We start from the raw sequence: 57671 nt of genomic DNA on the forward strand, positions 1-57671 counted from the left end.
CGTGTATGCAAGATTTAATGTAAAGCGATGAGGTATTTCATAATCTGATGAAGATACACCAGGATCTAACGGGTTAGACGTTGCTAAGTTACCGTAGTTAGAGCTCGCTGTAGAACTCGTCATTGGGTTAACATCATCAGCATCTGTATAAGCATACGATAGTTGTATTTTAATGCCGTTATCGAATGCTTTGCTTACAGCTGCAGAGATGATAGAAGTTTCACCACTGTCGCCATTAACGTTAGTTAAAAGTAAATCACCGTCACGATCTTCGATAGACTTTAAAATAGGACGGCCATCAAAAGTAGTAGTACCACTGTCAGTAAGGGCTTGGTCTATTAATGTCGCTGCATCACGCTTTTTAGTGTAAAGGTAATCTAATGAGATTACATATTCGTCTTCCGTTGTATATGTAGCACCTACTGAGTATTTCCATTCTGATGGGATTTCAAAATCAGAAGCTACTGCGTTCGTAAAGCTATCACCAGAACCAATTACTGTGTTAGCTACTTTGTCAAACTGTGACTGTGGTACATCAAAACCTGGTTTGCCACCATTGACATTTGGTGTAGCAAATAAATCAATAGCACCAAACTGATTTGCACTAATATTAGTGATGCCGTCGTTTGAATATGAGTTAGATAACCACACATTTGGATTACCACCTGAGAATAAGCCTAAACCTGCGCGAACTTCAAGTGCATCAGTTGCATACCATTCAAAGCCAATACGAGGTTGAACTAAATCTATACCATCAAATGTTGATTGGTTACTGAAACCATAACGTGCAGTATAGTTTTCATTTAATGTAGGCTTGTCATCGCTGGTATAATTGTCGTAACGCAGACCAAACGTTAGTGATGCATCAATGTCTGAGAAGCTGTATTCATCTTGAACATAAAAAGTATGTTGAGCATATGAAAAGCTAGCACCTGCATCTGCAGCATTATTTGTGCCTGCGGCATTATTATAGAAAATTGCACTTGCAATTCCGGCTTCGTAATCATCAATACTAGCAAAACTCCATTCACCTTGCGTGTGTTGAACGAATTGGTTGAATACTTCTAGCTCTTCATACTCGTAACCAGCCGTTATCGTGTGTTGATCAAGGTAGTACGTACCAGCAAGTTTAAATGTAGTTGTATCATAATCCAAATCATTTGATTGACGAGAATCATCTGGTCCTAAATATACTCGACCTCCATCCAATGTGTTTACTTGGAATTCACCAAAACTGCTTGCAGCATCAAGTGATTCAACACGTGCATCTAGTTCTGATTTACCTAAACGGATTTCAGTTGTAAAGTCGTCATTCCAATCCGAATATAGTGAACCGATGATTGAAGTAAATTCTGCGCCTTGCTCATAAAAATGACTGTCTAATGAAAGACGAGTTGAGCCAGTATCAGATTGAGATAATGTAAAGCCATCATTATAGTTATAAATTAAGTTAGCACGATGCGAGTCGTTAATGTTCCAATCTAATTTAATTAGTATTTTTTCATCTTCTACAGGTGCACTCGAAGGAGTCGTACCTGCATCGTAGCCATATACATCTTGTGAAATCTGTTGAATACGTGCTAAATCACTTGCAGAAACACTTGAACCTAAAGGATCATAGTTAAATTGTGCTACGCCTTCTAGTTTTTCATATGAAGTATATAAAAATAATGAATCTTTAATTAGTGGTAAGCCAACATTAAAACCGTAGCGTTTTTCATTGTAGCTACCATTATCAACGTCTTCGCCTTCAATTGTATCACCTTTCATTGAGTCATTAGTGTAATCGAAGAATACGCCGCCATGAATTTCGTTGCCGCCAGACTTGGTTACTGCGTTGATGTTACACGATGTAAAACCGCCGTACTGAACATCAAATGGTGCAAGTTCTACAGCTACTTGTTCAATTGAATCAAAAGAGAAAGGGGCACGAATAGTAGGGTAACCATTTGAGCTTAAACCAAAGTTGTCGTTCATTCGAACGCCATCTAGCGTCAAGCTATTAAATTTTGGATTGCCGCCACCACAGTTAATTGTGCCGCGACTATCATCTATTGCTACTCGTGGATCAACGCGAATGATATCTTTCAAATCACGGTTAATAGCTGGTTGATTCTCAAGATCTGTAAGTGTGAAAGTAGACGCCGGACCAGTACCACCAGACATAGAGCTAATTGGCGCGCCAGAAACTACAATTTGTTCCATGCTTGATTGTGACTCAAGAGAAACGTTTACTGGGTAGTCGTTACCAATATTAAGAATAATGTTATTGAATTCTTGGTCTGCATATACATCAGAATCAACAATTACTTTATAAGGGCCGCCAACTCGCAGGCCTTTAGCTGTGAAATAACCAGCGTCATTTACTTCAGTTGTTTTTACTGATCCAGAAGGCACGTGTAAAATTGTTACTTTAGTGCCGGCTGCTGGGTTGCCATTAGGCCCCATTACTTGACCTTTAATTGCAGAGGTCGTTTCGTTAGCCATTGCAGCGCCACTTACACCAACACATGCTGCAATAGCAAGTGAAAGAGCTGTTTTGCGTAATTGAGTTTTCATTTAATTTTCCCGTGTAGTTAATAATTAAATTTTTATATTTTTATTTTAAATTTTGAAAAATAAACAGTCGAAGTTCATTTATTCAAAATCCGTTACTAGTGTACCTCATTTATTCGTTACAAATAAAATACAACTGCAATATATTTTTAATAAATAGTACTATTTTTGTCTATTTGAGTGTTTTTTTGAGCAATAACTCTATATCGGGGTGTATATTACGCGGGCTTTATGACAAACATGTGAAATTGTAGGGGAGGAATATGAAAAACCCATTACAAATTGCAATGGGTTTATTGTGATTTACAAATAACTTAACGCGTTATTTGTATTGCTTTAAGGCTTAAAATTTGTAGCTGATACCAACTTTAGCCTGCCAAGCTGATGACGATGAACTGATTTGCGAGTAATTACGCACATCCGCACCGCCAAAACTGTTGTCTATTTTATATCTGCCTTGATCATCAAGACCACCAAAGTCATAAATAGTTTGGTTAGAGTAACCTAAGCGCTTTTCTATACCCCAGTCACTGTTTAAAAGGTTTGCGAAGTTATCAATCATAAAGTAAACCTCACCACTGTGACCTTGTGCAAAGCCAGGTATTTCTTGCTTGATGCTTACATCCATGGTTGTTACCCAAGGCTGAGTTGCTGTGTTTTTACCTAAAATACCACCACGTTGAGATATACCAGCACGCTCTAATAACGGTTCTAACTCATCCCAAGTCATTTTAGAATCAGCCCAATTTACATTCGGATCATCAGCACCTGTAGGAATATAAGGTAAGTAGGCACCATTAGAGAATAAAGAGCTTGTATCGCCTAAATCACCTTTTTTATACATATTCATAGTATAACTAAATGGGCGACCCGAGCGACGCTCAAAATACACGTTAAATTTAGTAGCATATCCTTCAAAAATTTCAGTGTTATACGCTAAGTTAATTTTAAAGCTGTGCTCAACTTCGTAAAAGCCACGTGCTGCAATATCTTCATTACGATTTACTGTAATATTGTGCTTATAGTTACCTTCTGCCTGAGAAGCTGAACCTGCTGATGATTCTGTAACATCTTGGTGAGCATAGCTTGCCGATACAAACAGGCCATTGTCCCATTGTTTAGCAATACCCGTTGAAATAATAATTGAACGACCATCATCCGATGAATTAGTCATTTCTATGTCAACATTATCGCCACTGTAAATACTTTGATTGATAACACGTTCGCCGTCCGCTGCTAAGCCTACTGGGTTAATAGACGAATTATGCCATACCGCTTCATTCTCTTTTTTATGATAAGCAATCTCTGCTTGCCATTTAAAGCCATCACCTAATAGTTCAGAATCAAACTCATATTCAAAACCTATTTGAGTACGAATGCTTGAAGGCAATTTAAAGTCAGGGTCGATATACGCAACGCTACCAGCACCTTGCTCTAATGTATTTTTTATTTCATCAGGAACCTGAGTAATATCGGCAGTGTTATTTGCATAGTAGTCATTAATTACATCGTTTTGTGCTGATACTAAAGTAATGCCATCACTTTGAAATGAATTGTTATACCAAACATTTGGGATGCCGCCTTGGAAACGACCAATACCACCATTAATAGTAAGCGCTTCTGTTACGTAGTACTTAAAGCCAACACGAGGAAGTATAATGTCTAGACCATCAAGATTTTCTTGATTAGTAAAGCCATACGTATTAGCAAAGTTTTCATTTAGAGTTGGTTTATCATCAGATGATAAACGCTCATAACGAACACCTGCTGTAACTTCTAAATCATCACCTACATAAAAAGTATCTTCTATGTAAAGCGCTAGCTGGTTACGTCTTACATCATATGCTGTATCAGCTGAATCATTAGTGTAAGCATTTTGATAAGAGAAATCATAAGAACCAATTTCACGGTTTTCAAAATTTTCTAAGCTATCAAACTTCCACGTTCCAAGAGAGTTTTGAGCAAACAAGTTATATAAACGAAGTGACTCGTACTGAGCCCCAAAGTTTATTTCATGCTCATCCATTAAATACGTAGCGTCTAACGTAAAAGTTAGATTTTGTGTTTCTGAACGGTTTGCATGGCGGTATTGATCTGTACCAAAGTTGTAAGAAGGACCATTTCTACCGTCTTCCTCAACAGTAATGCTTCCTAAGTTAGAGCGAGTTGCGCTATCAGAGGTAACATCTTTATACGACACACCAATTTCTGTTGAAAAGTTTTCAGACCAATCAGAGTAAAGTTTAGATGAAAAGTTATTAAACTTAGTTACGTATGCATAAGTGCTTGAAACTAAGGCTATATTATCACCGCCAGTGCTAGAGTTACGCTCATCTTGGTCATCTTGCCATTGATAAGTGAAATCTAAACGATGGTCATCACTTGCGTTCCAGCTTAATTTAACAAGCAAGTTTTTGTTTGTATCTTCTGGCGCACCGGCTAATGAATCAGTTAAGCCGTATTCATTATTTAAGATAGAAATGAAACGATTATAGTTAGCTTCAGAAGTATTAAATTCATTTGAAGCACCAGAGCCGTCAAAGCCGTAATCTAGATCTAATTCACTTGACCATTCTGCATAGTTAACAAAGTAAAACAGTTCATCGGCAATAATCGCTCCACCAACGTTAAAACCAAATCTTTCTTCAGTTTTAATCGGCTCTACTTTATTTGTAGAGTAAGTTTTATGACCTAGCTCATCAAGATCGTCTTCTTGTACAATATTATCAACATCGCCAGCTATCTCAGGAGTAGATATTTCGTAAAAGCCAGAAAACTTGAACTCATTTGTACCAGATTTTGTTACTGCATTAATAGTACCGCCACCAAAGTTACCTTTAGAAGCCGAAAATGGCGATACATCAACAGAGACTTGTTCAATAGCATCAAGTGCTACAGGAGGCTGAGAAGTAGGGTAGCCACCAAAGTTCAAGCCAAAGTCATCATTTTGACCAATACCGTCAACGGTTAAACCGTTGGTACGGGGGTTACTACCTGCAAACGTTAGCTCGCCATTACCATTAATACTGGCAAGTGGGTTTAAGCGCGCAATATCTTTAATATCACGGTTAAAGCTTGGCATGTTCTCAATAGTATCAGAACCAAAAGTGCTACTAGACCCACCTGATTGTTGAACAATCTTATAACCAGACACTTCAATTTTTTCGATGTTTAGCGGAGCTAGCTGCGAGCTTAAGCGGTAAGTTTCACCAAGGTTTAAGTAGATATTTTCAACCGTTGTGTCGTTAAACGTATCAGAATCGATGATCACCATGTAAGGACCACCTACACGTAAACCATTAGCGATAAACGTACCACTTTCGTTTGTAGTTAGTTCGCTAATAGTTCCCGTTGGTTGGTGAACTACTTTGATTTTAACGTTTGCAGCACTGCCACCTGAAGGCGTTGTGATTTTACCACGCATTGCAGATGAAGTATCAGCAGCCATTGCGCTTGTAGAAACACCTAGAGCTAAAATTACCGCTCCAGTTAATTTCGAAAGGCGAAGCTTAGTCATAATGTTGATTTCCCGTGTGTAGGTTATATAAATTTAATACAGTTTATTTGTCAGTCGTCATTTTCAGCGCCGTTTCTAACTCTTTTGCAGAAGGGTCAAATAAGGCATTTAGTAATCCAGCTAGTCGAATACCTGCTTGTTGTAAGCGCGTTTTTATAATCGGAGTGTTGTTATATATGTAGCTGTACCCAACTTCGTCGTTGGTGTACTTATAAATTTTTGTTGCTAAATTATGAGATTCTTCAACCCAAGTTTTAGGTGAACTTTGTAAATACTCAGCAATTAGCTCTTTATTGTTTGTATCAATAAATTGTGCAAATTCGGTGTAAGACAAGTTCTGGTTTTCGATTAACTTAGTATCCCAAAGGCTGTGAAGGTTTGTTTCTTCGTTAAAAAATGAAACTTTGATACGGTTACCACCTCTGTCTTCACCTCGACCTGCATGAAATGGTTGGTGACTGTCGCCTACTAAATGTACTAAAAAACGTAAACTGAACTGTTTAGCATCCAAGGTGCTATTTTTATCAGTGAGCGTTTGCATTGAATAGTGAATGCCTTCAAGAATATTACTTACAGATTCTTTGTTTTTAGTATGTTCGTGATTGAAGCTGAAAGTTTTTCCTGGTGCTGCATTAATATAATGCCAACGAGATGATTGTTTTTGCCAAAACTCGCCAGGAGCAGAGCGCATTTCATCAGGCCACGTTGATATTTGCGCAAGTGACTCACCATTAAGGTAGGGTTGTATTGCCGTTTTTGTTGTTTCGCTTATATGAGATTCTGCAATCTTCCCTACAATACGATGGCCATTTTGACCCCAAGCGTATGAGTTAGTGCTTGTGAATATTGCACTAATCAAAAGCGCAGAAGATATCGAGTATTTTATATTGTTATGCATTAGAACTTCCTAAATGAATATTTCATGGGGTTGCTATAAGCTAATGCGGTCAATTGTCCTCACTTTTAATGTTGATAGGAAGGACTCATTAAAATTCATGCTTTCTTATTCACTTGTGATTAAAATCAATAGCTTATAATTAACAGGTAAAATTACTTGTTGTAATAAGTAAGTAAAGTTGTTCAAATGCAATATATGATTTATTTTTGAGTGGCACTGCGTTGAATTTGAAAAATATCGTGTTACATAAAACGTTAATTGTTACATTTTTGTTTGTTTTATTGGTCGTTACGTGGGTTTGTGGACAAGTTAGTGTGTATAACGATGATTTGCATTTCCCAGTTATGATCGAAACCTCAACAGAGTGTCAAACAACAGCAACAAGTAATAAAAGCCAATTGATTGTTTTTACGCAATCAAAAAAATAGCCAAGTTATTAACACAAAATTTGTGTTCTGATAACGTAGTGTCTAAGCAGTATGGCTCTGTAAAAGGATATTGGGGGTATAGAACGGCAGACAGCTTTGAGTTTGTTGGTAAAGGTATTGCTGATTTAATTTTGGCTAAAAATAATATTATGGCAGCCTTTAAAGCAGAGTCGACCTATAACTACCAGCCTGTTGTTGGCTTTTCTGACTACACGGCCTTTTTTATATCTTCTAAAGAAAAACCTCGAATCACAAAACAATACTTTTTAGATAAGCGCATAGGTTTGCTTGATTATCCGACCAGCCGCTCTGGGCATATTTTACCAAAGCAAACGTTTAAAGAGTTGGATATTAATTTAGCCAATTTGAAAATCACTTATGCTAGCTCTCATAACGAATTACGTGATTTACTCGCTAATGGAAAAGTAGATATTATTGCTTCGTTTTGGAAAGAGAGCGACGAAAAACGTTTTTCAAAAAACTATATTACGCCATTGAGTAATAATATTTCTGGAACAAGATGGTATTTAAAAATGCAGCAAAACAACACTGATTTATTATGCGCAGTGCAGGAAAATTTGCTTGATATGTCTAAAGATCAAAGTTTGCATTACTATCAAAACGTCCAGCCATTTTGGCGCTGTGGCGCCAGCTTAGTAAGCTTAAAAGAGGAGGCTGGTGATGAGTAAGTATAAGCAATTACTTGTTATTATAAGTTTGTTTTTTATTTTATCGTCTGTCTTTTTTATTTCTGTAACTCAAAAAAGCCAGCAAGTAGCTAAACAAAAAATTACGCAGATAGAAAGACAAATAGCACTCGACTTACCATTACTCGATTTATCAAATGAGCTGCTAAAGCATTCAGGTAATAAAGATGCAGTTAACAGCTACATTAAAACTTTAAATAGCTACATTAATTCGAACGAGCTCAAAGTTGTTGCTATTGCACCAAAAAGCGAAATGGTAACACCTGTAAACCCACACCAAATAATACGTAGTTTGAGCACTAATAATGGGCTCGTATTAGTTGTATTTAACGTCCAACAAACCCACTTTACATTGAGCCATTTTATTTACTATTTTATATTTTTAGTATTAAGTGTGTTGGTTAGTTTTTGGGTAAAGTTTGCGTTTATTAAACAAAGCAATAAGCGGTTTAATAATGCGCAGCATCAATCAATTGCAGAGCCTACGCCGCTGATACTTATTGTTGACCTTAACGATAAAACATTATCAAGTAGTTGTAATACAGAACAAAAAATGTGTTTAGCCAATAAGCCATTGTGCTTTTATTTAGCACTTGTAGAGTATTGTACAAAGAACGATGATGTAGCGCTTAGTCATAATAAAGATGTGCCAGAGGAGCTGCTAGAGCTTGCTAACAAGTATTTTTATAGGTTGGTCGAACTCGGCCATACGGTTAGAAAAAGGCCTAACTTTAATAATAGTCTTGAAAAAACGTTGAGTGAAATACGTGCGGCACTAGATGAAGTACTTAACGAATGCCCTGAAGAGAAAGAGTTATATTATCCACCAAAAGCGTATGGTGAGGGCTCTCGCTCTCGTTTACATAGTTATGGGCTGGCAAATATTAGAAAAGGCAATATCGAAATAAGAGGAAAGTAGCTTGGCTACTTTCCTCTTATTATCTTTATTTACTTAGGAGCAAACTCAGCCGTTTTAAGAGGGCTGTTTTTTGATATAAAGTCTTTAAGGGCTTGGGCATCTGTTTCATCTGTACTAACAAACCCCTTTTTATTTGTAAGCGCAGGGTAGCCATCACCGCCTGATGCGTTATAGCTATTTAGACTCATTCTATACGTATTATGTTTATTAAAAGGCTGGCCATTAATAAGCACATTAACTAACTGATTATTTTTACGCTCAAACGATAGTTTATGGTATTGCAAATAAGCGCCAGCATCCGGTGGGAAGCTCGTTACTGTATTTAAATAGTCCCATAAATCACTGCCTTGCCAATCCATGTAAGTAATACGATTTTTAAAAGGATGTACTTTTAAAATATCTTTATAGCTCACTTCACCAGCCTCTATTGAGCTGCGAATACCACCACCACTTATTAGTCCAAAGTCTGCACCCACTACACCCATTTGAGCTTGAATAATTACGCGTGCAAGATTTGTTTGTTGGTAGCGAACTTTGTTTCTGTCACCTTCTAAGCGAGCATCTACTTCACCAATGGTACCTTCAATTTGTTTAGCGCCTTTAGCTTGGTATACCGCTAAATAAGATTCAAGTTTTGAGTCTGGTTTAATGTACTCGTTTGCTAATACTTCTTTAGTTGAGCCATCAGCTTGTACTTTATCTACATACAAATTAACTGGCATCAGTTTGTAGTCTAGTAACGTTAATTTTCCGTTTTCAAGCTTAAACTCAGCTTTACCAACATACTTACCCCATTCATGGGCTTGCATAATGTAAGTACCGTTTTGTTGGTCTGGTTTACAGGCAAGACCTGGTTTAAAGCTATCGTCATTTACATTTGTATCGCTCATACATACAGGTTCTTGAGAGTGGCCACCAATGATCATATCAAGGGTGTTTGCAGGAAGTGAGCGAGCGAGTGTTACATCACCGGGTGCATTAATACCAAAGCTAGCATCAACATAATGACCCATATGAGTCAGGGCGATTGTAATGTCAGGGTTATACTTAGCTTTTATTTCTTTAGCTAGTTTTGCTGTAACGTCAACAGGGTCTTTAAACTCTAAGTGCCCAATATACTGAGGATTACCAATTTTGGCTGTGTCGGTTGTTGTTAAACCAATAACAGCAATAGTTAATCCATTCTTTTTGAATATTTTGTAGCCATCAAAAGCGTGCTCGCCTGACTCTTTTTCAAATATATTGGCTGATAAAAAGGGAAGTTCACCCATTTTTGTTGTTGCTTCAAAACATCAATAGGGTTATCGAATTCGTGATTACCTAATGCCATTGCATCGTAACCAATCAGCGACATTCCTTTAAAGTCAGGTTCTGCTTTTTGTAAATCTGACTCAGGAATGCCCGTATTAATATCACCACCAGAGAGTAGTAAAACGGCATGACCTTGTTTGTTCGCTTCAGCTCGAAGCGAATCAATAAGCGTTTTACGTGCAGCCATGCCGTATTCGCCTTTTTCATTGTGCCAAAAACGTCCATGGTTATCATTTGTATGTAGAACAGTTAAGTATTGAGTTGAGGGACTACTAGTTGATGATGAAGTGCAACCAAGTACACTAAGAATAATTGAGAATAAAATAATAATACGCATAAAATACCTATGGATTAAGGTCTACTTAATTTATCAAGCGGGTAGTTTAAACTAGTTTTATGCTAAAAAAACGTACTTATTGACATTTTATTTAGAAGGTACAGTTAATCGATTTGTGGCGGCACGTTCTCGACGCCTTAATTCGGTATTCGCATATTCCCGCTTAGTATGGTTTATACCTATCATCCATGTTAAAAAGCTCGCCGGTAGTTTTGTGTATGGTTCACCTTTGTGTAAACCAAAGTCACAAATTGTATGTTTAGTGTGTGGCATTGTTGGGTCCTATTCTTTGTGTGTTTTTAAAGTAACAAAAAGTAGTCACGCTTTTTAGATGATTTATTTGTAAATAATTAAATTTATATAGCTAAAAAGCATATAAATAATGATGTATGTAATTAATTTGTTATCAACACGGTCTAATTTGTATCAACTTGAACTTTAGAATCGATTTTAATCGCCTATGGTATTAATGTGTTAACGTATTAACTACTTATCTAAAAAATATAACAACAGGAATGTAACATGAAAAAACTTTTACTTGGCTCAGTACTCGCTGCAGCAAGTTTTACAAGCACCGCTACTATTGTCGAAATGAACACGAGCCAAGGTGTGATAGAAATTAACCTTTTTGATCAACAAACACCTAAAACAGTCGAAAATTTTTTAAGTTATGTTCAAGATGATTCATATAACGAAACAGTGATTCACCGCTCTGTCAGTAACTTCGTTATTCAAGGGGGAGGATTTACATTTTCTGATTCATTAGATGCGATTACGACAAAGCCTTCTGTAGTAAATGAGCCCGTTTTTTCTAATGTTAAGGGTACAATTGCTATGGCTAAATTATCAGGTGATGCTAATAGCGCGACAAGCCAGTGGTTTTTCAATATCACCGATAACAGTGCTGCACTTGATACGCAAAATGGTGGTTTTACTGTGTTCGGACAAATTACTGCAGCGAGTCAATCTACTTTAGATAAAATTGCAGCTTTGGTGCACTGTGGTGAAACTCCAGTTGTTGATATTACTGCTGAACAATGTTCAAGCAATGACGTAACGATTAGCAGTGCTAATTTAGTGACTATTCAAAGCGTAACTGTAATGGATGATGACCCGAATTCTTCAGCAGGGCTTACAGTCACTGCAAATACGTTAATTGACGCTGACACATCAACAGATTCAGGTAGTAGCTCTGGCGGCGGGTTAATTTGGCTTTTAGGTGCTTTTTTACTTGCGTTACCTCGTTTAAAACGTGCTAAATAATTAAAATTAACGGTAATGTGGATGGCGTAAACCTGCCGTCCACATTACTATTATTAAACTTTGCTATTTAAAATAATACTCGCCAAACCATCGCAAGCCAAATTGAAAACACACAAATACAACCCAGTAAAAACACGTTAAAACGTGCGCGTACGTTATTTTTACCTAAATGAATAACACTATGCACAATTCGTGTTGCTACAAATAAACAGGCCAGTATAGCCACAAGTGTACTGGCGCTATTTAGTTGTAGTGCAAGTAAACATCCGGCGTAAAAAAGTACAGGTATTTCAAATTGATTCGAAAAGTTCCTATCTGCAACCCTAATAGTGTCGCCAGCCTTATCTAACTGCATTGTTTTAAAATCGCTTAAATCTAGTTGTTTATTTTTAGCTGCTGCAAAGCGCCTTTTACCCATAATGAGCATAACAACCAGTGAAAGTGTAACTTGTGTGAACATGGCAAGTATGATGATTTTTTCCATTATTTTTCCTTATTATTATTTAGAGTTTGTGTATCTTTTGATATTGAATGATTTTTAATCTCACAAGGTTGGCAGATTCCCAATCTAATATTCGATTATGAAGTCATTTTTCACAATGTGTTACACAAAATAGCGTTATTTTGTAGAAAGTTATTAATTGAAAATGTTAGTTTAGCTTAACTATATTGCTTTGAATTGGCGCACGCTATTTTGCGCAATACTTTTTAATGGAAAACAAAAATGAAAAAGATTATTGGTTTTAGTGCCATCGCACTTGCAGTTTTAAGTGGTTGTTCAAATACGGCTTCGGTTTCAGTGGCGCCTCAGGCCTCTTTACTATCAGATACGTTAGTCGTAAGTCCTAACGATAACCGCGAATATAAAACACTTAAGCTGGCAAACGACATTGAAGTTATTTTAGTGTCTGATCCGGGTGCTGAAAAATCAGCAGCGGCACTAAGCGTTGGTGTTGGTTTACTGCACGACCCGATGTCGCAGCAAGGTATGGCGCATTATTTAGAGCACATGCTGTTTTTAGGCACAGATCGTTACCCAGATACAAAAGGGTATTCTGATTTTATGACCAAAAATGGTGGCGCGCACAACGCGTATACGTGGCTCGATATTACCAATTACATGTTTAAAATTAATAACGACGCGTTTGATGAAGGATTAGATCGTTTTGCCGATTTTTTCAAAGCGCCAAAGCTATACCCAGAATACACAGACAAAGAAAAAAATGCAGTGAACGCAGAGTGGTCAATGCGCCGCGAAATGGACTTTTTTGGTCAGTTTAAACTCGCGCGTAAAATGATGGGCGATCACCCCGCTAATCGTTTTTTAATCGGGAACCTTGAAACGCTTGGCGATAAAGAAAGCAGCTCGCTGCATAAAGAAACGGTTGATTTTTATAATAAATACTACTCTTCAAATATTATGAAAGTTGCGCTTATTTCTAATTTACCTATTGCTGAAATGGAACAAAAAGCGCAAAAATACTTTGCTGATATAAAAAATAAAAACATCGAAAAACCTACAGTGACTGCAAAGCTTGATTTTGATAACGCTGGCGGAAAACGCGTGTTTTATGCACCAAATGAAGATGTAAAACAGTTGCAGCTTGATTTCACCATTGCTAATAATAATAGCGAATTTGCACTTAAACCAAACCGTTTTGTAGCGTATTTACTAAGTAATGAAATGCCGGGCAGCCCAGCGCAACTTCTTCGTGATAAAGGGTGGGTGTCTCAGCTTTCAGCTTCAGCTGCACCAAATCAATATGGCAACTACGGTTCGTTAAATGTAAATGTAGAGCTTACAGATGAAGGCATGAAAAATCGTGACGAAATAGTTGCGACTATTATGCAGTACATCGATTTAATTAAAAAAGAAGGCGTTGATAGCAAGTACTTCAACGAAATTCGTACTTCCCTTAATAACCAGTTTAAGTTTTTAGAAAAAGGTGATGAGTTTAATTATGTAAGCTCGCTTACGCAAAGCATGCAAGACTATCCGTTAAATCACGCTATTAATGCACCTTATTATTATGCAAAGTTTGACGCTGACGCTGTAAACAATGTGCTTGAGCAGTTAAATGCCGATACCCTTCGTATTTGGTATGTATCGCAGCAAGAAGAGACTGATTCACAACTACACTTTTACGACGGTAAATACCGCATCAGTGACATTAGCGATGATGAAATTGCCAGCTGGAAAAAACCAAGCGAATTTAAGTTAGCACTACCAACAGTAAACAATTTATTGCCTGAAAATTTTGCAATAAAAACTCAAGCATTTAAAGAGCAAAAACACCCAGAGCTTGCTTACGATAAAAATGGTGTAAAAGTATGGCGCCAAGCAAGTCAAAAATTTGCAGAGCAGCCAAAAGGGCTTGTTGAAGTTTATATAAATACTCAACCAGGTTTGAACGATATTAAAGCGGAAGTCCTTTATTCTGTTTGGGCCGATTTATATAATATTCAACAAAGTCAGTTAAGTACCGAAGCAGCAATCGCCGGTATGAGCGTAAGCTTAGCACCGAGTAATGGTCTTGTTTTATCTATGAGTGGTTTTACAGATAAGCAAGATGTATTGCTTAAACAAGCTTTAACCGGATTAAAAGCCGATGAAACAGCACAAGCATTTAGCCAAGCGGTAGATCGTTTTAAACGTAATTTACTAAATCAACAAAAGCAGTTTCCGTATGCACAAGCATTTGGCGAGTATTCAAAACTAACGCGTACAGGTGGTTTTGATACAGATGCGCTTATCAAAGCCGCTGATTCACTGAGTGTTGCCGACTTAGCACAATTAAAAACAGCTACGTTTGCACAAAACGATTTACGCGTATTTAATTACGGTAACTACAATCAGCAAGATATAGACGCGATAGCGAAAGAGTTAAGTGCAACATTACCAAGTAATCATAAGCGCAGTGAATTTGCGCGAAGCAAAGCGTGGTTGCCACAACCTGGCGAAACGCTGGTACTGCAAAAAGATATTGATGTAGCCGATGTAGCGGTGGTCGATATGACCGTTCACCCTGTTGCGGGTTACAAACAAAAAGCAGAAGCGGCTGTATTACAAAGCCACTTTAGAACAGTTGCGTTTGATAAAATGCGTACTGAGGAGCAACTTGCATACGCAGTAGGTGCATTAGCTCGCCCAATCGAGGATTACTCTGCAATTGGTTTGTATATTCAAACACCGGTTAAAGGACCAAAAGAAATACAAGCTCGTTTTGATGAGTTTAAAAAAGAATACGCAGTTGAACTTGATAACATGAGCGACGAGACTTTTGAGCAGCTTAAAAACTCTACCCTAGTATCGCTTAAAGAGCAGCCTAAAAACTTAAGTGACGAAATGAGCCCACTTATAAACGATTGGTACCGTGAAAACTTTACCTTTGATTCTAAGCAAAAGCTGATTGATGAAGTTGAAAAAGTAACGCTTGCAGATATAAAAGATTACTACAAGCAAACAATGCTTAACCCTAATGCCGCCCGTTTAAATGTGCAATTACGTGGTACTAAGTTTATAGAAAGTGACTTTGCCGATTTACCAAATCAAACTAAAATCACAACGCTTGATGCCTATTACAATGGTATTAAACTACAAAAATAAGCTTTATCTATGTAGCTAAAAATAAACCCCAATGTATCACTACATTGGGGTTTTTATTTAAGCAAATTTAAGCCATTATCAAAAAGCCTATAACAGCTAATGCCGCAGCAATCAGTGTATATGGCAATTGTGTAACGGCATGGCTCATTAAATTACAACCAGAACCTTGCGCTGCGAGTACGGTTGAATCTGAGTAAAAACACGCTTGGCTACCAAAAGAGGAAGCCGATAATAGCGCACCAATGACCAGTGGTATGTTTGCATCAACCGCATTTGCCAGTGGCATAACAATCGGAATTGATACAGCAAAAATACCCCAGCTAGACCCAGTTGCAAACGCTAAAATAGCCATTGAAATAAATACCACGGCTGGTAAGTATGCAGCGGTCATATAAGGGCTTAAGCTGCCAATAACAAACTGAGGCAAACCAATTAAGTCGCATACATCTTTAAATATAAACGCAGCTATAACAGTACCAATCGCGGGGATCATACTTTTAAAGCCATCAAGCATGCGTTCAATCATTTCACTTACGCTCATTAATTTTTGTAGAGCATAAAACGGGAGAGTGACCGCCATTGTTGCTAATAAGCCTTTGTATACGTCTATTTCAAAGTAAACAGTAAATGCAACCAGTAAAATAATCGGCACCAAAAAGTTACGTAATTTACCTTTAGGATCAGCATCTTCAAAGTTTTCTTCTACGGCTTTTACTGCATATTCATCCGCTGTTTGAACGTCATTGTATTGGGCTGGATCAACTTGAGCTTGCTCAATTTGAGCCATTTGCTCTGCTTTTTTCATTGGGCCAATCGCAGGGATAACACCCAGCACAACAAGTAAAACAACAAGCACTGCAAACCACGCGTAAAACATGTACGGAATAGCTTGAATATAAACAGCAATCCCTTTGCCTTCCTCAGCAATACCGTTATCTACCAATAAGCCACTAAAAAATACCGCCCAGGTAGATAAAGGGACAAGCACACAAATTGGTGCAGCAGTTGAGTCAACAACGTAAGCAAGCATCTCACGGCTCACTTTAAATTTATCGGTAATGCGTTTCATGGTTTCACCCACAGTAAGCGCATTTAAATAGTCATCAATAAAAATAACCACACCTAAACAAAAGGTCATAAACAAAGATGAACGCTTACCTTTGGTGTACTTAAGAGCTAGCTTGCCAAAAGCCGATGCACCACCTGTACGCACTAATAGTGCGATAAGTGCGCCAAAACCACCACATACAAGTATTAGCCAGCCGATGGTTTCGTCTGTCATCACTTTTAGCGATGTACTCGCAAAGTTAGTAAGTACCTGTGCAGGGTCGGCTATAACTAAACCAACTAAAGCACCAATAAGTAAAGATAAAATAGGGCGGCGTAATACAACAGCCAATACAACTACCACCAACGGTGGCAGTAAACTTAACGCAGAAGGTTCAAGCATTTAAGTATTCACAAAATTAAAAGCATGTATAAAAATTAAAATAGTATTAATTTTTAAACTGCTTATACAAAAACAAAGAAGATGATAAGTTTGTTGTTAAATCATTTTCCAAGTCACTGCTTTTGTACGCGTGGGAGGGACACTTAAACAGTTATGTTAAATAGCGGCTTAAGTGAAACGCGTTGGCTTTGGCGCCAGACGGTGCGAGGAGTGCAAACCGCTATTGTTGTGCCTGTAAAAACATCGGCGCAAAAATAATCTGCTTTTTAATTTCAGTCAACAAAAAGTTACATGCTAAACAAAGTTTTTTAGAGGAACTTACATTGAACGCAGTATTTAAAACAAATCGTCTGTTGTTACGCCATGCAAATGAGATTGATGCAGCGGTTTTACTTAAGCTAGTTAATCAGGCTAGTTTTATAAAGCACATTGGCGATAAAGCAATTTATACCCTTGATGATGCCAAGTCGTACATCAATCAATCATTTATTGCTTCTCATGTACGCCAAGGCTTTGGGCCTTACATTATTACTTTGCATAATGCTGTAGTGGTTGGCGTTGTTGGGTTTTATAAACGCGCCGCGTTACAACAACCTGATTTAGGTTTTGCACTTGTAAGCGGTTTTGAAAAAAAGGGTTATGTTCTTGAAGCGGCCAGCGCACTTTTGCAACATAAGCATGAATTTGGAATTACAAAACTGTGTGCAATAACATCACCAGATAATAGGGCATCGCAGAATGTGTTGTTAAAATTGGGTTTTAAAATAGAGGGCAAGGCGGTTATCAATGATGACAAAACCGCCGTGATTATATTGTCACTTAACGATTAAAGTCTTGCTTGTTCTATTTGTTTTGCAACATTTAGGTTTATATTTAGCCATGTTGCTTCAAGTGTTGAAACTAAACCGTCATAGCCATCATCATCAATAGGGACCAATTGCGAAAAATTATTAATACTTATAAGGCGTCGGCCTGTTTCAGGGTGTGTGTAATATAAACGCCAAAGCCCAGAAATATCAGCGTTACCTTGCATATCGCCATTAAAGTGGTGAATTTCGTATTCAAGCTCATAAAACGTTTGTTGATCAAGTTCAGTAATGACCGGTAAGCCTTTTATTACCATCCAGTTGGGCATAGTATTAAAAAGTGTTTGCTGGGCTGTTGCAGTAAGCATTACATCCGGCGATTCGCCCCACAGGTTATAATTTGCAGCATGAATTTGGTTGCTATCTATTTTCATAGCAATGCCCAAATTATTTAAAGCGCCTCTGAGTACAACAGTTTGTATTCTTAGTTGCGCATCTGTATCCGCAATGTTGCGAGACGAAGCGCCTATTGGCTGTTCAAACTGGTAATACTGTGTCGCAGTTTGTATTGATGAACTACAACCTGACAATAGTAATAATAAACTTGCAGTTAAAAATAACGGTCTCATTATTGCTTCCTTGGTTTTGGATCTGCGGGTAATGATTTATCAAAAATTAGCATATTAGGTTGCTCGTTCAAACCACGAGTAAGCGGTTGTAACCCTTCACTTAAACGTTTAAATTCTTTTAATGTTTGCTGTATTTGATGATGAAGTTCAGAACCGGCTTGGTAACTGGCCATTGTTTTGTCGAATTGACGCATGGTTACTTCAAATTGCACCATACTTTTTGTCATTTTCTCAAAATTACGGTTAAAGTCACCCGGTAAATTTTGTGTGTCTTTTTGGCTCAGTAGCTCTCGCATTTCATTAGCAAGCGCTCGATAGTCAGTAAATGTCGCTTGCATTTGCGCTAAGCTATCTTCAATTTTTAAGTCATTAACTTTATTGAGTACATCAGATACTTGATCTGCCAATACGGTTATACCGCTGGAAATACTTGGAAAAACATCATATTGAACAAGTTTGCCTAAATGCGCTGCGGGTGCGTCGGGATATATATCAAAATCAACATACACCGCACCCGTTAATAAATTGCCGGGCTTTAATGAAGCGCGCATCCCACTTTCAATCCAGCCTTTTAAACTACCTTGCCAATATTCTTTAGCTGAAGCACTGTCATGATACAAACGTCCGTATTCTACTTTTATAAGTACCGGAACAGCCGTATTGTGGTTTCTAAAGTGAGCGGGCTTACCGTTAACAATTACATTAGCAGGGGCTTCTACAACAGTCCCTACACGCATACCTCTATATTCTACAGGCGCTCCTGTGCGCAACCCTCTAACGGATTGTTCAAATTCAATTAGGTAGTAATCAAAGTCGTAAAAGCGCTCTTCTAACGCTTCTTTATAGCTTTGGCTTAATGAAAAGCTATGCCCATCTTGTGCTATTTCACCCGGGGCCTGTTGCTCAGGTAACCCAACAGAAACACCGCCTTTTAAAAGTTTGCTTAAAGAGCCAGTATTTATATTAATACCGTCTGCAGAGAGGTCAATTTCAATACCCGCGTTCACCCAAAAAATAGAATTCATAGTGATGAGGTTTTGATAAGGTTCTTTAATAAAAACGCCATACTTCATTGCTTGGTTTTCCCAATCAAAAGTAGCGGTTTCTATTTGCCCTATTTTATAATTTTTGAAGAATATACCGGTGCTTACATCAAGTACTTCAGCGTTATAACTAAGGAGTTTAAAGCGACCGCCTTTAACGTCTTTACCGATAAGTGCGGGTTCATCTTGGAGCGTAAACCTTTCTTTTAGCTCTTTACTTTCTCCTGGAGAAAACTCTAAATAAACACCTGATAAAAGAGTACTCATACCACTAATACCTGTTTCATCAATGCGAGGTTTAACGACCCAAATTTTTGCATCATCGGTCAATAAGCTATTGTAATTTTTATCTATTTGCGCGCGAGCAATTACGCTGTCTTGCGTGTCGGATAGCCGAACATGATCAATTTGACCTATTTTTACACTGCGCACTTTTATTTCCGTTTTACCTGCAATAATACCTTCGGCCTGTGGCATTTCGATAAAAATAGTAGGGCCTTTATTTGCTTGATACTGATATAACATCCACATGCCCACTAAAAGCGCAATTGCCGGAATGATCCAGATGGCGGAAATCTTCGGTTCTTTTGTTATTTCAGCAGTTTCGGTCATGCTTTATTCTCTGATATCTTATTTTTAGGTGAATCCCACAATAGTCGTGGGTCAAAGGCATGGGCAGCCATCATTTGGCATAATACCATAACTGTAAAAAATACAATGCCAAGACCTGGAGTTACCGACATTAAATTACCAAGCTGTACCAAGGCAACTAAAATAGCAACGACAAATACATCTATCATGGACCATTTTCCAATAAACTCAGTCAGTTGATAAATTCGAGTATAACTTTTTGTATGCCGATTTGCAGGTTTTGTAACCATAATACATAAAAAGCTCAGCACAAACGCTTTAGCAAGCGGTACAACCACACTGGCTAAAAATATAATGGCAGCAATGGGATAGGAACCACTCTTCCAAAGTGTAATTACACCACCAATTAATGTAGAGGGGATTCATCACCTAAACTAGTGGTATGCATTATTGGTAAAACATTAGCAGGAATATAGCAAATAACAGAGGTTATTAACCATGCAGTTGCTTTTTGTACACTATAAGGGTTTCTGATGTGTGTTTTAGTGTGGCAACGTTGGCAGATATCACCGGTGCATAGTTGGTGACATACATGGCAGGCTTTAATATTTTCATCAATTGCGCGTTTTGCGTTATCAGCGCCTTCGAGTATTTTTACAGGCTTAATTTGAGCCCATAAACGCGGGCGATTTAAGTGAACAAGTGCTGCTATATATAAAATAACAAACCCTACATAAGCCCAGAAACTTGCCCCAAAGCTAATATCAGCCAGCGACATAATTTTAACCATACTGACCAGCACACCGATTAAAAATATTTCTGACATAATCCAAGGCTCTAACACAAGCGTGAATTTCAATAACCGCCTTGCTATGCCTTCGGGCAATGTTTTTAATACCCCTAAGTGCAGAGGGATCAAAATAAGGAGTAAACCCATAGGCAGGGCAATAATACTAAGATCAATAAATAAGCCGAGTAGTTCGCTATCGTAATTAAATAAAATTCGTGCGGCATCGGGTAGAGTAATTGTTTGAGTAATGCCGCTACTGCTAAATGAAATGAAAGGGTAAAACATGCTGCTTAGCAACATTAACAAAGCGCTAAAACTCAGTGCAACAATACGGCTGTCGTGATTCACATCGGCTTCGCAAAGTTTATGATGACAATGTGGGCATATCGCCATTTGTTTCGCGATTATGCGAGGTATGTCTATGATCAGATCGCAGCAGGGGCAGACAGTTTGCAATTTAATACCAAGCAAGAAGAATGTTTGTCCAATTTTGCAATATTTAATGCATTAATACAACGCGAACAGTGAATAAGCCTTTAAAAGCCAAACATTTTAATATTGTTTGGCTTTAGGGTTTTTAGTCAAATAACGCCACCGTTTGGCGTGTAAGGGCTATTAACTCCCCTGATTGTGACCAAATACAGCCATCTTCTAAACCATAACCATCTTTTGAATGATGAGTGATTGCTTCAAAGCCAAGCCATTCGCCAGGTGTTAAGTTTGGTTCTTGCACAAACTCTAAGTACCAAGACATGCTACTAGCTGGAGCGGGTTGTTTAAACATTTGTAATAACGTAGGTGGCCATGCATCTGTTAATGCAATAACGTGCGCTTCTGTTATTTGCTCTGGGGTGTGCTTAAAGCGCATCCAGCCCCCTAAGTGAGAAGTTTCTGCGCTGCTAAATGGCATAGCGCCTTGTTGTGGGCATAAATCAACATGCTGAAAAAACTCAGGCATCTGGCCTTTAACAAAAGGGAGTGTATAGCGCTCGTCTACCGGTTTTAACCCTAAAGATTTCGAAACGGGCACATTAACACCCGACTCTCTACTTTTAGCAAAACATGCTTGTACGATAACGCACACTTGTTCATTTTGAATGGCTTTGGCAAGTACTTGTGTACTACTTTTACCTTGTCGTAGTATTTCTACTGATAAAGAAAAGGGAGTATCGGCAAGCAATGGTCCTACAAAATTAGTGCTAAGAGAAAGTAGACGACGATCACTTGCAACCTTACCTCTGATTGCTTGATACAACAGTGCGGCTGATAGCCCACCAAAAGCAGTTCTGCCTTGGCACCAGTTTTCTGGAAATTGCATTGTGCTAGTTAATTGTTCGGTATTGTCTGAACTTCCAATTTTTTCAGCTTGGAGAAGTAATTGTTCAAAATGCATGAAGATGTCCTTTTAAAGTGCGATTTAATAAATTTATAACACAACCAAACTAGTCAGACCAGTAATTAAAAGCGCCTCTGGCGGTGTAAAAATCATCATTCCTTACAATTATTAGGGTTATTTTGTAAATAAATCATAAAAAATGAATTTTTTTCATTTTTACAGTTGAAATAAGTTTGGCGCATCCCTATTTACTAAGTCATCGAACGTATTAACGAATATTGAAGTTGGAGAAGTTTCATGGGTAAAATTATTGGAATCGATTTAGGTACTACAAACTCTTGTGTTGCAGTACTTGATGGTGGCAAAGCACGTGTTATTGAAAACGCGGAAGGCGATCGCACAACCCCGTCTATTATTGCTTACACGCAAGACGGCGAAACATTAGTAGGTCAATCTGCTAAGCGTCAAGCGGTTACTAACCCGACAAACACATTATTTGCAATTAAGCGTTTAATTGGTCGTCGTTTTGAAGACGAAGAAGTACAACGCGATATCGGCATCATGCCGTTTAAAATTGTTAAAGCTGATAACGGCGATGCATGGGTAGAAGCGGGCGGCGAAAAACGTGCTGCACCACAAATTTCTGCTGAAGTACTGAAAAAAATGAAGAAAACAGCTGAAGACTTCTTAGGTGAAGAAGTAACTGAAGCCGTAATCACAGTACCTGCATACTTTAATGATTCACAACGTCAAGCTACGAAAGATGCTGGTCGTATTGCGGGTCTTGAAGTTAAACGTATTATCAATGAGCCAACTGCTGCGGCACTGGCTTACGGTATGGATAAAAACCGTGGCGAAAACATCGTTGCAGTATATGACTTAGGTGGCGGTACTTTCGATTTATCAATCATTGAAATTGATGAAGTTGAAGGTGAGCACACTTTTGAAGTACTTGCTACAAACGGCGACACTCACTTAGGCGGTGAAGATTTCGATAACCGTGTAATCAACTACTTAGTAGCTGAATTCAAGAAAGATCAAGGCTTAGACCTTAAAAATGATCCGCTTGCAATGCAACGTGTTAAAGAAGCTGCTGAAAAAGCAAAAATTGAACTTTCATCTGCACAATCTACTGAAGTAAATCTTCCGTATGTAACTGCTGATGCATCTGGTCCTAAGCACATGAACGTGAAACTAACACGTGCTAAGCTTGAGTCACTAGTTGAAGATTTAGTAACTAAAACAATTGAGCCACTTAAACGTGCACTTGCTGATGCTGATTTATCAGTAAGCGACATCAACGACATTATTCTTGTTGGTGGTCAAACACGTATGCCTTTAGTACAAAAAATCGTTGCAGAGTTCTTCGGTAAAGAGCCTCGTAAAGATGTTAACCCTGATGAAGCAGTAGCCGTAGGCGCAGCGATTCAAGGTGGTGTACTTGCTGGTGACGTTAAAGATGTACTATTACTAGACGTTTCTCCATTATCTCTAGGTATTGAGACAATGGGTTCAGTAATGACTGCATTGATTGAGAAAAACACGACGATTCCTACTAAGAAATCGCAAACATTCTCAACAGCTGAAGATAATCAATCTGCTGTAACAATTCATGTACTTCAAGGTGAGCGTAAACGTTCAAGCGACAATAAATCTCTAGGTCAATTTAACCTAGAAGGTATTCGTCCAGCACAACGTGGCACACCACAAATCGAAGTAACATTTGATGTTGATGCCGATGGTATCTTACATGTATCTGCTAAAGATAAAGATACAGGTAAAGAGCAAAAAATTACGATTCAAGCATCTTCAGGCTTAAGCGATGACGAAATTGAAGCGATGGTTCGTGATGCAGAAGCACATGCTGAGGACGATAAAAAGTTTGAAGAACTTGTAGCTGCTCGTAATCAAGCTGACGCTTTAGTTCACGGTACACGTAAGCAAGTTGAAGAAGCTGGCGATGCATTACCAAACGAAGATAAAGAAGCGATTGAAGCGGCTGTTGTAGATTTAGAAGCGGCAATTAAGAGCGACAATAAAGAAGAGATTGAAGCTAAAACTCAAGCACTTGCTGAGAAGTCTCAAAAACTGATGGAAATTGCTCAAGCGAAAGCGCAGCAAGGTTCAGCAGATGCAGGCGAGCAACAGCAATCAGCTAAGCAAGACGACGACGTTGTTGATGCAGAGTTCGAAGAAGTGAAAGACGACAAATAATTGTTGCTAACGCTTCTCGCTAGCCAAAAACACTTAACTCAGTTGAGTGTTTAGGTTAGGATGAACAATTGAGGCGCGCGAGCAATAGCTTGTCGCGCCTTTTGCATGTGTTTAAGGTTCAAATTCAATGATAAATCGATGCGATTTATCGGTTTATCCAGCAGCTTACGCTGCAAATAGAAAAGAGTAGTGTGATAGATATGTCAAAACGCGATTATTACGAAGCCCTCGGCGTAAGCAAAGATGCGAGTGAGCGAGACATAAAAAAAGCGTATAAACGCTTAGCGATGAAATATCATCCAGATCGTACCGCAGGCGATAAAGATCTCGAAACAAAGTTTAAAGAGGTTAAAGAAGCCTACGAAATTTTAACCGATGCGCAAAAACGCCAAATGTATGACCAACATGGTCATGCGGCATTTGAGCAAGGCGGCGGTGGTGGCCATGGTGGTTTCGGCGGCGGCCAAGGTGATTTCGGTGATGTATTTGGCGACGTATTTGGCGATATTTTTGGTGGCGGTGGTCGACGTCAATCTCGTCAGCAACGTGGCTCTGACTTACGTTACAACATGGACTTAAGCTTAGAAGAAGCGGTTCGTGGTAAAGAAGTTGAAATTAAAGTACCAACATGGGTGGGTTGTGAGCCATGTGACGGCAGTGGTGCTAAAGCGGGTTCTAAACCTAAAACATGTACTACATGTCATGGTGCTGGCCAAGTGCAAATGCGCCAAGGTTTCTTTGCTGTGCAGCAAACATGTCCAACGTGTCAAGGACAAGGTCAGATTATTTCAGATCCTTGTAACAAGTGTCATGGTCAAGGCCGCGTAGAAAAAACCAAAACGCTTTCAGTTAAGATTCCAGCTGGCGTTGATACCGGTGACCGTATTCGCTTAACAGGTGAAGGCGAAGCCGGAATGCACGGCGCGCCATCTGGCGACTTGTACGTGCAAGTATCGGTTCGCGAGCATGAAATATTTGTACGTGAAGCGAATAACTTATATTGTGAAGTACCAATTAGCTTTACTACAGCAGGCCTTGGTGGCGAAATTCAGGTGCCGACACTTGATGGTCGTGCAAAACTTAAAATACCGTCTGAAACGCAAACGGGAAAAATGTTCCGTATGCGTGGCAAAGGTGTTAAGTCTGTACGCAGTGGTGCCCAAGGCGATCTAATTTGTAAAGTGGTAATCGAAACGCCAGTTAATTTGAACGAGCGTCAACGTGAACTACTGACTGAATTAGATGAAAGCATGGGCACAGATAGCTCTAAAAACCGTCCTAAAGAGCAAGGCTTTTTTGACGGTGTTAAAAAGTTTTTTGATGATTTAACTAAGTAAATTTAAATTATTATAAATAATGAAACGGCGCTTTTTAGCGTCGTTTTTTTTGCTTTAAATTTTATTTTTGTTACTGTTAATAAAAAATGATTAAGTATTATGACACCTGCAATCGATCTATTGAAAAAATCAAAAATCTCGTTTGATGTCTTAAGTTACGAGCACGACGCTAGCAATAGTCACTATGGGCTTGAAGCAGTTGAAAAGTTAAAGCTTAATAGCCATCAAGTATTTAAAACATTAGTGCTTGAAACACATGAAGGCGAATTAATTGTTGCAGTAACACCTGTTTCTCAACAAATTCATTTAAAGCAATTGGCAAAATTAGCCTCATCTAAAAAGGTGGCGATGGCGGCTGCACAAAAAGTACAAGCCAGTACGGGGTATATTTTAGGAGGGGTAAGTCCACTGGGACAAAAAAACGCCTCGCTACCTACATTCATGGTAGTGCATCACAGTTTGAGCACGTATATGTAAGTGCAGGAAAACGCGGTTTAGAAGTGAAATTAATGACAACCGATCTTATTACATTAACTGGTGCAAAACTGGGGATATTTTAACTTTTTCTTTTTGATATTTACGGGGAGTCCATATAAGGCCCTAGTTTCCAGATTATGAGTTTGCCGCTTTAATAATTATTAACTACAGTCAAATAACCTCTCATGCATAAGTTATGGCAGTATATGAATTTTTCTGATGTTGATTATTTTGCGGTATTAATTGCCGCGCTCTCTTGCTTTATGCTTGGTGGCATTTGGTATTCAAATAGAATGTTTAAACAAGCTTGGCTTGAAAGTTGTGGTTTAACAGAGCTAGATTTGCAATCAGCAGATCCAAAATTAATTTTTGGAGGGAGCTTTTTATTATCTTTTATAGCCACTTTTTTGCTTGCATTGTTTCTAGGTGAAAACCCTAACGTTGGTGAAAGTGTAGGAACTGGATTTATTATCGGTGTATTTTGGGTTAGTAGTTCACTTGGGCTTAGTTATATTTTTGAGCAACGGCCGATGAAGCTGTTTTTAATTAATGGTAGTTTTCATATTTTACAATTTTCTTTAATGGGCCTAATTTTGGGTATTTGGCCTTAGTCTTGTTACACTTTAGGTATTACTTTGAATTAATGACTAATTATGGCTAAACCAAATAAAAAAGGGCCAAAAAAACGGTTGATATTTTTTGTTCTGCTTGTAAAACCCCATTATTGAAGTATCGAAAGGGCGGTAAAGGAGCGCTTGTTAAATGTTTTATAGAACGTATTAGCCAAAATTTCACAAAAGAGCCCTGTATTTGCCCTAACTGTAATCGTTCTTTTGCAAGGCCTGCTGTGATAAGAGGGATACCCGCTTATAAAATTATTGGTGGTAAAGTTACATTTAAATAAGCATATTGCTTATACGGACATATGCCCTTGTTAGAATTTATCATCTTGATAGAATCGCCCGGTTTTGCTGTTTCAATGAATGAAAAAATACCCTCCCCACGGATCGGGCCAGTTTTTTGGGTTATTTAAAAATGGATAAAGGATAGTTTCGTGATAGCACTCTTATTTGACATCATAGGTATGACAGGCACTTTTTTAGTCGTTGGCTCATTCTTTTTACTGCAGCTAGGTAAAACATCTCCAACTAGCTTAATGTACAATATGATGAATTTAACAGGGGCCATTTTATTGTTGATCAGCCTTTGTTATAACTTTAACTTAGCCAGTTTTGTAATCGAAATATTCTGGATTGCAGCGTCATTAATTGGTTTATACAAATATGTTAAAAATCGAAGAGCTGTAACTGCAAGCTAATTTAGCGAATAGATAATGCTCTATATCAATTTGCAATAATACGTTATCAATTTAAGGGATAAAGCCTGAGGCTAACAGTAGTCAAAATTTCTGATTTACAACGCCATGGATGCAGTAGATAAAACAATGCAGAAGTCATTGCTGGGAACAACTAAATAACGATTTTTTACCTTGTTATCGGCAATGTTTACTACCTCAAAATAGATAACTTAATGAAGTGAATTGGTATAATAAAAAATCACCGTGAACATTTTTGGTTGCGGTGATTTTTTTACTCGCTCTGATTTTTGTTAACAAAAGTTTATATCGCTATGGCTAATAAGCCGTTAAACTAGGTTCTTTAAATTCATCAGGTTATTTTGTGGGTCAGTATGTTTTCTCTTTCTAAAAGAATCATTATTACTTGTATATTACCCATATTTATTTTGTTGATATCATTTTTTCTCGGACGAACTCATGATATTGAGCAAGCAAACCTTCAGGCTGAACGTCAAGTTACTCAATTAAATAATTATATTGATACTGAACTTGCACGCTTTTCTGCGATCCCAGAGTTATTAACTTATAATGAGTTGATGATAAGTTTTGTATCAGGAACACCACAACATTATAGCGCAATTAATAATTATCTAGCTGATATTCAGCAAGCCAGCGGTGCGTCTGACATCTTTGTGTTGGATACGCAAGGTGATGTTATTGCAAGTAGTAATTGGCAGACTGATTACACTTTTTTGGGCAGTAACTATGCTTTTAGACCCTATTTTAAACGTGCTTTTACGGATGATAAAGTGGCCTATTTTGCACTTGGTATACGTTCAAATAAACGAGGCATATATTTTTCACAAGCAGTTTATAGTGATAATAAAGCCATTGGAGTAGTGGTTTTAAAAGTTAATGTGAGTAAGTTCGAAAATGATAGAGAGTTGCTAAACACGTCGAAGGGGAGCCATTTTTATTTACAACTTCCCGATCACGTTATTGCCATGTCTGATATTGAACAGTGGCGTTTGAATAGCTTTACTCAGCTCGGAATTACTGCAAAGCAGGAGATCAAATCTAGCCGTTCTTATCTGGATCATCAACCGATATACATAAAGCAGTATCAGTCTCAGAGCCAAGGTACGACGCAATTTAAAATTGATAAACAGCGATATGTTTCGTCCTCAATGAAACTCAATAACTTTAATGCCACAATGCATATTCTTGTCGATGTATCAAAGGTCGATAGCGCACAAATATCGCGCTTATTTTGGGTTATTATTATCTACAGTTTTATAATTATTATTGGGTATAGCTTATTAGCTCGTTTTGCTGGATATAAAAAATTACTTTATTCAAGGCATAGTCTTGAGCAAAAAGTAATAGAGCGTACCCAAACGCTTGAAAAGGTACAAACGGCTTTAGTGCAATCAGCTAAACTGGCTACTATAGGGCAGCTGAGTGCTGGTATAAATCATGAAATAAACCAACCTCTTAGTGCAATTAATACATACCTAGCAAGTGCTAAGCGGCTATTAGCAAAAGGTAATTACGAAGCCTTAAGTCAAAGTTTGGTTATTATTGAAGGGCTAGTCGAGCGAGTGCATAAAATTGTGGGGCAGCTGAAACACTTTAGTAAACCATCAGGGATGCAATTAAGACCATACCCGCTTGCTGCGCTTGTTAATAATGCATTAATGATTTCTAGCGCCCAGTTAAAGCAAGACAATGTGCAGGTAGAGCCCCCGCAATTTGATGAAGCAGTCATCGTCTGGGTTGATGCTCTTAAGTTTGAACAAGTGCTGGTTAATTTAATTACCAATGCCAGCCAAGCTATGAATGGTGCTGTTGAACGTAATTTGACCTTCAATTTGGAGTGTTTTGAAGAACGCGTTAAATTCTCTATTTTAGACACCGGTTCGGGTATTGAACAACATGTATTTAGTCATTTATTTGAGCCCTTTTACAGCACTAAAGATAGCAAAGGTCTCGGTTTAGGGTTATCAATATCAAAACAGATTATTGATTCATTTAATGGCTCTTTAAGCGCACACAATAGATTGCAAGGTGGGGCTGAATTTATTATTAGTCTTTCAAGTAAGCAGGGGGATAAGCATGATTGATAGTTTGTTGTGTAAACACATTATAGTGATTGATGATGAAGCGATGATCAGAGATTCGCTAAAACAACTACTCACACTAGAAGGTTATACAGTAGAGTGTTTTAACGACGCAAGTACGGCCCTTAGTAAGCTTAGCCGACGGTATAATGGAATTGTGCTTAGCGATATTAATATGCCCACAATGAACGGTTTAACTTTACTCGAGCAAATCACAGCCTTTGACAGTGAGCTTCCTGTGATATTTTTAACAGGCTATGCCGACGTGTCCATTGCGGTAAAAGCAATGCAATTAGGGGCATACGATTTATTCGAAAAACCGCTGAACGAACACTTACTTGATTGTATTGCCAGAGCATGTGATAAGCGCAGTCTTGTTATGGAAAATCGCGCATTAAAAGTGGTTGTGCAAAAAGCATCTGCGCCGGGTGTACGTATATTGGGGGATACGCCCAAAATGCAACATATGATGCATTTATTAAATACAGTAATAGATACGCCAACAGATATAATGATTGAAGGTGAAACCGGCACAGGAAAAGAGCTCGTAGCACGCTACTTACATGATCAGAGTATTCGTTCGAGCTGTAACTTTGTGGCGATTAACTGTGGGGCTGTACCAGAGCAATTAATAGAAAGTGAACTGTTTGGTGCAGCAAGTGGAGCATACACGGGTGCTACGCAGAGCCGTAAAGGTAAGTTTGAATATGCACAAGGCGGTACGGTCTTTTTAGATGAAATAGAAAGTACCCCCATGTCGCTGCAAGTTAAATTACTGCGCGTTTTAGAAGAGCGAAAAGTAACCCCTGTAGGTGATAACAAAGCAATTGATTTAGATATAAGAATTGTAGCTGCGACAAAAGTAGACTTACTGTCATTAGTTGAAAAAGGCGAGTTTAGAGCTGATTTATATTACAGGTTGAGCTTAGTTAAAGTAAATATTCCGCCTTTACGAGAGCGAAAAGCAGATATACTTTTATTGTTTAAGCATTTTAGTTCTATTGCTGCAACGCGCTATCACAAGCCTCCAGCACCCCTGAACAGCGAAATACAACAGCGCTTAGTTGCTTATGATTGGCCTGGTAATGTAAGAGAGCTCAGAAACCAAGCCGAACGTGCGGTATTACTTGGCGCCGAACTTGCTTTTACCGAGGTTAATACGCAGCAGTTTGGTGGATTATCTCCTGATTTGAGCTTATCAGAAAAAGTGGCTTTTTATGAGCAATCACTGATTGAATATGCGCTTGAGCAAAATCATGGAAGCATCAAAAATACCATGGAAACACTGCAAATTGCGCGTAAAACACTTTACGATAAAATGAGTAAATATAATCTTAATCGAGATATGTTTACGGAATAGTTGTGCGGATTTAGTGACAACATGTATTTCTAAGTGTGCGGTTAACCGCACACGCTTGTATAAATAATAACAGCAATTTTTTTAAGGTTATGAAAAAAAGGTTTTTATATCATTGGCAGTAAATTTGCCTTATTAGAGCTGACAATAAGTTGATTCTAATAATTAGGACGCACAATGATAAAAACAACACACCTATCTACTTTGCTTATACCCCTGAGTAGTTTAGCAATATTGCCCAGTATTACTTTAGCCGCTGATTATACCGTTTACGGTAAAGCAGAAGTTCAAATCGCAAATACCGACACTGGTATTATGCGCTACGCCAAAGAAGGTACGCAAATTGAAGCGCCTTTTTCTCGTATTGGTATAAAAGGTCAGCATAAATTAAATGAATACTTAAGTGCAGTTTTTAAATACGAAGTACAGGTGAAAGGCTTTGAAGAGGATGATACAGAAGAGCCGTTTACAGCACGTAATACTTATTTGGGTCTAAAAGGGGCGTTTGGTGAAATCGTTATAGGTAGAAACGATACGCGCTTTAAATACTCCGAAGGAAAATTAGATAACTTCAATGAAACCCAAGGTGATATGGCGCAGGTAATAGCTGGGCAAGATCGGCTTGGTGATACGCTTACATACACGTCTCAATATTGGTCTAATGCTCAGTTTTCGTTTACCTATGCTCCAAAAGACGATAATAAAAATAACAAAGCAGGGTTTGCAGCGACGCTAATATACGGTGACCGTAATTTAAATAATACACCTTATTACGTCTCATTAAGTAGGGTTGATTCTTTGAACAATATTACAGCTAGCCGAATCGCGGGCGTGTATAAGTTTGAGAAATTACAGCTAGGTGCACTGTACCAACATTCGGAATCAGTTGATGAGACTAAGTCAGGCAACGGTTATGTATTAAGTGCAAGTTATACAATTGATAAATGGGTTCCAAAATTACAATTTGCTAAAGATGACTCTGCAATTCGTCAAGAGTCAAAAGCGATTCAGTGGAGTACTGGACTTGACTATGTCTTTGACAAGCAAACCACAGCGTATCTTTTGTATACCGATTTAGATCTCCAAGAAAATGCGGATAATAGTGTCGCACTTGGTCTCAAGTACAAATTTTAAGGGCAAATTATGACTCAGAAAATTATAAAAAACGAGCCAGTGAAAAATACATTAACGCAAAAAATTATATTATGGCTTGGCCCTGCTGTAATGTTATTAACGTGCTTGATAGACCCTCCTAGTGGTATGTCTGGTCTTGCATTTAAAACCGCAGGGTTAGCTTTTTGGATGGCATCGTGGTGGGTTAGTGAAGTAGTGCCAATACCTGCAACATCATTATTGCCACTTGTTATATCGCCGATTGCTGATATAGCACCTATAAAAAGTACCGCAGCGCCTTATGCGCACCCCTTAATATTTTTATTTTTAGGTGGTTTTTTGATCTCCATTGCGATGGAACGTTGGGGGCTACATAAACGGATCGCGTTAACGACGATGCTTTATGCGGGTAAAAAGCCGAGTTTACAGATTTTAGCCATGATGTTGGTAACAGCATTTTTATCTATGTGGATGTCAAATACTGCAACAACAGTAATGATGCTACCAATTGCACTTTCAATCATACACTTAGTGAGCGAATCAAACTCAGAGGATGATGGGTTTGCTAAAGCACTTTTGTTATCTATTGCATATGGTGCGAGTATTGGGGGAATTGCAACACTAATAGGTACACCGCCGAATGCCTTAATGGCGGCCTATTTGTCAGAAAGCTATCAAATCGAAATAGGGTTTGGTCAATGGATGCTTGTTGGTGTTCCGTTAGCAATTGTTATGTTGATAGTATGTTGGGTTTGGCTCACAAAATTCAGCTACAAGGTTGATGAAAAAACAGAACATTTACACGACAGTAAATCTGTTTTTATAAAAGAACTGACGACCCTTGGTCCTTTGCAGCGTGCTGAAAAAGGGGTGTTTTATGTGTTTGTATTAGCCGCTCTTTGTTGGGTTTTTAGACCTTTACTCGCTGATTTTTCTGGACTTAAAATTTCAGATACAGCAATAGCAATAGCGGCTGCATTGTTATTATTTGTTTTACCAGCCAATAAAGGCAGTGATGAACGAATTTTAGATTGGGTGAGTGCATCGAAAGTACCATGGGGAGTACTATTATTATTTGGAGGAGGGTTATCACTCGCTTCGCAAATAAAATCATCTGGCTTAGCACAATACATTGCGCATTTAATTGAAGGTGCAAGCGCAATACCTCTGGTTATGGCTGTATTAGTGGTTGTTGCGTTAATTACATTTTTAACCGAAATAACCAGTAACACGGCTACTGCCGCTGGTTTTTTACCTCTTTTAGGCCCTGTTGCGGAAAGTATTTTCGGATCGCCTTTAGTTTGGGTTATTCCAGCAGCTATTGCATGTAGCTGTGCGTTTATGATGCCAGTGGCAACACCACCAAATGCAATTGTTTTTGGTTCGGGAAAAATACAAATACGAGATATGATAAAAGCAGGGTTTATGCTTAATATTATTGCGATAATTTTAATTACATTAGTGACGATGACTATTGCAGCAAAAGTATTTAATTTTTAAACAAACTTAAACTTAGCTTATAGCTATCTCGATATGAGTCGTTTTGCTTATCATCTCAGTGCTGGGCAAAACGACTCTTAATGCTTACTTGTTTGGCTATTATAGCTAAATTAGTGTGATTGCTCGAAAAACAGTTCAGGGTTATTATCTGTAGTAACTTTGAAAATTGAGTAACCTACTTTGACCACTGACACTTCTAATACAGTTTCTTTAACCACACAGTTTGATGGGTTACAAGATGCCTTTCTAAGTACGCCTTATTTACCAATTAATAAACGTATTACTTTGCTAAAAAATCTCCGATTACGAATTGTTGAACTTGAAGAAGAGCTAGTAGATGCAGTTTCAAAAGATTTTGGCTACCGAACGGCATTTGACACTTTACTTGGCGACATTCTGCCTACAGTACAAACACTTGCGCATATAATAAAAAAATTGCCTAACTGGTCTAAACCAAGTAATCGTGCGGTAGGTTTAAGTTTATGGCCTTCAAAAGTCAGTGTAACTTATCAGCCTAAAGGGGTTGTTGGCGTTATTGCACCGTGGAATTACCCTATTCAATTAGCCATAGTACCTGTTGTAACAGCGATTGCCGCAGGTAATAGAGTGATGTTAAAACTGAGCGAATTTACACCACACACAAATGTGGTACTTGAAAAATTATTTAGCGACGAAATACAAGAGCACTGCAAAGTAATTCAGGGCGGCAGTGAGGTTGCAAGTGAGTTTTCATCGTTGCCATTTGCTCACTTATTGTTTACGGGCTCAACTGCGGTGGGTAAATTGGTGATGGCCTCAGCGAGTCATAACTTAACACCAGTAACACTTGAACTTGGGGGAAGTCACCCGTTATTATTACCGAGCAGGCTGATATTAAAAAAGCAGCGCAAACGTTACTATTTGGGAAAATGGCTAACGCTGGGCAAATATGTGTCGCACCCGATTATGTATTGGTACCACAAGCACTTGAGCATCAGCTCATTCAGCAATTATGTGAGCTTTATAAAAAGCATTTTAAAGAGGGTGTTGAAGGTAAAAACTTAACATCGATTATTAGCGATGCACATTACAAGCGTTTAACGGGTTATTTAGCGCAAGCACAAGAACTCGGTGCAACGATTGTAAAACCGCTTGAGCAAAACCAGCAAGATGCAGAAAAACACCGCATGGGGCTGCATATTGTTACACAGGTAAGCGATGAAATGCAGCTCATGCAGGATGAATTATTTGGCCCTATATTACCAATAATGAGTTATAACAAACTTGACGATGCTATTGATTACATTAAACAACATCACCATCCATTAGCACTTTATATTTTAGGGCAAGATAAACCTGCTCAAGACTATATTATTAAGCAAACACTCAGCGGTACAGTTGCTGTTAATGACACGCTAGTGCAAGTTACAGCAGATGATGTACCATTTGGTGGTGTTGGGCACTCAGGTATGGGGCATTACCATGGTAAAGAAGGATTTTTAACCTTTAGCCATGCTAAAAATACGCTAGTTTCAGGTTCATTTAATCCGCGAGTTGGTATGTTACTCAAGCAAAGTAACGTGCTTATAAAGCTTTTAAAGTGGCTTTATATTAAGTAGGTGTGGCTTCAGATGAAAAAAGCTGAACTATGGTAATAGTTCAGCTTTAGTGAATATAAAGATTAGAACAATCGGCCTTCACCTGCATATGTACCAGCTAAAATTTTGGTATAAATAGCGTCCGCTTTTTCTTTAGCTTCCTCAACTTCTTTAGGTAGCATTTTTCGTTCATCGAGCTTTCGGCTATGGCTTGCTTGCATATTACCGTTGTATTCAGCAATAGTATTCCAAATGTATGACTTTTCTAAGTCTTTTGGCATGCCTAAACCTTCAAAATACATGAGCGCTAAGTTAAATTGCGCTAGTGAGTAATTATTAGCGGCTGCTTTTTCGTACCATTTTTTTGCAAGTTCAAAATCGTGGCTAACGCCATCACCATTCGCGTACATAACACCAAGATTAAACTGCGCAGCGGGTAAATTTTTATTGGCTGCTTTTTCAAATAAGTTTAACGCCATTTGTTTATCTAACTTAACGCCTTTGCCTTCATCATATAACACCGCTAATGCAAACATAGAGTCTACATGGTTTTTCTTAACACCTTCTTGATAAAGTTGAGCGGCTTTACGGTAATCGCGAATTACACCGTAGCCCCCTTCATATAACTTCGCGAGTTCATATATCCCAGGTGCATAACCTTTATCAGCAAGGTATTCAAACTCTTTCAGGGCTTCTTCAAAGTAACCTTCATTAGCTGCTTTAATGCCATCTTCGAGCCCTGCATGGGCAAAAGGGCTTGTAAGCAACACGCTAGCAAGTATTAAAGTTTTTAAATTAAACTGTGACATATTCATGTCTCCAATTAGTAATCGTTGCAATATGTATTAGTCAAACGTCATTTTATTACAAATTAATGCGCTAAATAGACTGTTGTAACGTTTAAATGTGAGTGCAAAAAGAAGTGTCTACTGTTATGTTTTACGCCAGCTTTTATATAAACGCAAGATACAGTGCTTCTAGTTCGGCTGAATATGTAATGTATAGCTCAAAACAGAGTTTTTTTGCATGAAGTAAATTTATAAGTGGTGTGTAAGATACAGATATTGCAGAAAATTTAAAGAAATAAAAAAAGCCCGTTAGGGCTTTTTTGAGTCATATCAACCGTCACTAATATGAGCAATGTAGCAAGTAATTGTGATCTTGAGTGCTGACTACTTGGGTCGAGTAAGTAGCAAACACGAAGCGGCACAGTCTTCTTAATTAAATATCAGCATCCTTGCTGTAACTTCTTCCTTAGGCACTGAGGTCGTTATACTGTGTTTATGCGAACGATTATCACTTGTAATAGAATGCAAGTCAATAGTAAATGATAATTATTATCAAATGAATTTATTTAATAACAATATAAGTTAAAAAAGGAATGGGATGCTAAACAACACTAAAATGAAAAAATTCAAACATGTAGGCGTCGCTATTAGCATGTTGTTTTTATGCAGTTGCTCTGCCTCATTTACTTATAATAATTTAAGCTGGCTTTCATCGTTTTGGGTTGATGATTATGTTGATTTAAATAAACAACAAAACAAGCAACTAAAAAAATTATCGAAACAACACAGCATTGGCATAGGTCAACGCAGTTACCAGCATACAAACAAGATATACAAAATATAAAAACCTTGTTTAACGAAGGTTTAAAACCCGTTCAGCTTAAAGAACACGTTGTTTTTGCAAAAAAACATTGGCGAAATTTACTTGAATTCGCTTATTTGCCTTTGGCTGAATTAGGTGAAAATTTAACGCCTTTACAGCGCAAAACATTCATAAATAATATTCAAGAAAAAATTGATGAAGAACGCGATGAACTTAACGAGCAAACTTTCATAGCACGTAAAAAAGATCGTTTAGAAGAACAATTAGAATATTACGAGCAATGGCTCGGAAAACTTAATGCTGAGCAAAAAATACTAATTAAACTGACCAACGATAAACATCAGGACTCAAGTGAGCTGTGGCTCGAATACAAACAACAGCGTTTAAATGCTGCTAAGCAAGTATTTGAAAGTGAAAATTTAACGCAATCTGAGTTTATTGAGCAATTAAGCACGGTTATAAAAGAACGTGAATTATATATGAGCCCAGAGCTGCTTAAAATTAATGATGAAAACCTTAGTTTATATGTAAATTTATTAAATGAGTTAAATACCACTTTAAGTGATAAACAACGCGAAAATGTAAATGAACGTTTTGATGAGCTAATCGACACATTGGATGATATTATTGAGGGCTAAAACATTAATAATCAATCACTTTGCTATAAAAGTGTTACATAAGGTTACGGCAAAGTAAGGTTGCTGTTCAATTTTTGTAGTTGTTTAAACGAATCTAAAAATTGTCACGTAAAGTGGCAGTAATCATCGGCACACACGATGATTTTTTAAGGTAAAAGTGTATGGTTACTGATTTAAAAAATATATTAAATAGCTGGGAGCCTCTCAAAGATAAACAAGAGTGGGTTTTAGCCACTTTGTATCAAATAGAAGGTTCTAGTTATCGTAAGCTAGGCGCAATGATGCTTATTTCGAGTTTAGGGCAGCGTTTAGGTATGCTCTCTGGTGGTTGCCTAGAGGCTGACATACAGCGACATGCTAAGCAAGTAATGAGTACGTTAACTAGTAAAACGATAAGTTACGATGCAACAGATGAAGATGATTTAACATTTCAGTTAGGTATTGGATGTGGCGGTATAGTGCATATTTTACTTCAGCCAATTCATAAGGCTAACGAGTATTTGCAGCTTGAACATATGAGAAAAGCACTTAACGCTAATATAGCGGGGCACTACCTTCAACAAGTGAACCCTATTATACCCAGTGGCTGTGGTGAATTTGCTCTAAACGCAGAGCAACAAGGTTTATCAATTAATCGAAAAGCTCAACTGATTGAAATTAATGATGCAACGTTTTTAGATATTTCTATTTACCCTGCGCCTCATATACTTATTGTAGGAGGTGGGGCAGACGCGGTGCCTGTTTATACACTTGCTAAACAACTTGGTTGGAGTGTAACCGTATGGGATACGCGTCCAGCAAATGCTAAAAGGCAGTACTTTACAAATGCTGATGCTATTTTACGTTCTAAGCCAAATCAATTACGTGAGTATTGTATAGAAAACAAAGTGGATGCCGCTGTTTTAATGGCCCACAGTGTTGAGCTTGATGCTAGTGTGCTTTGCATACTCGCTGATATAACATTTAAATACATAGGTTTACTTGGCCCTAAACATAGACGGGCGCAAGTGCTAACGCAGGCGAATACTTCGCTAGAGAAAGTAAAGTCACCTGTATTTGGTCCTGTAGGCTTAAATCTAGGCGGCGACTCACCAGAGAGCATTGCACTTTCACTCATTAGCGAAATACACGCCGTGTTTTCAAATAAAAATGCCACCTCATTGAGTAACTGGGGAAATGAAAAGTGTTAATCGCTAAGGTGATATTAGCGGCGGGGCAGTCATCACGGTTCAATGGTTGTAAGTTAACTGCCGATATTGGCGCAGGCCAAACGATGATTGAACGTGCGGTTGATGTTATACAAGCACTTGATAGCTCACCTGTATTTGTCGTCACTGGTGCATGGCATAAAGAAGTAAAAAACACGCTCGAAAATAATAAAAATATTAAGCTGATTGAAAATAAACAATGGGATAAAGGTTTAGGTGATTCTATTGCGACAGCCACAAAAGCTATTTTAAAAAATCAGCAGCCAGATGGTATTTTATTTATGCTTGCTGATCAGGTTGAGCTTACTACAGAACATTTGAGTGAATTAGTTGCAAATTTTAAAAAGCATCCTGCTCGTTGGTGTGCTAATTACGGCGAGCGTTTAGGCGTGCCTGCGATATTTCCTAACGTTGATCTATCGAAGCTTAGCGGCTTAACTACAGATAAAGGTGCGCAGCATCTACTGCGTTGCAATGATGAAGAAGTTAATACTGTTAATTTAAAATGTGCGAGTTTGGATATAGACACTGAAGCGCAACTCCATGAGTTTATAGAAAAACGCTGTAAAGTATTTTCACGGCAAAAGTAATGAGTAAGGTCAGTAATTACATTTTTTAATAGTTATAGTAACTCTTTAAGCTATACGAATAACTTAAAGAGTTACTATAAAAGCTTAATCAAGGGGCAAGCTATGGTGACGTTTACAATTAATGGCAAGGTGATTGAATCACACGCAAGTGAAGATACACCGTTGTTATGGGTTATTCGTGATGAAATTGGACTAAAAGGGACAAAATTTGGTTGTGGTATTGGGATGTGTGGTGCGTGTACTGTGCACTTAGATGGACAAGCTACGCGTTCGTGCTTGTTGCCTGTAGGCGCTATTGCGGGCAAAAAAATTACTACCATCGAAGGATTAAATAACGAACACCCACTGCAAAAGGCATGGGTTGACGAACAAGTCCCACAATGTGGTTACTGCCAATCGGGCCAGATAATGCAAGCAGCTACATTACTGGCAACGAACCCAAATCCCTCTGAAGACGAAATAGCCAACTATATGAACGGCAACTATTGCCGTTGTATGGCATACAAACGCATTAAAACAGCGATTCAACGAGCGGCTGATGAGTCACAAAGTGTTGTCAATATTTTTGATCCAAACGCACAAGACGCTTAACTGGAGCTAATAATGAAAAAATTATTTCAAAAAAATAGTGAAACCGTTAATTTAAACCGCCGTTCGTTCATGATTGGTACTGCAAGCGCAGGTTTGGTTATGGCGTTTGCTCCAGCATTTTTTTCGGGCTCGCTAAGCGCTAAAGAATCAATAGCTCAGCAAGCATTCTCTCCTACAATTTGGTGGACAATGAACACCGAAGGTGGCGTCGAAGTAAGCATTGCAAAGGCTGAAATGGGTCAACATATAGGCACTGCATTAGCGCGTATAGTTGCAGATGAGCTGGAATGTGATTGGGAAAAAGTATCAATTACGTATGTAGATACCCATGAAAAATGGGGTTATATGGTAACTGGCGGTTCGTGGTCGGTTTTTCAAAGCTTTAAACCACTCTCCCAAGCAGGTGCCGCTGGTAGAATTGCGCTAATAGAAGCAGGCGCAAAAATGCTGGGTGTGGCTGTGGATACATGCCACGCTGAAAAAGGGTATATAATCTCTGGCGATAAATCTGTTAGTTATGCTGATTTAGTTAAAAAAGATGAGTTTAATCGTACTTTTACAAGTGAAGAAGTTGCTACTTTACCACTAAAACCTGCCAATAAACGCCATTTAACAGGGCTTAAACAAGATTTTAAAGCGCTTGATATACCAGCTAAAACCAATGGTACTGCTGTGTATGGTATTGACGTAGAAGTTGAGGGGATGCTCTATGCTCGTCCAGTAATTCCGCCAACACGGTTTGGCAGTAAAGTGATAAGTGTTGATGACACAGCAGCAAAAGCTATTAAAGGGTACAAAGGTTATGAGATTTTAACCGACCCAAGTAATACGGTAGAAGGGTGGGTTGTTGTACTTGCTGATAACTACCCTAGTGCCATTAAAGCGGTTGATGTACTAAAGGTTAAGTATAAAAAAGGTAACGCAGCAAACGTAACTGAGTCTGATATTCAAAAAGAGGGTATACGTTTGTGTGAGCAAACCGATTCAGGCACTTTATTTGTTGATGAAGGCAATATTAAGAAAACGCAAAACGATGCCAAAGAATTACTTGAATCAATGTATACCACAGCGACCGCTAGCCATTACCAATTAGAGCCTTTAAATGCCCTTGCTCAGTATAAAGATGGAAATTGGATTATCCATACCGGTAATCAATGGCAGTCGCTAACACTACCTGCGATAGCTAAAGCACTTGAAGTAGCGCAAGAGAAAGTCATTATTCGCCCTTATTATTTAGGTGGTGGCTTTGGTCGTAGATTATTTGGTGATTGGACTGTACCCGCAGCCCTTACAGCTAAAGCAGTAGGCAAACCTGTAAAACTTGTATTTACTCGCGCTGATGACAGCTTATTTGACCAATCACGCTCAGCTTCTGTTGCAAAAATGACGGCATCGTTTGATAAAAACGGCGTTTTCACGGGCTTAGAACATGCTTTTGCTGCGGGTTGGCCAACCAAGGCAATGGCACCGGGATTTTTATCCCCAGGTGTTGATGGAAAAGGCAAGTTTGACGCGTTTTCTGCATCGGGTGCCGATCATTGGTATAGCATGAACAGCCATCGCGCAAGAGCCATTAATAATGAGCTTGTACAAAGCACATTCATTCCAGGATGGTTACGCTCGGTTGGGCCTGGTTGGATTGCGTGGAGCCTTGAATCGTTCATTGACGAGGTTGCACACAAACAGGGGAAAGATCCTGTTGCTTTTCGCCTTGAAATGCTAGATGCAAAAGGCAAGCAAGCAGGTAAAGCACCAGAGAGTATCGGCGGGGCAGCACGCTTGCATAACGTACTTACAAAAGTATCTGAAAAAGTAGCCAATATTAAGTTAGGTGAAAGTGAAGGTATCGGCTTTTCAGCGAGCTCAGGGCAAGAACGTACAATGCCTGCATGGATTGCTACAGCGGCACATGTGCATGTAAATCGTGGTAATGGAAAAATTACCCTTAAAAAGCTGTATATTGTTGTTGATGCAGGTTTAATAGTTCATCCTGATGGCGCGTTAGCGCAATTAGAGGGGTCTGCACTTTGGGGAACGAGCCTTGCGTTGCATGAATCAAATACGTATCAAAACGGACAGGTTTCAGCGACCAACTTTAATACTTACTTACCACTTAGAATGAAAGATGTACCGGATATGGATATTGAATTTATAAAAAGTGACGAGTTTCCGGTTGGTTTAGGTGAGCCGGGCGTTATTGGTATCGCCCCCGCGATTGGTAATGCCGTGTTTAATGCGGTTGGCGTTCGTTTACGAAACCTACCTATGAAACCAGATGAGCTTAAAAAGGGCTTGTCAACATAAAACAGTAAAAGCAGTATATGTGTAAGAGGTTTGTATTTTAATGCGACCTCTTTAACATGTAATAAATATACTTAAGTTATACCCAAGGTTTAGTTATGTTAGTCGATCCAGCAGGACGAGAATTTAGTTACTTACGTTTATCAATTACCGACGTGTGTAATTTTAAGTGTGTTTATTGTTTACCAAATGGTTATCAATGTGACCACGACCGAGACTTTCTTTCGCTTAACGAAATAAGTAATACAATTAAAGCATTTGCTCATCATGGTATTAAAAAGGTACGTATTACCGGCGGGGAGCCAACGCTTCGAAAAGACTTTATAGATGTCATCCGCGCAGCAAAAGACACAACCGGTATAAGTCAAATCGCCGCGACCACAAATGGTTTTTCTTTACAAAAAAACATTAATGATTGGGTAAATGCCGGCTTAAGTGCCATTAATGTGAGTATTGATAGCTTTGATCCACGTATGTTCAACTCAATTACAGGGCACGATAAATTTGCGTCTGTGATGCGTGGTATAGATGCAGCGGTTGATAGCGGTATTTCGTCAGTAAAAATAAATAGTGTACTGATGAGACAATATAACGCCTCAGAGCTAGACACCTTTTTAAGTTGGCTTAAACACCGACCTGTCACTATTCGTTTTATTGAATTGATGCAGACAAACGATAATAAAGATTTTTTTGATGCAAACCATCTCTCAGGTGAATCAATAAAAACCAAGTTATTGCAAAAAGGGTGGCAACGTATCATTCAAGGTGCTTCAGCGGGCCCTGCGCAAGAGTTTTCGCACCCAGATTATCAAGGTAATATTGGCTTAATAATGCCCTATAGCAACGACTTTTGTAGTACCTGCAATAGATTAAGGGTGTCTTCGTTAGGTAATTTACATTTGTGTTTATTCTCTGAAGAGGGCATCTCTCTAAGAGAGCATATGAACAGCGATTCAAACGAAGCGTTAATCGCATTGTTATCGCGCTATATTAAAACTAAAAAGCCATCCCACTTATTGCAACAAGGTAATACGGGTATTACGACTAATTTATCGATGTTGGGTGGCTAGCTGATTTTTTAAGTATAAATAAGCCCGCAGCAATAAAGTGTTTTTTTATTACTATGGAAGGGCGATTTAATCGCAGGGTGAAGTTTGCGAATTTGGTAACAGTTTCTGCGTTACTTTCCTTGTTACATCTATGTATGCAACAAGAAATAAATGGCTCTTAGGATGAGCCAACTGGCTGCGCGTGTTTGGTATTTATGTTGCGGTATCGCCTATTGATGGGGAATAACCACACTACATAGGCTCTGCCTTGCCTAAAAACCAAACACACTGCTGCAAATTCACCCACCAAAGGTCAACACGCCCTAACTTAACTTACTAAAAACAGTACTAATACTCAGAATTTTATATTTGTAAAGCTTGTTATCTCTATTTTTCACGTTAAACTGGATTTTTACTTCATTATTAAGTTTTATGAATGGATATCGCAGCTCTTAATAGTACTAAAGTTCTGAGATGGAATGTACTTAGGTGGATGTGCTTCTGCTTTGGCAGCTTATCTGCAATCTTTTCTGCCTTTAATTTAACAGTAAACAACTTTTATACACTTGGTTATTTAGAAATATGTTTTTCTTTATATTGTTTGTACACTTTTATTCGCTTAGGTAAACAAGCTCTTCAAGTTTGGCAATCGATTGTAATGTGCGCGCTTATTACATTAATAGTGGTGTTTGGAACTTACATAGCAACGCCTAAAAATGGTGTATTCATTTGGTCATTTGCGCTCCCCATTTTATATTATCTTCTGCTTGGTAAATACCCAGGGGTAATTTTATCAGCGTCCTTACTTAGTCTGCAAAGTATTATCTTATTCGAAAAGTCGCCATTGCTCCCCTTTACCACATTTAATCTAAGCTTAAATTTATCACTCACGTACATAAGTATATGGGCAGTATCACATATTTTTGAAGTGAGTAGGGCACATTCTTCTAAACGATTAAAAAACTTAGCATTACTTGATCCATTAACAGGAGCAGGCAATCGACTTTCAATGAGCCATTATTTTGAAGTGGAACTACAAGATAAATCTCAACTTTTTTTGTTTTTATTAGATTTAGATTTTTTCAAACAAGTGAATGATAAATATGGTCACGATGTTGGCGATAAAGTACTCGTAGAAATTGCTGCATTGTTAAGAGTGACTCTCGCTAAAGGGTATGTATTTAGAGTCGGAGGCGAGGAGTTTGCACTTCTTAGCTCATTCAAAAACGCTGATGATGCGTTTGCCGCTGCAGAAAAGCTAAGATCGATAGTTGAAACCACTAATATAGACATCGACGGTAAAGTGATTAATTTAACCATCAGTATTGGGGTAACTGAATACAAAAATGGTCAAACTCTTCTTGAATTTGTGAACTTAGCAGATAAAGAACTCTATAAAGCAAAACGCCTTGGGCGCAATAAAGTATATGGTTAACGTATTGAAGAAAACTCTACTCAACTTGGTTTAATACATTTGTTCAAAGTTAGGAATGCCATTTTCCCAAATTGGTTTATCTTTTCCTAAGTACTCTCGGACCGCATCAAAAAACAATCGCGTTCGCACAGGTAAGTCACGATGTGGGTAAACAGCATACATAGCACTGTATTCCATCAATTTTATATCCGTTAAGAGCGGAATTAATTTACCATCTGTGATTTCATTGCCAATTATAAATGCGGGTGCTACAAAATAGGCCGTGCCTGAAATTGCTTTCATTAGGAGTACTTCCGCATCGTTTGCACGATATACGCTCTTTATTTTTTGCTCACAAGGCTCACCTTTACTATTGTAGTAATCGACTCCTTCAACCCTTATAGAATTGCTAGCATAGCTTGCTGCGGGCAAATCGGCTAAATCTTCCATTGTTTTAGGCATCCCATAAGTCTCTATAAACTCAGGTGCTGCGACAATCAATAGTCGGTTACGCGCAATTTTACGAGCAATAAGCGATGAATCTTTTGGCTCGCCAACTCTAAATGCTAAATCAAAGCCTTCGGACACAATATCAACGAGCCTATCATCTAAGCGAAGTTCTACCTCAACCTGAGGAAAGCGTTTTTGAAAATTATTCAGTACCGGTTGCAAGTAACGGCGTCCGATCAAGGTTGATGATGTGATTTTTAATACGCCTCGGGGCTCTAAATGGTAGTTTTCAGCCATGCGCACTGTTTCACCAAGCAGCTCTCTTAGCTCAGCGGCTTTTTTTATCATTTCTGCGCCTGCAGCAGTGAGTGAAAATGAGCGAGTCGTGCGATTAAGTAGCCTAACGCCGAGTTCGTCTTCTAAGCGACTAATTTGCTTAGAAATAACAGAACGGTCAATGTTACGAATTTCAGCCGCTTTGGCAAAAGAGCCTTGTTCTACCACCTCAAGCAACATCAAAAGCCGACTTGTCGTATCCATTATTACATCCTAATCAATTTATTGATGCCATTTTGGCACTAATGAATTTAAAAATCTATGCTTTTTGTCCGCAAGCTTAATACGTACTATGCAACACTAATTATAAAAGGAGCGTCTTCATGAAAAAACATTTAATTGCTGCTGCACTCGCTGGCGCATTATTAACACTTGCGGGTTGTGCTGACGAAAGCACACCACCTTCAGCTCAGGCGCAACATCTTCAACCAATTGATGTTGCAACGGTACTTGTTAAACCAGTACAGAATTGGCACACCTATACAACGCGTTTAGAGTCTCCTCAAGAAGTGGCATTAATGCCGCGTGTGTCAGGTGTTATTGATCACATTGCATTTAATGAAGGCGACAATGTTAAAAAGGGCGACCTATTATTTAAGTTAGATGACCGCCCATTTGCGGCTGTGGTAGCAAGCCTTGAAGCACAAATTAACAGTGCACAAGCTGCATTAGAACAAGCAAAAAGTGAAGCTAAACGCGCGGTACGTTTAACACAGCGTAAAGCAATCTCTACTGAGCAGGCTGAATCTCGTACATCTGTTTTACGCCAACGTGAAGCACAGCTTGTTGCTTTGCAAGCACAGCTTACATCAGCCGAACTAGATTTAGAATTCACTTCAATTGTATCGCCAATTGATGGTGTTATTTCGCGTGCAAACATTACTAGAGGTAATAATATTATTGCGGGTCAAAGTGTATTAACAAGCATTGTTTCTAACGAAAAAATGTATGCATACTTTGATATTGATGAACGCACTTGGAATAGTGCTTTTAGTAATGTAACAGCCGCTAGCCGCCAGCCTGTTGTTATGCAAAAAGTAGGGCAACACGACTTTGCATACAAAGGGTATATCAACTTTATTGATAACCAAATTAATGCCTCTACGGGTACTTTGCGTGTGCGCGCTGTATTTGACGAAGATAATAACCAACTTCGTTCAGGGTCATTTGCGCGTATTAAATTAGCGGCTAATTCAATTAGTGAACAAATTATTGTGCCAGACAGAGCAATCGGCACTGATTTAAAAAATCGCTTTGTATTAACCGTTGGCGAAAACAACGTATTGCAGTACAAATTAGTCACTGTGGGTGAGCGTTATGGTTCGCTTCGCGCAGTAACATCGGGTTTGTCTGAAGGTGATGTGATTGCCGTAAATGGTCCAGCTCGCGTAGGCCCTGGTATGCCAATTGCACCAAACACAGTGACAATAGACAGCAGTGATGTTGCATTCACACTCTCTAATGACGAATCACGCTTAGTGGCTAAGCAATAAGGTTTATTGATGAAATTTTCACACTTTTTTATTCAACGGCCGATATTTGCGGCTATGTTGTCTTTAGTTATTTTAATTGCAGGTGGCATTTCTTTATTTCAGCTACCGGTCAGTGAATATCCAGAAGTTGTTCCACCAACAGTAGTTGTAACAGCAAGTTACCCCGGTGCTAACCCAACGGTTATTGCTCAAACAGTGGCAACACCACTGGAGCAAGAAATAAACGGCACTGAAAACATGTTGTACATGTTTTCACAAGCAACCAGCGATGGGCGTATGACCCTAACGGTAACATTTGCATTGGGTACCGATTTAGACCGTGCTCAAGTACAAGTACAAAACCGTGTAAACAGTGCATTGCCGCGTTTGCCAGAAGAAGTACAACGTTTAGGCGTGGTAGCCGAAAAGTCATCACCGGATCTAACCATGGTGGTGCATTTATATTCGCCAGAAAAAACACACGATACCGCGTATTTATCTAACTATGCCGATTTGTATGTTAAAGACGAAATTGCACGACTACCTGGTGTAGGCGACATTCGCTTATTTGGTGCGGGCAAATACTCAATGCGGGTATGGTTAAACCCAGATGCATTAGCAGCACGTGAGCTAACAGCAACCGATGTTGTAACTGCGCTTCGTTCGCAAAACCAACAAGTGGCCGCAGGTAGCTTAGGTGCTCAGCCGGTATCAAACGACAGCCAATTCCAAATACTATTAAACGTGAAAGGGCGTTTAAATAGTATTGAAGAGTTTGAACAAGTAATTATTAAAGTAGGCGATGAAGGTCAGTTAACACGTTTATCTGATATTGCACGTGTTGAATTAGGGCAAGATACTTACTCACTGCGCGCAGAGTTAGACACTCAACCAGCGCTCGCAATGCCTATATTTCAGCGCCCAGGTTCTAATGCTATTGAGCTTTCGGATCAAGTGCGCGAAACCATGGCGCGTTTATCAAAAGATTTTCCAGAAGGGGTTAAATACGACATTGTTTACGATCCTACTGTATTTGTACGCGGCTCGATTGACGCAGTAATTGCAACGTTACTTGAAGCCATTGTACTGGTTGTAATTGTAGTTATTGTATTTTTACAAACATGGCGTGCGTCTATTATCCCGCTTATTGCTGTGCCTATTTCACTTATTGGTACGTTTGCTGTTATGCAGTGGTTGGGTGTGTCGATTAATACCTTATCGTTATTTGGCTTAGTACTTGCCATCGGTATTGTTGTAGATGATGCGATTGTAGTTGTAGAAAACGTTGAACGTAATATTGAGCAAGGTTTATCACCACTTGAAGCCACCCGCGTTGCTATGAACGAAGTAACTGGCCCTATTATTGCTATTGCATTGGTATTAAGTGCAGTATTTATTCCAACCGCCTTTATTACAGGTTTGTCTGGTCAGTTTTATAAGCAATTTGCACTTACAATTACAATTTCGACTATTATCTCAGCGTTTAATTCATTAACACTTTCACCTGCATTAGCAGCGCTGTTATTAAAATCGCACGATGCAAAACCAGATGCATTTACACGTTTACTAAATAAATTATTTGGTCGTTGGTTATTTAAACCATTCAACCGCATATTTGACCGTGGCGCAAAGGGCTACGAAAAATTGGTTAAAAAGCTAATTCGCCTAAGCCTAATTGCTATGGTGGCCTATGTTGCACTGGTTGGCGGTACAATTAAACTGTTTGATACCGTACCTGGTGGCTTTATTCCACAACAAGATAAGCAATACTTAGTGGCGATTGCTCAGTTACCAGACGCAGCAAGCCTTGACCGCACTGAAGATGTATTAAGACAGATGCAGCAAATTGCCTTAGATGTGCCGGGTGTTGCGCATACGGTTGCTTTTCCTGGCCTATCTGTTAATGGTTTTACTAACAGCCCTAACAGCGGCATAGTTTTTACCCCTTTAGATGCGTTTGAAGACCGCGCCGATCCAAGTAAATCAGCTATGGCAATTGCCGCGCAGCTAAACCAACGGTTTGCCGCAATTGATGAAGCATTTGTCGCGGTATTCCCACCACCGCCAATTCAAGGTTTAGGCACAACAGGTGGCTTTAAGTTGCAAATTGAAGACCGATCAAACAAAGGATTCGAAGCGTTATTTAATAGCCTGCAAACGGTTATTGGTAAAGCACAGCAAGATCCTGCGTTAATGGGGCTTTACTCAAGTTTTCGTATTCAAGTACCACAAATGGATATAGATGTAGACCGCGAACAAGCACTAATTCAGGGTATTCCACTTGATGAAGTATTTAATGCATTACAAATTTACTTGGGTTCGGTGTATGTAAATGACTTTAACTTGTTTGGTCGTACGTACCAGGTAAATGCGCAAGCAGATGCTGATTACCGTTTAGACCCTGACCAAATCCTTAATTTAAAAGTAAGAAACCGCGCGGGTAACATGGTGCCATTAGGTTCAGTATTAACGGTTACACCAACAATTGGTCCTGACCGTGTAATGCATTACAACGGCTACCCAAGTGCAGAACTTAACGGCAGCCCAGCGCCGGGTTACAGCTCAGATCAAGCACAGCTGGCGATTGAAGCAATCCTTGCTGATAACTTGCCAAGTGGTATTGAATACGAGTGGACTGAGGTTACTTACCAACAAGTACTTGCGGGTAATACCATGGTGTATGTATTCCCACTGGTAGTGCTACTGGTATTTATGGTACTTGCTGCTCAGTATGAAAGCTTGCGTTTACCATTGGCTATTATTTTAATCGTGCCAATGACCATATTTTCAGCGTTACTTGGTGTGTGGTTTGTAGGTTCAGACAACAATATATTTACGCAAATAGCATTAATCGTATTAGTTGCCTTGGCATCCAAAAATGCGATTCTTATGATTGAATTTGCGAAAGATCAAAATGAGACTGGATTATCACATTTTGATGCCATATTAGCGGCGTGTCGTATGCGCCTGCGCCCAATATTAATGACCTCAATTGCGTTTACAGCTGGTGTTATACCGCTTGTATTGGCAACCGGCGCAGGAGCCGAAATGCGCCATGCAATGGGTAATGCCGTGTTCTCAGGCATGATTGGTGTAACCGTGTTTGGCTTATTGTTTACACCGGTATTTTATATGCTTGTAGTAAATAAAAAAGAAAAAGCGCAGGAGTTACCACATGAATAAGTTAGCAAATAAAACGCTAAAAACACGCTTAACAATAAGTACTGTATTGGTGGCTGCGTTTTTATCAGGCTGTGCGAGCAAAATAGATACGCTCAGTGAGCAAAACGCAATTAATGAGTTTGTTGCAAAAGCAGCCGTTGCTGAGCAGCTTACTGGCGCTGACGAAACAAGCTGGTGGAAAAGGCTTGAATCAAGCCAATTGAATCAGCTGGTAACTCAGGCACTTGCAAATAACTACGATTTAAAAACTAGCCAATTAATGCTTAAAAGTGCGCTCGCACGATTAGGTGAGCAAAAAGCACAATACCTGCCGCAAGGTGGTGCTGAAATTAGTGCTCAGCGCAGTGGCCTAGGCGATGTAAATAGCCGCCAATCAAGTGCTAATTTAGCGCTTGACTGGCAACTTGATTTGTTTGGGCGCATTACAGCATTGGTTGATGCGGCAAATGCATCGGCTATGAGCCAAGCAGAGCAAGTACGTTTACTTCAGATTGAAGTAGTCTCGTCGGTTGTTAAAGGGTTTGTAAGCTATCAGGGTAATGTTGAAAAACAACACATTGTAGCGCTGCAAATAGAAGCGCTTGAACAAAGCATAGACGTACTACAAGCTCGCGTTGATGAAGGTGTTGCAAGCGAACTTGATTTAAATCGTACTATGGCGCAGCTTAGACAGCAGCAAGCACTTGTTCCTGCTTTTGAATATGCAAAATATCGCGACCTGTCAACGCTTGCCGTGCTTACTGGGCATTTAACGCAAAACGTTGAATTAAGTAATGAACAAGCTATTTTAGAGCATGAGTTTGAGGTGTCTCTTAATGAGCCAAATAACGCAATTGCACTAAGACCCGATATTAGCCGTGCGCTTTATGAATTTAGCCAAGCTAACAGTTTAAGTGTTGCCGCAAGCAAAGCGTTATTGCCAGATATAAGTTTAAGTGGTTTTGCTGGAGTACTTAGTTTAGGTAGTAATGGCTTTAGTGATACACAACAACAGTGGCAAGTAGCGCCGCAGTTACAGTGGTCTATTTTAAGTTATCCTGCGCTTTTAGCGCAGCGTGACGCGCAAAAGTTTTTAAGTGAGGCCGCTTACAGCGATTATCAACAAGTGGTGTTAAGTGCACTAAGTGAAAGTGAACTTTCACTGCAATTGTTGGTCAATCAAGCACAGCAAAAACGCTTTGCCGATGAGCGTTATGACTTTGCTAATAAAGCATTTTTACAAGCACAGGCAATGTACGAAGAAGGGCAAATTCCTTATCTTGAGTTGTTAGATGCGCGTCAGGATGTTTTAATAGCGCAAGAGAACGCTGTCGATTCAAAAATTTCATCGCTACTCGCTAAAGTTAATGCTTATCAGTCATTTAACGGGCGATGGAGTTATGCTTTAAGCAACACTAAGAAGTAGAGTTATATTGATGCCTAATACTGATGTTACACATGAATACACTATACCGCACACTATGCGCGCCATTGTATTACCAGAGCCAAACGAAGAAATTAGCTTGGCTGACGTTCAATTGCCTGTCCCAGAGTGTGCAGACAACGAATTGCTTATTAAAGTTGAATACGTTGGCTTAAATCCTGTTGATGGGCAATTTGCCAAATCGGGTTTTTGTAATTGGCAATACCCCCATGTTTTAGGTCTTGACGCCGTGGGAGTGGTGGTAAAAGCAAATAAAGGCGTTTTTCCTAGCGTGGGTGAGCGGGTCATGTGGCATGCCAGTGTGGGTGGTCAAGGTGTATTGAGTGAATACACAAAAGTACCTAACTACGCAGTATCGGTATTACCAGCAGGGTTAAGCCCTGCGGTAGCCGCTATTTTGCCTTGTGCCGGTATGGCTGCACTTATAAGCATAGACAAATTAAGTATTAACGAAGGCGACACTGTACTTATCGAAGGTGGTGCGGGGGCCGTAGGGCAGTTTGCTATTCAGTATGCTAAGCAGCGGGGGGCAAACGTTTTTGCAACTGCATCGAAAAGAAACCATAAACTGGTTAAGCAGTTAGGTGCTGAGGTGGTTTTTGATTACAACGATAAAAAGTTGTGTGACAAAATTCGCAGAGAGCTCGGCCCACAAGGTTTTGATGCCGTTATAGATACAATTGGTGGTGAGTCAACAGCTCGTAATATTGAGTTAATGCGTTTTTGCGGCAAAATTGCATGCCTAAATCCATTGCCATGCTTTGATCAGGACCTAATGTATCGCAGAGCGCCCAATATTAGCGTGGTATCGCTTGGTGGTGCATGGCTTGCTAATAGTTTATGTGCACAACAGCGTTTAAGCTTTATGGGTAACTTATTGCTAGAAGGCGCGTGTAATGGCGATATTAAAACGCCTGCACTCACCGCAGTTGAGTTTAATGCACAGGCTGTGTCTGATGCGCTTAATAAGCAATTAGCGGGTGGCTTTACGGGTAAACAAGTTGTTCATGTAGCACCATAAGCATACGTCACTTTAAAAAACGCAGCATTTTATGCTGCGTTTTTTTATGCCTATTTTATGTATTTGGCATCCCACCAAATCGTATTTTTATTTATTAACCTGAACTCTGGTTAAGAGGTTTACTAACATATTGAATCATGGTGATATTTAAATTTATTTTCTCTAGCCAGAGATTTTCAATGAAAACAAGGCGAATTTACGCGTCAATAGCTGGCCTATTGCAAGTGAATTCAACGCAGTTAGCACTGAAAATAGCTGCTAGAGATAGATTTATTATCCAGAGTTCAGGTTTATTAGCTGTTTTATTCGTCATTTTAATAAAAACAGTTATTTTCAGCGTACAACTGTAAGCCTTTGTGTTTCAACAGTTTACGTTCAGGTAAAGAAAATAAATTGAAAAAACTGTTAATTAATTGAATAGAGTAATTGATCTAAACGATTTTTTATGACGTAATGTAGTTATTATTTAGCTGGTCGGATGAGTTCAATCATGAGTTTACGTACAAAACTAAAAAAAGTATTACCAAGTATTTCTATCACAGAACAAGAAGCGCTAGACGCGGGTGATGTATGGCTTGAAGGGTCTATCTATCAAGGTAAACCTGATTTCAGCGCATTGCGCGACGTACCTGCAGCTACATTAAGCGCAGACGAGCAAGCATTCTTAGACGGTCCAGTAAAAGAACTACTGGGCATGATTGACGATTCAGTGATTCAAAACGGCATTCATTTACCAAATGACATCTTAGAATTTTTGAAGAAAGAGCGTTTTTTCTCGCTTATCATTCCTAAGTCGTTTGGTGGTTTAGAGTTTAGCCCTTATGCAAACTCTACCATTGTTGGCACAATTGCGACTAAAAGTTCAGCAGTTGCGGTAACCGTTATGGTTCCAAACTCGTTAGGCCCAGGTGAGTTACTACTTCACTTTGGTACGCAAGAACAGCAAGCACATTACCTACCACGCCTAGCAAATGGTACAGATATTCCATGTTTTGCATTAACAAGCCCAGAAGCGGGTTCTGATGCAGGCGGTATTCCTGATGTTGGTAAAGTAACTAAAGGTATGTACAACGGCGAAGAAGTGCTTGGTTTAGAAATTACTTGGGACAAGCGCTACATTACACTTGCACCTATTGCTACCGTACTTGGTTTAGCATTTAAAGTAGTTGACCCTGATGGTTTATTAGGTGGTAAAGAAAACTTAGGTATTACCTGTGCACTTATTCCAAAAGAGCACCCAGGTGTTGAGCTTGGTAATCGCCACGACCCTATGGGTATTCGTTTTTACAACGGTACTACACGTGGTAACAAAGTATTTGTACCAATGGACTTTGTTATTGGCGGGCAAAAAAACATCGGCCGTGGTTGGCAAATGCTGGTTAGCTGTTTAGGTGCCGGCCGTGGTATTTCATTACCTGCGCTAGGTGTTAGTACAGCACAAGTTGCATTTAAATCAGCGTCTGAATACGCAGCAGTGCGTGAACAGTTTGGTTTAGCGATTGGCCAATTTGAAGGTATTCAAGAAAAACTAGCTGACATTGCAGGTAAAACATACCTACAAGAAGCAATGCGCGTACTTACAACTGAAGGCTTAGGCATGGGCTTAAAGCCATCAGTAGTAACCGCAATCGCTAAATACCACATGACAGAGCTTGGTCGCGACGTACTTGATTCAGCAATGGATATTCAAGCAGGAAAAGCGATTCAAAACGGTCCACAAAATACCTTAGCAAGTGGTTATGTTGCTCAGCCGATTGCCATTACGGTAGAAGGCGCGAACATTCTTACTCGTAACCTAATGATTTTTGGTCAAGGTGTTATGCGTTGTCACCCATATTTACAATCTATGGTTGAGTCAATTCATAGCGAAGACAAAGGCGCAGATAAAGAATTTAACGGTATTTTACGTAAAACAATTGGCTACAGCACAGCAAACAGCTTACGTGCTTTCCGCCTTGGTGTTTTACCATTTACAGCAAGTGCAAACTCTGAATTACCAGAAGTACGCGACTACGAAAAAGCAGTACATAAGTTATCTGCAAAACTTGCAGTGTACGCAGACTTTTCGTTACTTGTACTTGGCGGTAAGTTAAAGCAAGCAGAAATGCTATCAGCGCGCTTAGGCGATGTAATGAGCTTTTTATATGCAGCTATGGCATCAATTAAATATTACGAGCAAAAAGTATCAAGTAGTGACCGTGAACAAGCTGCACCGTATTTCCATTACGCAACGCGTTTTGCACTACAAAGTGCTGAAGAAGCATTGCATAAGTTTTTAGATAACTTCCCTGCAAGTGGTACACGTAAGTTTATTCGTTTCATTACAATGAACTACTCAACTAAAATGCCAAAAATTAGCGATGATTTAATCCGCGAACTAGCTAAGCAAGCTCAGCTAGATACCGCATTTAAAGCGCAAATTACGCATTTAGTTAAGCCAGTTGAGGGCGATGGTCATCATATTAATGAGCAAGCTTACAAAGCTAAAATGGCATCACTTGGCGAGCTGGCTAAAGTTAAAAAAGCACTACGTGCTAAAGTAATTAAACTAGGTGCACGTTTTAACATTACGCTTGATAACGCACTAGCGGCGAACGTAATTACCCAAGCTGAACACGTTCAGTTAATTGATTACAACATCAAACGTGAAAAAGCGATTCGTGTAGATGAGTTCGATTTTGATATGAACATACTAGACGATAACGCACAGCCGATTAACCCGCTTAAAAGCGTAGTTAATCAGTAAAATTAAATTCAATGATGCAAAGCGCCCGCAGTATCGGCGCTTTTATTCTTGAGTAAAAAATTAGTGTGGAGCCCCGCTTGTGTAAAAACAAGCGGGGCTTTTTTATGTTTTTAAAATGGAAATAGATAGCGGTATTGATTTGTAAGCGAGTATGTATGTGTAGAGGACTAAAAAGAGACGCTTATAATCTTGAAAAAGGGCTGATAACCCCGTTAGCACCTTGTTGTAGTACATGGGTATAAATTTGTGTAGTTTTAACATCAGAATGGCCAAGCTGAGCTTGAACAGTTCTTATATCGGCGCCATTTTGCAGTAGATGAGTAGCAAAAGAGTGTCTTAATGTATGAGGTGTTATTATTTTTGTTAACCCTGATTTTTGGACGGCTTTTTTAACCTCTTTTCTAATACAAGAGTGATGAAAATGATGTCGCCTTATTTCACCACTTTGAGGATCTGAACTTAATATATGAGAAGGAAATAAATATTGCCACGCAAGCGATTTTTCGGCACTTGGATATTTTTTTGTTAAAGCATATGGCATCCATACGCCAGAATATTCCGTATTATTTAAATCCAGTTTTAAATAGTCATCAACGTTCAAAATTTGATTTCTCAGCATAGGAATTAGCTCTGTGGCCAGCGTAACAATGCGGTGTTTATTACCTTTACCATTCCATACTTGAATGCATTTATAATCAAAATCAATATCTTTTACTCTTAATTACACCGCTTCCATTACTCTTAAGCCACTTCCATACATAAGGGCTGCAATTAAATAATAGCGCTTATTTAAATGAGCCATCAACATTTTAACTTCCTCTGGGGTCATCACTACAGGGAGCTTTGCTTGTTTTTTACTACGGGCAAAATTTAAATTTAATGAGAGTTCTTTTTTTATTATGTGCTTGTATAAAAATGACAATGAATTGAGTGCGGTGGCTTGCGTACGTGGTGCAACGTTTTGCTTTAACACTAAATGTTCTAAGTAGCGTTCGACTTCATTGTCCCCCATTGAGGCGGGATGGCGTTTATTATGAAAATGGATATAAGATGCAATCCATCTTAGGTAGGTATCTACGGTGCGTAATGAATACTGACGTACCAACATATAATCGGCTATATAATTTAAAAATGGAGAACGTGTTTTCATATTACCACCAATAATAATGCTGTATTTATATACAGTATAGTTGTGCTGCTCCCATATTCAAGAAAATGAGCGACGAGCGCATTTTCTCTTTTATTGAGAGTTTGAGTGCTAATAAAAAATTATATGTAGCAATGTGTTAAGTTATTTGTTAAAAATGATTTATTAAATACATGAGCGTATCGTTGGCAGAAATATGCGCGATGAGCGCACTATTAAATTGTTAAGTGTTCACGGAGGTTTCAGCTGAGAGTCAAGGCTAGCAAACAGTTAAAAGCTGAAATGTTCAAAAGAGTTTTGATCGCTTTAGTACTTTTTGTAATAGGAGTTTATATTCTAGGTTCACCTGATGGAGTTTGCTTTGAGATATTATCTCGCGATCTCTGTAACCTAGAAGAGAAGGCCGTAGTTTTTCGATGGATACTGTTTTTTGATTCTCTTTTGCTCGCATATGTTATGTTGCCTTTTTTTCACTTAGGCGCTATGAAATTCATTATTAAATCAAAGAACACTAACAAGAAAATCAACAAGGACTAAAAACAGCGGGCTGTTCGCTCCGCTCCATTTTAGCCCACTATTTTTAGCCTGTTATTTAGGCGTTAGTTTTACAAGGAAGTATGGTGTTTCAATCTAGCCGAAAATTTATAAACAATATTCAGAGTAGCTTTAAATTCTTAAAGCAATTTGGTTTTGAGAGCAAACCACCTAAAACCTTTAGGGATGAATCATCTATTTGTTATTCATCCTCAATTCTTATGATTGTGTTTTGTCACAGTAGTTATAACGATGATTATTGGTGCGTGATTGGAAAGCCTGCTACAGATTACCCTAAACAGCCAGTTTCTCTTGCTGAGTTGCTCAATAAACTTGAAAGTAAACCTAAACTTCCCAAAGAGTCTGCTCAGGCTATTCAAATAACTTCAGAGTTAATGAAAAATGAGTTGAAAGAACTCTTAAATGGAAATTTGAGCTTAATATCAGAAATTTGGGAACAGGAAGAATTAAACGAGTTAGATATCTATAACTATCAAAAAAAGTAGCTCTACAATCTGAAATAATCGGGGATTCTGAAATTTTTGAAATCCCTAATACTAAAAAAGCCTTAGGTAGTAGTTACATGGAGCGTTTTCCAAACCATGATTTTGAACAAAAAACTACTTGGATTGTTTTTACTAAAGTTGCTGATTTTAACTGTAATAGTTATGAACAAGCACAAGAAATGGCTATGCAGTTTAAGTAAAACTAACAAGTCATTAAAGCAGGACAAAAAACAGTTGGTTTTTGCTCGTGCCTCGCTTATTTTAACCAACT

At 38.8% G+C, this 57671-nt stretch carries 38 protein-coding genes and 7 pseudogenes (1 of these 45 cut by a window edge); 31 read left to right on the forward strand and 14 right to left on the reverse strand.

What is annotated here, in order from left to right; all coding sequences use genetic code 11:
• The 3 genes from P4S65_RS19000 to P4S65_RS19010 all read right to left on the reverse strand — a co-directional run.
• A protein-coding gene (locus tag P4S65_RS19000; protein WP_337120893.1) for a TonB-dependent receptor crosses the window boundary here: on the reverse strand, positions 1–2559 show its 5' portion. It extends 561 nt beyond the left edge of the window; the window shows 2559 of its 3120 coding nt (coding positions 1–2559); the start codon lies at positions 2557–2559; the stop codon falls past the left edge of the window.
• A 340-nt stretch (positions 2560–2899) separates the two neighbouring features.
• Complete coding sequence (locus tag P4S65_RS19005; protein ID WP_337120894.1) at positions 2900–6073, reverse strand: TonB-dependent receptor; 3174 nt, start codon at positions 6071–6073, stop codon at positions 2900–2902.
• 43 nt (positions 6074–6116) lie between these two features.
• Entirely contained in the window at positions 6117–6971 is an 855-nt protein-coding gene (locus P4S65_RS19010) for a S1/P1 nuclease (protein ID WP_337120895.1), read from the reverse strand.
• Between the two features lie 221 nt (positions 6972–7192).
• Between P4S65_RS19010 and P4S65_RS19015 the strand changes: the two are divergent.
• Together P4S65_RS19015 and P4S65_RS19020 are read left to right on the forward strand one after the other, a co-directional pair.
• Positions 7193–8088: pseudogene (locus P4S65_RS19015) on the forward strand (hypothetical protein).
• Positions 8081–9025, forward strand: a complete 945-nt coding sequence (locus P4S65_RS19020) for a hypothetical protein (protein ID WP_337120897.1) — start codon at positions 8081–8083, stop codon at positions 9023–9025. The pseudogene P4S65_RS19015 and the gene P4S65_RS19020 overlap by 8 nt, the downstream one beginning before the upstream one ends.
• A gap of 29 nt (positions 9026–9054) precedes the next feature.
• Here the strand turns inward: P4S65_RS19020 and ushA are convergent.
• Both ushA and P4S65_RS19030 read right to left on the reverse strand, forming a co-directional pair.
• A pseudogene (ushA, locus tag P4S65_RS19025) lies at positions 9055–10673 on the reverse strand (bifunctional UDP-sugar hydrolase/5'-nucleotidase UshA).
• Positions 10674–10760: 87 nt separating this feature from the next.
• Positions 10761–10946, reverse strand: coding sequence for a hypothetical protein (locus tag P4S65_RS19030; RefSeq protein WP_149605019.1), 186 nt, complete (start codon positions 10944–10946; stop codon positions 10761–10763).
• Between the two features lie 249 nt (positions 10947–11195).
• Between P4S65_RS19030 and P4S65_RS19035 the strand changes: the two genes are divergently transcribed.
• Positions 11196–11936, forward strand: a complete 741-nt coding sequence (locus P4S65_RS19035; protein WP_337120898.1) for a peptidylprolyl isomerase — start codon at positions 11196–11198, stop codon at positions 11934–11936.
• A gap of 67 nt (positions 11937–12003) precedes the next feature.
• Here the strand turns inward: P4S65_RS19035 and P4S65_RS19040 are convergent, their stop codons facing one another.
• The gene (locus P4S65_RS19040; RefSeq protein WP_149605021.1) at positions 12004–12420 is read right to left on the reverse strand and encodes an MAPEG family protein; all 417 of its coding nucleotides are present in this window, start codon (positions 12418–12420) and stop codon (positions 12004–12006) included.
• 240 nt (positions 12421–12660) lie between these two features.
• Here P4S65_RS19040 and P4S65_RS19045 point away from each other — a divergent pair, with 240 nt between their 5' ends.
• Entirely contained in the window at positions 12661–15543 is a 2883-nt protein-coding gene (locus P4S65_RS19045) for an insulinase family protein (protein WP_337120899.1), read from the forward strand.
• Positions 15544–15610: 67 nt separating this feature from the next.
• On the opposite strand, the gene P4S65_RS19050 is transcribed toward P4S65_RS19045, so the two are convergent.
• Entirely contained in the window at positions 15611–16993 is a 1383-nt protein-coding gene (locus P4S65_RS19050) for a Na+/H+ antiporter NhaC family protein (RefSeq protein ID WP_008134345.1), read from the reverse strand.
• 323 nt (positions 16994–17316) lie between these two features.
• Here P4S65_RS19050 and P4S65_RS19055 point away from each other — a divergent pair, with 323 nt between their 5' ends.
• Positions 17317–17823: a GNAT family N-acetyltransferase gene (locus P4S65_RS19055; protein ID WP_337120900.1), complete on the forward strand. Its 507-nt coding sequence runs from the start codon at positions 17317–17319 to the stop codon at positions 17821–17823.
• On the opposite strand, the gene P4S65_RS19060 is transcribed toward P4S65_RS19055, so the two are convergent.
• From P4S65_RS19060 to P4S65_RS19075, 4 genes and pseudogenes are all read right to left on the reverse strand, one after another.
• A complete protein-coding gene (locus P4S65_RS19060) occupies positions 17820–18428 on the reverse strand; it encodes a PqiC family protein (RefSeq protein WP_337120901.1) in 609 nt (202 codons plus the stop codon). The genes P4S65_RS19055 and P4S65_RS19060 overlap by 4 nt on opposite strands.
• Positions 18428–20083, reverse strand: coding sequence for an intermembrane transport protein PqiB (gene pqiB / locus P4S65_RS19065; RefSeq protein ID WP_337120903.1), 1656 nt, complete (start codon positions 20081–20083; stop codon positions 18428–18430). Before pqiB ends, P4S65_RS19060 begins: the two co-directional genes overlap by 1 nt.
• A pseudogene (locus tag P4S65_RS19070) lies at positions 20080–21245 on the reverse strand (PqiA/YebS family transporter subunit). The gene pqiB and the pseudogene P4S65_RS19070 overlap by 4 nt, the downstream one beginning before the upstream one ends.
• Positions 21246–21429: 184 nt before the next feature.
• Positions 21430–22245, reverse strand: coding sequence for a thioesterase family protein (locus P4S65_RS19075; RefSeq protein ID WP_008134340.1), 816 nt, complete (start codon positions 22243–22245; stop codon positions 21430–21432).
• Positions 22246–22485: 240 nt separating this feature from the next.
• Here P4S65_RS19075 and dnaK point away from each other — a divergent pair, with 240 nt between their 5' ends.
• From dnaK to P4S65_RS19130, 11 genes and pseudogenes are all read left to right on the forward strand, one after another.
• Positions 22486–24402: a molecular chaperone DnaK gene (gene dnaK, locus P4S65_RS19080; RefSeq protein WP_337120905.1), complete on the forward strand. Its 1917-nt coding sequence runs from the start codon at positions 22486–22488 to the stop codon at positions 24400–24402.
• A 200-nt stretch (positions 24403–24602) separates the two neighbouring features.
• Positions 24603–25739 carry a molecular chaperone DnaJ gene (dnaJ, locus tag P4S65_RS19085; RefSeq protein ID WP_337121197.1) on the forward strand — a complete coding sequence of 379 codons (1137 nt, stop codon included), beginning with the start codon at positions 24603–24605 and terminating at the stop codon, positions 25737–25739.
• A gap of 99 nt (positions 25740–25838) precedes the next feature.
• Positions 25839–26299, forward strand: a pseudogene (ybaK, locus tag P4S65_RS19090) (Cys-tRNA(Pro) deacylase).
• A 123-nt stretch (positions 26300–26422) separates the two neighbouring features.
• Positions 26423–26827, forward strand: coding sequence for a DUF1761 domain-containing protein (locus P4S65_RS19095; RefSeq protein WP_007375528.1), 405 nt, complete (start codon positions 26423–26425; stop codon positions 26825–26827).
• A gap of 42 nt (positions 26828–26869) precedes the next feature.
• Positions 26870–27120: pseudogene (locus P4S65_RS19100) on the forward strand (hypothetical protein).
• A gap of 150 nt (positions 27121–27270) precedes the next feature.
• Positions 27271–27534 carry a CBU_0592 family membrane protein gene (locus tag P4S65_RS19105; protein WP_007375526.1) on the forward strand — a complete coding sequence of 88 codons (264 nt, stop codon included), beginning with the start codon at positions 27271–27273 and terminating at the stop codon, positions 27532–27534.
• Positions 27535–27905: 371 nt separating this feature from the next.
• A complete protein-coding gene (locus tag P4S65_RS19110) occupies positions 27906–29636 on the forward strand; it encodes a sensor histidine kinase (protein ID WP_096794504.1) in 1731 nt (576 codons plus the stop codon).
• Positions 29629–30993 (forward strand): sigma-54-dependent transcriptional regulator, encoded by a 1365-nt coding sequence (locus tag P4S65_RS19115; RefSeq protein ID WP_096794505.1) that lies wholly within the window; start codon positions 29629–29631, stop codon positions 30991–30993. The genes P4S65_RS19110 and P4S65_RS19115 overlap by 8 nt, the downstream gene beginning before the upstream one ends.
• Before the next feature lie 174 nt (positions 30994–31167).
• Positions 31168–32124 carry a porin gene (locus P4S65_RS19120; protein ID WP_337120908.1) on the forward strand — a complete coding sequence of 319 codons (957 nt, stop codon included), beginning with the start codon at positions 31168–31170 and terminating at the stop codon, positions 32122–32124.
• 9 nt (positions 32125–32133) lie between these two features.
• Positions 32134–33603, forward strand: coding sequence for an SLC13 family permease (locus P4S65_RS19125; protein ID WP_007375522.1), 1470 nt, complete (start codon positions 32134–32136; stop codon positions 33601–33603).
• Positions 33604–33783: 180 nt separating this feature from the next.
• Positions 33784–35201: pseudogene (locus P4S65_RS19130) on the forward strand (coniferyl aldehyde dehydrogenase).
• 62 nt (positions 35202–35263) lie between these two features.
• Here the strand turns inward: P4S65_RS19130 and P4S65_RS19135 are convergent.
• Positions 35264–35989: a tetratricopeptide repeat protein gene (locus P4S65_RS19135; protein WP_007375520.1), complete on the reverse strand. Its 726-nt coding sequence runs from the start codon at positions 35987–35989 to the stop codon at positions 35264–35266.
• 577 nt (positions 35990–36566) lie between these two features.
• On the opposite strand from P4S65_RS19135, the gene P4S65_RS19140 reads away from it, so the two are divergent.
• The 8 genes from P4S65_RS19140 to P4S65_RS19175 all read left to right on the forward strand — a co-directional run bounded on the left by P4S65_RS19140 (position 36567) and on the right by P4S65_RS19175 (position 44603).
• On the forward strand, positions 36567–36812 hold the full coding sequence (locus P4S65_RS19140; RefSeq protein WP_337120911.1) for a hypothetical protein: 246 nt from the start codon (positions 36567–36569) through the stop codon (positions 36810–36812).
• A complete protein-coding gene (locus tag P4S65_RS19145; RefSeq protein ID WP_337121198.1) occupies positions 36743–37429 on the forward strand; it encodes a DUF6279 family lipoprotein in 687 nt (228 codons plus the stop codon). The genes P4S65_RS19140 and P4S65_RS19145 overlap by 70 nt, the downstream gene beginning before the upstream one ends.
• 161 nt (positions 37430–37590) lie before the next feature.
• The gene (locus tag P4S65_RS19150; protein ID WP_337120912.1) at positions 37591–38619 is read left to right on the forward strand and encodes an XdhC family protein; all 1029 of its coding nucleotides are present in this window, start codon (positions 37591–37593) and stop codon (positions 38617–38619) included.
• Positions 38613–39227 (forward strand): nucleotidyltransferase family protein, encoded by a 615-nt coding sequence (locus P4S65_RS19155; protein ID WP_337120913.1) that lies wholly within the window; start codon positions 38613–38615, stop codon positions 39225–39227. The genes P4S65_RS19150 and P4S65_RS19155 overlap by 7 nt, the downstream gene beginning before the upstream one ends.
• A gap of 102 nt (positions 39228–39329) precedes the next feature.
• The gene (locus P4S65_RS19160; protein ID WP_007375515.1) at positions 39330–39818 is read left to right on the forward strand and encodes a (2Fe-2S)-binding protein; all 489 of its coding nucleotides are present in this window, start codon (positions 39330–39332) and stop codon (positions 39816–39818) included.
• Positions 39819–39830: 12 nt separating this feature from the next.
• Positions 39831–42122, forward strand: a complete 2292-nt coding sequence (locus P4S65_RS19165; protein WP_096794510.1) for a xanthine dehydrogenase family protein molybdopterin-binding subunit — start codon at positions 39831–39833, stop codon at positions 42120–42122.
• 95 nt (positions 42123–42217) lie between these two features.
• Positions 42218–43189: a GTP 3',8-cyclase MoaA gene (gene moaA, locus P4S65_RS19170; protein WP_007375513.1), complete on the forward strand. Its 972-nt coding sequence runs from the start codon at positions 42218–42220 to the stop codon at positions 43187–43189.
• A gap of 415 nt (positions 43190–43604) precedes the next feature.
• Positions 43605–44603: a GGDEF domain-containing protein gene (locus tag P4S65_RS19175; RefSeq protein WP_033015114.1), complete on the forward strand. Its 999-nt coding sequence runs from the start codon at positions 43605–43607 to the stop codon at positions 44601–44603.
• Positions 44604–44633: 30 nt separating this feature from the next.
• On the opposite strand, the gene P4S65_RS19180 is transcribed toward P4S65_RS19175, so the two are convergent.
• A complete protein-coding gene (locus tag P4S65_RS19180) occupies positions 44634–45572 on the reverse strand; it encodes a LysR family transcriptional regulator (RefSeq protein ID WP_008134313.1) in 939 nt (312 codons plus the stop codon).
• A 119-nt stretch (positions 45573–45691) separates the two neighbouring features.
• On the opposite strand from P4S65_RS19180, the gene P4S65_RS19185 reads away from it, so the two are divergent.
• From P4S65_RS19185 to P4S65_RS19205, 5 genes are all read left to right on the forward strand, one after another.
• A complete protein-coding gene (locus P4S65_RS19185) occupies positions 45692–46861 on the forward strand; it encodes an efflux RND transporter periplasmic adaptor subunit (RefSeq protein WP_096794513.1) in 1170 nt (389 codons plus the stop codon).
• Between the two features lie 9 nt (positions 46862–46870).
• The gene (locus tag P4S65_RS19190; protein WP_007375508.1) at positions 46871–50023 is read left to right on the forward strand and encodes an efflux RND transporter permease subunit; all 3153 of its coding nucleotides are present in this window, start codon (positions 46871–46873) and stop codon (positions 50021–50023) included.
• A complete protein-coding gene (locus tag P4S65_RS19195) occupies positions 50016–51428 on the forward strand; it encodes a TolC family protein (RefSeq protein ID WP_337120917.1) in 1413 nt (470 codons plus the stop codon). The genes P4S65_RS19190 and P4S65_RS19195 overlap by 8 nt, the downstream gene beginning before the upstream one ends.
• 10 nt (positions 51429–51438) lie before the next feature.
• Positions 51439–52467, forward strand: coding sequence for a zinc-binding dehydrogenase (locus P4S65_RS19200; protein WP_008134310.1), 1029 nt, complete (start codon positions 51439–51441; stop codon positions 52465–52467).
• A 490-nt stretch (positions 52468–52957) separates the two neighbouring features.
• On the forward strand, positions 52958–55213 hold the full coding sequence (locus P4S65_RS19205) for an acyl-CoA dehydrogenase (protein WP_337120918.1): 2256 nt from the start codon (positions 52958–52960) through the stop codon (positions 55211–55213).
• A gap of 181 nt (positions 55214–55394) precedes the next feature.
• On the opposite strand, the pseudogene P4S65_RS19210 reads toward P4S65_RS19205, so the two are convergent.
• A pseudogene (locus P4S65_RS19210) lies at positions 55395–56363 on the reverse strand (integron integrase).
• A gap of 614 nt (positions 56364–56977) precedes the next feature.
• On the opposite strand from P4S65_RS19210, the gene P4S65_RS19215 reads away from it, so the two are divergent.
• Together P4S65_RS19215 and P4S65_RS19220 are read left to right on the forward strand one after the other, a co-directional pair.
• On the forward strand, positions 56978–57400 hold the full coding sequence (locus P4S65_RS19215) for a hypothetical protein (RefSeq protein ID WP_337120919.1): 423 nt from the start codon (positions 56978–56980) through the stop codon (positions 57398–57400).
• 77 nt (positions 57401–57477) lie between these two features.
• Positions 57478–57600 (forward strand): hypothetical protein, encoded by a 123-nt coding sequence (locus P4S65_RS19220; protein WP_337120920.1) that lies wholly within the window; start codon positions 57478–57480, stop codon positions 57598–57600.
• Positions 57601–57671 lie beyond the last annotated feature (71 nt).

Source organism: Pseudoalteromonas sp. B131b (assembly GCF_037162545.1).
Classification (GTDB): Bacteria; Pseudomonadota; Gammaproteobacteria; order Enterobacterales; family Alteromonadaceae; genus Pseudoalteromonas; species Pseudoalteromonas fuliginea.

What these genes read in the sequence shown, in the direction of transcription:
- P4S65_RS19035 (WP_337120898.1), top strand. Translation starts at nt 11,196, where the DNA reads ATGAAAAAACTTTTACTTGGCTCAGTACTCGCTGCAGCAAGTTTTACA.
- P4S65_RS19220 (WP_337120920.1), top strand. Translation starts at nt 57,478, where the DNA reads ATGGAGCGTTTTCCAAACCATGATTTTGAACAAAAAACTACTTGGATT.
- P4S65_RS19195 (WP_337120917.1), top strand. Translation starts at nt 50,016, where the DNA reads ATGAATAAGTTAGCAAATAAAACGCTAAAAACACGCTTAACAATAAGT.
- P4S65_RS19165 (WP_096794510.1), top strand. Translation starts at nt 39,831, where the DNA reads ATGAAAAAATTATTTCAAAAAAATAGTGAAACCGTTAATTTAAACCGC.
- P4S65_RS19200 (WP_008134310.1), top strand. Translation starts at nt 51,439, where the DNA reads ATGCCTAATACTGATGTTACACATGAATACACTATACCGCACACTATG.
- P4S65_RS19175 (WP_033015114.1), top strand. Translation starts at nt 43,605, where the DNA reads ATGGATATCGCAGCTCTTAATAGTACTAAAGTTCTGAGATGGAATGTA.
- moaA (WP_007375513.1), top strand. Translation starts at nt 42,218, where the DNA reads ATGTTAGTCGATCCAGCAGGACGAGAATTTAGTTACTTACGTTTATCA.
- P4S65_RS19205 (WP_337120918.1), top strand. Translation starts at nt 52,958, where the DNA reads ATGAGTTTACGTACAAAACTAAAAAAAGTATTACCAAGTATTTCTATC.
- P4S65_RS19135 (WP_007375520.1), bottom strand. Translation starts at nt 35,989, where the DNA reads ATGTCACAGTTTAATTTAAAAACTTTAATACTTGCTAGCGTGTTGCTT.
- P4S65_RS19060 (WP_337120901.1), bottom strand. Translation starts at nt 18,428, where the DNA reads ATGAGACCGTTATTTTTAACTGCAAGTTTATTATTACTATTGTCAGGT.
- dnaK (WP_337120905.1), top strand. Translation starts at nt 22,486, where the DNA reads ATGGGTAAAATTATTGGAATCGATTTAGGTACTACAAACTCTTGTGTT.
- P4S65_RS19190 (WP_007375508.1), top strand. Translation starts at nt 46,871, where the DNA reads ATGAAATTTTCACACTTTTTTATTCAACGGCCGATATTTGCGGCTATG.
- P4S65_RS19050 (WP_008134345.1), bottom strand. Translation starts at nt 16,993, where the DNA reads ATGCTTGAACCTTCTGCGTTAAGTTTACTGCCACCGTTGGTGGTAGTT.
- P4S65_RS19075 (WP_008134340.1), bottom strand. Translation starts at nt 22,245, where the DNA reads ATGCATTTTGAACAATTACTTCTCCAAGCTGAAAAAATTGGAAGTTCA.
- P4S65_RS19095 (WP_007375528.1), top strand. Translation starts at nt 26,423, where the DNA reads ATGAATTTTTCTGATGTTGATTATTTTGCGGTATTAATTGCCGCGCTC.
- P4S65_RS19010 (WP_337120895.1), bottom strand. Translation starts at nt 6,971, where the DNA reads ATGCATAACAATATAAAATACTCGATATCTTCTGCGCTTTTGATTAGT.
- P4S65_RS19185 (WP_096794513.1), top strand. Translation starts at nt 45,692, where the DNA reads ATGAAAAAACATTTAATTGCTGCTGCACTCGCTGGCGCATTATTAACA.
- P4S65_RS19045 (WP_337120899.1), top strand. Translation starts at nt 12,661, where the DNA reads ATGAAAAAGATTATTGGTTTTAGTGCCATCGCACTTGCAGTTTTAAGT.
- P4S65_RS19110 (WP_096794504.1), top strand. Translation starts at nt 27,906, where the DNA reads ATGTTTTCTCTTTCTAAAAGAATCATTATTACTTGTATATTACCCATA.
- P4S65_RS19215 (WP_337120919.1), top strand. Translation starts at nt 56,978, where the DNA reads ATGGTGTTTCAATCTAGCCGAAAATTTATAAACAATATTCAGAGTAGC.
- P4S65_RS19180 (WP_008134313.1), bottom strand. Translation starts at nt 45,572, where the DNA reads ATGGATACGACAAGTCGGCTTTTGATGTTGCTTGAGGTGGTAGAACAA.
- P4S65_RS19030 (WP_149605019.1), bottom strand. Translation starts at nt 10,946, where the DNA reads ATGCCACACACTAAACATACAATTTGTGACTTTGGTTTACACAAAGGT.
- P4S65_RS19150 (WP_337120912.1), top strand. Translation starts at nt 37,591, where the DNA reads ATGGTTACTGATTTAAAAAATATATTAAATAGCTGGGAGCCTCTCAAA.
- dnaJ (WP_337121197.1), top strand. Translation starts at nt 24,603, where the DNA reads ATGTCAAAACGCGATTATTACGAAGCCCTCGGCGTAAGCAAAGATGCG.
- P4S65_RS19005 (WP_337120894.1), bottom strand. Translation starts at nt 6,073, where the DNA reads ATGACTAAGCTTCGCCTTTCGAAATTAACTGGAGCGGTAATTTTAGCT.
- P4S65_RS19115 (WP_096794505.1), top strand. Translation starts at nt 29,629, where the DNA reads ATGATTGATAGTTTGTTGTGTAAACACATTATAGTGATTGATGATGAA.
- P4S65_RS19040 (WP_149605021.1), bottom strand. Translation starts at nt 12,420, where the DNA reads ATGGAAAAAATCATCATACTTGCCATGTTCACACAAGTTACACTTTCA.
- P4S65_RS19140 (WP_337120911.1), top strand. Translation starts at nt 36,567, where the DNA reads ATGCTAAACAACACTAAAATGAAAAAATTCAAACATGTAGGCGTCGCT.
- P4S65_RS19020 (WP_337120897.1), top strand. Translation starts at nt 8,081, where the DNA reads ATGAGTAAGTATAAGCAATTACTTGTTATTATAAGTTTGTTTTTTATT.
- P4S65_RS19160 (WP_007375515.1), top strand. Translation starts at nt 39,330, where the DNA reads ATGGTGACGTTTACAATTAATGGCAAGGTGATTGAATCACACGCAAGT.
- P4S65_RS19125 (WP_007375522.1), top strand. Translation starts at nt 32,134, where the DNA reads ATGACTCAGAAAATTATAAAAAACGAGCCAGTGAAAAATACATTAACG.
- pqiB (WP_337120903.1), bottom strand. Translation starts at nt 20,083, where the DNA reads ATGACCGAAACTGCTGAAATAACAAAAGAACCGAAGATTTCCGCCATC.
- P4S65_RS19120 (WP_337120908.1), top strand. Translation starts at nt 31,168, where the DNA reads ATGATAAAAACAACACACCTATCTACTTTGCTTATACCCCTGAGTAGT.